This window comes from Sulfitobacter sp., assembly GCF_036960155.1.
In the GTDB taxonomy this organism is placed as follows: domain Bacteria; phylum Pseudomonadota; class Alphaproteobacteria; order Rhodobacterales; family Rhodobacteraceae; genus Sulfitobacter.
The window spans coordinates 286,353-344,023 of the sequence record NZ_JBALWB010000002.1 but is presented as its reverse complement, the minus strand read 5'-3'; the positions used below and the strand labels follow the sequence as shown (position 1 = coordinate 344,023).

Below are 57,671 nucleotides of genomic sequence, written 5' to 3'. Positions count from 1 at the left end.
GCGTCGTATCTGGCCCCCAAAGCAGGCCACAACAGGCATCAAGCTTCGGGTCTGGCTTGCCACGATTTCGATATTTGCAGCGACCTTCGTGCTGGGCATCGCGGACTGGAACAATTTTGGTTGGCCAGTACCTGTCCGGTGGGGCATTGGTCTTGCGCTGATTATCATCGGAAATGTTGTTGTCTCGATTGGAGTCCGCAATATCGGATTCGGAGCAACCAGCGGCGAAGTCGCCAGGTTGAAGACGGACGGTCTCTATGGCTACTCCCGCAACCCGCAATACGTCGCTGACATGGCCATTCTTATCGGGTGGGCAATGCTGTCTGCATCTGGATGGGCGGCAGGCGTAGCAGCGTTCGGCATCGTGGTCCTTGCCGCCGCACCATTTGCTGAAGAGCCTTGGTTGGAAGACATCTACGGGGCGAACTACAGGGCATATAAAACCAAGGTGCAGCGATACTTATAACGGCGGTTCTCATGTTAATCTGTGCATTTCCTGATGAGCCAAAAAAGCCTTGTCCGTAACACAGATTTTATCGGTATCTGCTATGGCGACATTGCGGTGATCTCTGCTACCCAGAGCACTCGGAGGCATCAAGTATCCTTGCCCCACAGGAGCAATCTACTAGAAGCTTTCCTCACCTTAATCTCACAATATGGGACATTGGTTTATCTGCTCTTGTTTGCCTAATGTGCCTTAAAGAGTGGCTCTTTGCCATTGCTTGGCGGCTACGCTGCGCACACGGGGGCTATGGATGCCTCACTGGTCGCTTTGGCAACTTTCGCAGGCGGATATCTGGGGGATGAATTGCGATTTGTGGTAGCTTGCAAGTATGGCACGGGCTTCTTGTCGACACGTCTGCGGTTGTTGGCGTTGATGCTCAAAGCCGAAGGGATGCTGGACATTTACGGGCCCGCTTACATCTTCATATACCGCTACCCCAAAGGGATGCGCACCATCGGTGCGTTACCGGTAGGTCTCACACAAATGAAGTGGCCTGTGTCCGAAGCTTCCTCAATCTTTTGAGCAATCATTGCTTCCGCTTTTGCCAGATCATCGTCTGAAAGGACGACAGCTTTGGGTGAAAACATCTTTTGAGACATATCCATCAGATCACCACCGGGTCGCAACGCTTTTGGATAAGCCCGGTCCCCGTGCTCGCGCCTGCATCGAAATCCAAACGGCTGGGTTGGTAAACAGCGTCGTCAAAAGCACTTCTTTTCAGCTTTTGACCGCTGAGACCGATCCGGATATATCCGAGCCCCAGAGCCCATGACCGCATCCAAAGCGCCTTCGCCAAACGTGGAGTTTCGCGAGCATCGTCGACGGGTACGTAGATCCGCTGCCCGCGAAGCCCTGTCAATTGGGTACCATCTTCACGGCAAATAAAGCTACTACTGGAGGGATACCAAATTTTGGGGGCGTTGCTCATTTCCGGACAGATCTTGTTCAGGGTAGATAAGGCTTCATCCATGCAAGGATGCGGTCTGACCTTCCTCAGGGTCAATATCAATCATGAAAATACCTGGACCTGCTGGCCATTCGAAAAAATCTATTGTGCGCGCAATAATTCCAGATTTTTTTTCCGGCTGCATATCGTCTAAGTCCGTTCGCGTTAATATCTTTGCAGCGACACAGCCGATAGGACGCCGTAAATGAGGGCTTCGTTAATCCTGAGTCCGGAAAGCAAAGCAGTAAAGTCTTCAATCGAAGACAGCTCGCGCACTGTGCAAAAACCCGCGTTCATGGCTCCGCCCGGCTTCTTTACAAGCGTCTCCCCCTCCTATTCGCAATGTTTCGTAATACACTTCGGTACCTCCGACGTGATATGTGTCACCTGTATCGCATCCGCTCCTCACAGTTTCGCTTTTCAGTAAACAGTATGGATGCCAGTGGATTCACCTTTTCAACAGCAACGTCCTGAAATAATTTATTATTATAGGAAATATAATAACAGGCCAGTAAAATTTGTGGCAGAGTTTCTCGAAGTCATTTTTGAAATTCATTCAGGGCATCAGCCCTTAGGATCAATTTGGTAATTTAATTTCACAGAAAAAAATGCTCGTTGACACGCTTTCCTGACAACTATTCACAGTATTGACTGGTACTGGTTTGCGGCTTTATCCATATCAGTAAAAACAGGAAATTTGCCGCATACTGGTGAAATGAAATTGCCTTGGTTGAGGTAGTGTTGAAGTGACGAAACGTTTTCTAAGATAAAAGAGAGGGAAAGAGTACAGAATATAGAAGAGTAGAAAAGAACATTTCGTCACTTCCACTTCATCATTTTCGTATAGGGCACAGAAAAGGATATTACTTTTTTTCGAGACGGTCACTTCAAAATACCGCAAATAGAACCAGTTATCGGTAGAGCGCCATTTTCGAGCAAGCACCCCAATCTCAGCTGGTACTTGCCCTAGGGGGCGCCTGATTGTACTTGTGATCTATGAAAAGAAGCACCCTCCCCAGAATGGGCTCAACGCATACAGGAGCTCACAAAAAAATCGGGGCTTGCTCAGGCCGAACTCGCTCGCCGCGCAGGTTTAAGCAGGGACACTTTCAACAGGTACCACAGCGGCCGCCCCCCCTCTGACAAACTCAATGCGCTTGCCGAACTTTTTTCGGTACACCCAAATGATATCGACGAAGAGCGTCTCACGCTTCGGAAAAGATCAGATACCATATCTGATGAACCGTATCGCGTCGGAAAATCGTCAAATGGGACACCCAATTTGGCACACCTGACACTCAACGTTGATGTCCATATAAGCGATATGTCGCGAATTCTTGAGATCGTGACAAAAGCACTGAAGAAATCAGCTCCCTGAACCGCGCGCAAAGGTTTTTTCCTTATACTTCAAAGGCACCCCGGGATTCGAATATCTGACGCACCAACAAATGGTACGCTCGGTTTATAGTCGCCAGAAAAGCGTTATGACCTCCTAAAACCGCCTTTTGAAAAGCCTTTCAAGCCGGGAAAAGGATATGCCAAGATACTCAGATAATCTTCATAAGCATCCAGATCGCCAAACCCACCATCACGGGGTTTTCGGTGAGGGAAACAAGGCCGAGCGGCACTTTTCTGTCGCCACCTACACAGGCGCATTTAAGTTCACGTTTGTCGATATAGACGGCCTTGAAAACACTGACCGCACCAATGCTTGCGACGAACAGCGCAGCGGGAGCGGATAGCCACGTGAGCACACCAGCCATCATCAGCAAACCGGCCCCCGTCTCGACAAACGGATAGACATATCCATACTGGACCCATCGCTGTGCAAGGGTATCATAATTCCGAAACATAGAGGCGAAGCGCTCAACATCTTGCAACCTTTGCAGGTCAAGAAGCACCATTGAAATGAACCATTCAATCATCCGTCCAGTGAACAACACATCACTCGTTAACAAACTGACCGCAACAACCATCAGCCCGGCAACCAAGAACAAGGCAACAGGCTTGTAGGTTGTGGCATCACTCGAAGGGGTGTCTTTGCCAAAATGTGCGCTCAAATCATCAAAGCCACCGATGCGCGCTTTACTGATAAAAGTTTGTGGTGTCGTCTTCACATCGTGTCTGGCCCAGCCACCTGTGCCTTCAATTCGCAATTGGAAGACACGTTACGGAAGCCCGAGTGCCCGCTTCTTGTCGGCAGCCCACTTCATGATGGTCAAATCAAATGTAAGCGCCATTAAAGAAACGCATATGCCCAAAACAAAGTTCTTTCCCAGATCAGTACCAGCCAAGGTGCGTTGCAACTCTTGGCCGAGGTCTTGGGTGCCGATAAAGGCCGCGATGATCACCATGAAAAAGGCGAACATAATTGCCTGATTAAACCCGATTGCCATCGTTGGCAGGGCAAGAGGCAGCTGTACGTGCCACAGCTTTTGCAGGCGGGTGGCGCCAGCCATGTCAGCAGCTTCAGTCATCTCTGGCGGCACGGTGCGCAGCCCCTCGATGGTATAGCGCATCAGCGGGACCATTGCGAAAATCAGGATCGAAAAGATCACAGCGATATCCGTAATACCGAACAGCATAATCGCGGGGATCAGATAGACGAAGCTGGGGAATGTCTGTGCCGTGTCACAAATCAGCAAAACGCGCTTTGACCACTTCTCTGACCGCGCAGCGATAATGGCAATGGGCAGACCAAGAAGTGCCGCCAGTGTGACAGCCGAGATGACAGAGTATAGCGTAATAATCGCGCGGTCCCACCAGCCTGACAAAGCCACCAGCGAGAAGAAGACAGCCGCGTAGATCGCCTGCTTGCGCCCCGCCAATGCCAGTGCAAACGCTACCACTAGCATGATAAGCGCAGGCGTCGGGATAGACAGCATAAAGTTGCGGAACGGGATCAGGATTTTGACGTTAATGAAAGCACGCAAGAACCCTGTGACCGCTTGAACACCGTCGATTGCAAGGAACCCTTTAATGAGCTTGTCCAGCTCCCTGCCCTGACTGAAATCCTGACCGCGCCCGATTTGGGAGGCAATGGGCAAAACCATCGACAACAACATAAAGCCGATGAAAAGACCAATCCCCAGCAACATCATTTTGTGGCGTTTCCAATAGGGCGTACCACGCTCAAAATGTTCCGGCTGTTTCACGACCCATGCCTTCGACAAACGGTCCAGCATAACAGCCAGCAAAACAATCGTGATGCCGATCTCAAAAGAGCGCCCCAGTTTGAAGCTGCCCATCATCGCCAGTAGTTTCGCACCAAGGCCCGGCATCCCAATAAATGCCGTTAGAACCACCATTGCCAGACACAGCATGATTACTTGGTTTACACCCACTAAAATCTCAGTGCGCGCAGAGGGTAGATAGACGTGGCGCAGCATCTGGAATTTTGAGCAACCGCTCATCTTGCCTGCCTCAACTACTTCGGGTGACACTTTTTGCAGGCCCAGTGACGTCATCAAGATCATCGGAGGAATAGCGTAAATCGTCGTGGCAACAGCACCGGCAGTTGGTCCCACTTTGAAAAAGATGACTGCAGGCAGAAGATAGGTAAAGAACGGCAGCGTTTGCAGGACCGAGAGAACAGGCTTGATCACGTTATCAACCCATTTGTACTTCCACGCAGCAATGCCGAGCGATAGACCAATCACAAAAGCCATTGGAGCTGCGATCGCGAGCACTGACATGGTTTGCATCGCGATCTTCCATTGCCCAATCAGGGCAGTCCAAACAAGTGTCCCACCCGCCAGCAAGGCCAGACGCCACCCACCAAGGTAATAACCGATCACGGCAGCTACAGCCGCCAACGCTGTCCATGGGACAGGGCCAAGGTTCGGCCAGCGACGCTTACCAAAGAAGATGTTCCCAGACACATCCAGCATCCATTCCAACCCACCCGTCAAAAAGCGCGTGAGCTTCAGCAGACCCAGATCGTCTTTCACAAAGTTGAAAATCGCATCAAGCCAAAGCGCAAAATTCGGGATCATCGCTTCTGGTAGGCGGTGCAGCCATGCAGGAAGGACATTCATCCACTGCAATGCTGAAACTAAAATGGCAACGCCTACAAGAACAAGCGACCACTGGCCCCGTGTCAGAGGTTTCTTAATGTGGCTTGGAAGCGCGGTATCAGCCATTTAGTCATTCCCCAACAAAATCGTCAGGGCGTCATCGCGGTTCATGCCTCCGATGACTTCACCGTCGCGTGCAACAGGAATAACCGAGCGGGTGTCCTGAACGATCTGCTTGGCCAATTGTTTGATAGTCAGCTTTGCGTCCACCGGCTCACCTTCACCAGTTGTATCTGCATTGGCCAAAACGCCAGCATGCACCACACGGGCTTTGTCGATGTCCTCAGTGAACTTCCGCACATATTCCGTGGCGGGGTGAAGCACGATCTGATCAGGTGTATCGCATTGCTCAACCGCACCATCCTTCATAATCGCAATCCGGTCGGCAAGGCGCAGAGCCTCGTCAAAGTCGTGGGTGATAAAGACGATAGTCTTGTTCAAAAGCTGTTGCAGTCGCAAGAACTCATCCTGCATTTCTTTGCGAATGAGGGGGTCAAGCGCGCTAAACGGCTCGTCCAAAAACCAGATGTCAGGTTCAATCGCAAGACTGCGTGCGATGCCCACACGTTGCTGCTGACCACCAGAAAGTTCACGCGGAAAATAATCTTCGCGCCCCTCAAGTCCCACCAGCTTCACAACTTCGAGCGCGCGTTCGCGCCGTGTGTGCTTATCTTGACCGCGCATCTCTAGCGGGAACGCGACATTGTCCAGCACAGTGCGGTGTGGCAACAAGCCGAAGGACTGAAACACCATCCCCATTTTGGAGCGTCGCAGCTCGATCAGCTCTTTCTCGGGCAAAGACATAATGTCCTGCCCCTCGACCTCAATTGTACCACCTGTAATTTCGTGAAGGCGCGAAAAGCAGCGGACAAGCGTTGACTTGCCAGAGCCAGACAGCCCCATAATGACCAACATTTCACCCTTGTGTACATCAAGCGAGACATCTTTGACGCCTGCGATATAACCTGCCTCGCGCATGTCATCAAAGCTCATCCCGGGGGTCATATTTTTGAGAAAATTCTCTGGATTACGACCAAAAATTTTCCATACGTTTTTGCAGGAAATCACAGGGGGCTCGACTGACATAGTAATCCTTATTGATACGTGTCCCCGCCCGATCTGATCGGACGGGGATATAATGATTGAACTGGTACTGGCTTACTTGACCCAGCCTTCCCAGACATCTTTGTTTGCTGCCAGCCATGCTTCGGCTGCCTCATCAGGCTCCATTTCGTCGATATCAACCATCTTGGCCATCTCGGCGATCTGTGGGTTGGTAAAGCTTACCTGCTCAAGCACCGCATAAGCCGCAGGCCACTTTGCTTCCATGCCATCCCAAGCCGCTTTTTTCATATAACCTTTTGCAGGGTTACCACAGTCATAGAGAGCATCAGGATTCGGACCAACAGCTGGATCTTTGTCACAACCGTCTACCCACTCGGGGAATTCGACAAACTCACCGGGCCATACAGCTTCGGCAAAGTTTGGCGTCCAGTTGAACACGACAACAGGCTTCTTGTCTGCTTCGGCTGCGCCGATTTCAGCCCAGAGTGCTGCAGCAGAACCCGCGTTTACAACAACAAAGTCCATGTCCAGTGCTGCTACACGTTCCTGACCATGCTTGAGCCAGTCAACTGGCCCATCAAGGTAGCGACCTTTGTCACCTGTCTCGGCCGTGGCAAAGATCGCAGCACAATCATTCAGCGCTTCCCATGATGGCAAGCCTGGGCATGCATCTTTGGTCCACATTGGATACCACCAATCCTCGCGTGTGACTGCAGCGTGGTCGCCTACATCAACGATACCGCCTTTTTCTTGTGCCGCGCGGAAAGACGCACCAAAGGCACCTTCCCAGACTTCCATCTCAAGTGTCACATCGCCGAGGCGTACGGATTCATAAACCGCTTGGCTGTCTGTTGTTACGTATTCGACGTTATTACCGTTTGCTTCCAATATCTGGCCCATCACATTGGACATCACAATCTGGCTCGACCAGTTGTGGATCGGAATAACAATCGGATCATCGCTGTCTGCTGCGAACGCCATCAACGGCATCATCGACAGAACGCCAGCTGTTAAAGCTGTTGTCATTTTTTTCATGAGTAGTCTCCCTATTTTATTGCACCTGTTGGCGGTGCCTGATGCGGCCACATGTTTCGGGCACGCTTGGATCATTCTTTGAGCGATTCTGTATATCACTTCATTTTATCCAAGAGCACCTTCGCACGATTTTCCTCACAATCAAGTTTTTTTCTTAATAGTAGGTATCTCAAAGTTAGGAGTAACGTTCCGCTGCACAAAATTTCGGCCTATTTCAGGATAAAAACCAACTTGCTGCAACGTATGTGAGGCAACAGCATTTGTTCAGGCTGAAGGGGCGATCGTATTGTCGCGCACGCGGAACATGTTGACCTTCTTCCGGTCCTCCTGCGGGCTGATACCAAAGACTTCGATATAGATTCGGCTCATGGCGGAAGTGGTTGAACACCCGACTGCCAAGGCAATTTGACCCATCGTTTCCTTGCTATAGTGCAAAAGCTGACGTGCTTTATGCATCCTCAAGGACCGATAGTAGTGAAAAGGTGTCTTACCTGTCGCCTTATAGAATATCCGCTCAAGCTGGCGCACAGAAACACCAACCATGTCAGCAACATCTGCAATGTTGATCGGGTCTTCGAGGTTCTGTGTGAACAGCTCAACAGAATGTCGGACGACCTCAGGCAGCATGTCATTTGTGCTCTCGGCAGCAAAAGTGGGTTTGCGTTGGCTCACCCCCTGCCCGCGTACCAGCGGATGCTGGAACCAGCATGCAACTTCGGTGGCGACCCCCGCACCCAATGACGCCTCAACCAGATGCAAGGAAAGGTCAAACGCAGCAGCAGCACCTGATGCGGTCATGCGCCTGCCCCCAACCACAATCACATCCTGGGTGGCATCAACATCCGGGAACTCCGCAGCAAAGGCCGCCTCGTAGCACCAATGTACAGATGCTGTATGCCCCTCTAGCAAGCCAGACCGCGCAAGCGGAAAGACACCGCCACTCACCGCACCAATCACGGCACCGTGGCGCGCAAGCTTGCGCAGCTTTCCTTCGGACGACACAGGATCAGCAAATTTCGATGACGGTCCGCTGAGTAGGATCAGATGGTCCAACCCGTCGCAATCCTCCAGCGCCATGTCAGGCTCGAACCAGACCTTCGCACTCGCCTCAACTCTGTTCCCATCCTCGGAAACGAGCTTCCACCCGAAAGCGGTTTTGCCTGCAATCTCATTTGCAGCGCGCAACGGCTCAATCATCGACGTGAGGCACGCCATGGGAAAGCCAGGGAAAATCAGAAAGCCAAGCTGGATAATTTCATCATGGGTCATAAATTATCCTAACAGGAATAATTTGTACTAGACTACCCTGAATAATCAAAAAAAGTATCTTCACCAGTTGCCACCCGTAGTTCAGAAGGTAAATCTGAACAAAGCCCTGATATTGGACCCGACCATGACACCTTTAAGCCTTGTACAAGACCCTCACAGTCTCAGCACAAACCGCGAAAAGGTGCTCGAAGTGGCAATCGGGCGCGAAGTGCGGGCATTTCGCAAAAAGCAGGAAATCACCGTGGCAGAGTTGTCGACCACAACCGGCCTGTCCATCGGCATGCTGTCCAAAATCGAAAACGGCAACACCTCTCCGTCCTTGACCACATTACAGACATTGGCCAATGCACTGTCCGTCCCTCTCACCTCCTTCTTTCGTGGGTTTGAGGAAGCGCGCATGGCAGTCCACACCAAAGGTGGCGAAGGGGTCGAACTGGAGCGCGAAGGCACACGTGCCAATCACCAATACAAACTCTTGGGTCACATCGGGTCAAACGCAAGCGGTGTGATTGTAGAACCGTACCTGATCACCCTCTCGAATGAGGCTGATGTCTTCCCCACCTTTCAGCACGCCGGGATCGAGACGATCTATATGCTGGAAGGTGAAGTTGATTATCGCCACGGCGACAATGTCTATCCGCTGAAACCCGGCGACACGTTGTTCTTTGACGCCGATGCCCCGCACGGGCCCGAAGTGCTGGTCAAACTACCTGCACGGTATCTATCGGTGATCAGCTATCCCCAAAAAAGCTGAGTTTCAGGCCTTTAACCCGGGCTCGGTATCAAATTCCGGCCATATGCCCTGCGATGTTGGCAAGCCGTCATCAAATTTTGACAGGTAATCCAGCATCATGGGGCGGTTGTCGATGAAGCCTTTGTATGTCGCCAATTCCTCTGGCAAATCACGGATCACACGGTGCAATCTGCGGCCCCACTTTGGCGCGGTCATCAAATCCTGAAAGCTGCACAAGTAGCACCGGATCGGAAACACCAGCGCGTTTGAGCGCGGCAACCTAAAGAAGGTCTGCAACTCCACCCGTAAGTGCTGTTTGGAGCCGATGTTTTCAGGTGTCAAAGATGTCTTCTGGATACCCCATTTATGATAGTTCTCGGGAGAGGTATCGAGCAGCGGGTTCACCGTCATGGTCCAGTTCAACCTCCGCGCAGGCGCGCCTTGCTGAATGTTGAGGAGGAACTTCAATGCGCGCACAAAAATACCTTTCTCATGCGCCAGCGGCACAGGTGCGTGCCATTCGAAAAAGTTCATGCCCAGATCAAAATCAAGCGACCAATCCGCCTGTGTCGTGATCATGCCTGCGTCCATCCACAGGTTGTCATCACGCTGGTCCAGCACTGCAAAATCGCCCTGCGCCTGACGGGTGATATATTCCATCGGGCCATAGGGCAGTGTCGTCTCATCGAGAAAAGTGAACGTATCGTCGATCCCCAGCGGCTTGTTGATCCAACGCCACTTATCGCCGTCACGGTGCAATTCGAACAGGTCGGGGTAATCCTCGGACTTGCTCACCATGATCAGCTCCAGCAGGTCCCAGCCTGCCAGCGTCATATGCGGCAAGGACTGACAGCGCAGCGGATCATCGCGTAACACCATTGCACGGTCACGCATTTCAGAGATGTAGTGCTCATCCACATCAAATCGCATCTCGTAGATCGAGTCTTTTGGCCCACCACGATGCTGCTCCATATTCACGGAATACATGTAGCTGTCTTCGTGAAACGGAAACGGGAACCTCTTTATTGCACGCTCCGAGTTATAGAACGAATAATCGTCGCGGAAGGTCTCGTCGTTGAATTGAATGGTCATAGTCTCTCCTCCGTTTCACCCGATCGTTGGGCGGAACGCGTTATCTGTCTAAAACGAGCGTCTTGCCCTCAAAGCGGGATACGCAGGGCATGATGACTTTTCCGCTGCTGTGTTCGGCGTCGTCCAACCAATGATCGCGGTGTATGAAATTGCCAGTGTAGTCGATGACAGCAGTTTCACACTGCCCGCAAGCACCACCACGGCACAGGTAAGGCGCATCAACGCCCTCCCGCTCCATCGCTTCCAGCAGACTTTCATCTTCACCCACTGCAATAATCTTGTTGGACACGGCCAGCTTTACCTCGAATGGTTTGCCAGGCTGGGGCGCAAGGAATTCTTCGTAATGGATTGCCTCACGTGGCCATCCCGCATCAGCAGCGGTCTTGCGCACCCACTCAATCATCCCTTTTGGTCCGCAAACATAAATATGCGTCCCCAAAGGCTGACCGTTCAGTAGGTTAACCAGATCAATCGCTTGCCTTTGATCATCGTAATAGACATGCGTCTCGTTCGGATGGTGGGTGGTCAACTCATCCACATAAGAACCAAGCGCCTCATTGCGGCAGGCATAGTGCAGCTCCCACGCGCCGCCCATCCGTTCCAGCTGTTTGATCTGGGCTAGGAAAGGCGTGATGCCGATACCGCCTGCGATAAAAAGATGCTTGCGCGCCCGCAGATCAAGCGAGAACAGATTAACGGGGTAGGAGATCGTCATCTCGTCACCCACCGCAACGCTTTTGTGCATGAACAACGATCCACCACGTCCTTCGTCATCACGGCGCACGGAAATTGTATAAGCAGTCTGATCCATCGGGTCAGACATCAAAGAATAAGGATTAAGCCGCGTGATAGCATCATCGCGCATCTCCACCACGGTATGCGCACCACCCGAGAATGTGGGCAACAGACCACCATCAACCCGCTCGAATTTAAAGCGCGTCACCAGCTCGTTGAGGGAAACAATATCCGTCACTTTTACGGCGATTTTCTCCGCGCCACTCATTCGTAGATCCCCTTTGGTTCAGGCACATTTCCAGGGTCTTCTGCATCTATGCAGACCGCCTGATACGCAGCAAGGCGGCGCGAATAATGGTCACGTACAAACAGATGCAATCCACAATGACTGCATTGGAACGGGTCCGTCTCCACATCCTCGGTGATGCCTTTGCAATGCACACATTGCATGCGCCGCGCCACTGATCCGCGGTGCTCTGTCTGGATCGCCGTATGGGGGATACCTGCCTCCATCGCGGCATGTTGCGCTTGTCCCATCAGGCTCTCGGTGCCTGCCAGATAGACCTGAAGGCCCATTTTAGCATCACTCAATGCTTTGCGAATACGCAACTCGGCCGCGCCATAGGTCGGGCCGGCGTAAAACTGTGCGGGTTGTAGTGCCCGCAATGCTGCCTCGAAATCCGTACCTTTGGAAATGTAGACAATATGGGCGGTTTTCATCAGCTCAGGGGTTGCTACATCAAGGACCGCTTCGGCCCCTTGCGCATCAACGATGAACAAATGCGCGGAACCCACGCGCGGCTCAAGCGCGCCGTAAACTGGACGGCTGAGGATACTTTGGGGGAAGGTGAATTTTGACATTTAGACCCTTGGGATGTTGGGAAACCCTTCGAAAGAAAAAGGGGCGCAAGGTTTACTTACGCCCCTATTGATCAGCCCTTAGCAGTGCGGACTGATTTATCTTTATCATAGAACGGCATTTCTTGCGCTGTTGCGGCCAGTTCGGTTCCATCGGGCTGTACAACCGTGAGCTTTGTGCCCGCTTTGGCCACATCCACATCAAGGCGCGCAATTGCCACGCTGTAGTTGTTCAGCTCTGAGGACAGACCATAGGTGATCACGCCGACGTCTTTGCCATCCTGCGTCACGCGGGCAAACATCTCCATCTGGTCCATGCTGTCGCTCAGCTGGACACCATAGATTTTGAACCGCTCTTTACCTTTGGCAGCATAGTGGTTTTCCGCGCCGATAAAGCCGGTCTTTTCTGGCGATACAGTGAACTCCAAGCCCAACTCCCACAGAGTGTCGCCGCATGGCTCATCTGCAAACGGGAAGGTCTCGGAGTTGTCACCTGGGTAGAACAACAGATAGCTTTCAATCCGCAGCATATCGAGGGTCGAGAACTGGCAGGGCCGCACGCCCATTTCCTTACCCGCGTCCAGAATATTGTCCCACAGATGTACAGCATCCTTACTGCGACAGAAAATCTCATAGCCACGCTCGCCAGTGTATCCCGTCCGGCTGATCATCACATCACGGCCAAACAGGCGCGTTTGCATGATACCGAAGTAGGCCAGATCGCGGATCGCAGGGATTTCAACGGCAAGCAGATCAACAGACAGCGGCCCCTGCAACGACAGATCGTGTAGATCATCGTCGAATAGGACACTGACGTTTTTGTTGGCGGCGACTGTGCCCAACTGCTCAAGGCCTGCGCCCGTCCCCAGCACAACCATCCAGGAGTTCACCGCAAGGTGGTAGATGATGCAATCGTCAATAAACTTACCATCAGCATTGAGGATCGACGCATAGGTCGAGCGGCCCGGTGCGATCTTCTCAACGTTTCGCGTTGTCACACGGTCAATGACATAGGCGGCATCGGCCCCCACGACATGCGCCTTCTTAAGGCCAGACACATCCATCAATCCCGCTTTGGTACGGATCGCTTCATAGTCGGCCTTCGCCCGCTCAGGCGTATGGTCATAGAACCAGGCAGTTCCCATGCCGTTCCAATCCTCAAGCTCGCCACCGATTGCTGCGTGGCGTGCAGCCAATGCGGAATGTCTCCATAGAATGGCCATGTATGTATCCCCTGTGTTCGACTCTATTTTGTTGAAAGGTATTCAGCCCCACCCAAACCTAAAAAGCAAGAATAAGAAGCAACTTTATTTCCTGATAGGCAAATAATGCAAAAAGGGCCGCCCATTGAGGCAGCCCTTTCATCGTCATTATCAAAGCGTCAGCTTAGCGGTCGAATGCCTTAGCCTTGGCTGTCTCCGAGCGTTGCCCGATAACAAGAACGGCCACACAGATAATCGCAGCAATCGCTGTTGCTATTCCTGGCAGCGCACCACCCCAGCCTATGAACATCGCACCGTCGACGACGCTCCAGCTTGCTTCTTCATATGGAAACATGAGTTTCTCCTTTTGATTTCATTATTCTGCAGGATGAGCCGGTGTGACAGGTGCGTCCCCGCCCCACTCAGGGTAGCCTTCAGCAGGAACTTTCACGAGATCCATACCGGCCAGCTCAGCGCCTTCACGAATGCGCAGCATACCGAGTTTGTTCAGAACCCATGAGCAGCCGTAGCCCGGCACAAAGCCAAGCAAGAAGAAGACAGCCGCTCCGACGATCTGGCCCAAGAGATTGATCGTTGGTACTTCGCCCACTGCACCCTGAAGTGACGGATACCCCGCGCCCCAGATGCCCAGCATAACGACACCATAGAGACCAATAGTTCCGTGCACGGTCACAGCGCCTACTGCATCGTCGATGCCACGGTTCTCCAGCCAATCCGCACAAGGCTTGAGGATGATACCTGCCGAGAAGGCAATGATGAATGCCATTGCAGGAAAGTAGATATCGAGACCAGAGGCTGTCGAGATAATACCGGCAAGTGCGCCAGACATCATCCAGAACGGATCACGTGTGAACAACCATGAACCGATGATGCCACCGGCAATCGCCATCAGGATATTGAACGACAACGCAGACAATGTAATTGGCGTACCGTAGATCGTCGCCATCTTGTCACCATACCATGACCAAGCCTCACCTGGCACAATCACACAGGCCATAAGGAAACCCCAGAAGCCCACAATGATCAGCATCAGACCAACTACAGTCAAAGGCATGTTATGACCCGGAATGTGGTTGGCCGTGCCGTCCGCGTTAAACTTACCGATTCGCGGTCCAAGGTTGATGAGCACACCCAGCGCAAAGAAACCGGCAACAGCATGTACAAGTCCCGCAGCACCAAAATCATGTACGCCCCACTCAGTGACGAGCCAACCATCGGCATGCCAACCCCAAGCAGCCGCAACAACCCAAGCAAATGAGCCAAGCACAACAGCCAGAATGATAAAGCCGATTGTCTGGATACGCTCAATCACTGCACCCGACATAATAGAGGCCGTTGTTGCAGCGAACATCGCGAATGCACCAAAGAATACACCAGACGCGTTGTCAGCAATGTTCGGACCCATGTATTGCGCTGAATCGCCCCAGCCCAAAGCAATGGATGCGGCATAAGCCCCCCCCGAAATCCCGGCAGGTCCGGCTGATCCGGTGAAGCCTGTGGGCAGTGCCCAGTAGAGATACCAGCCAAAGAAATAGAACGTCGGGATCATAAACGCGAAGGCAAGGATGTTTTTCACACCCGACGACAGCACATTCTTGAGACGCGATGATCCCATCTCATAAGCCAAAAAGCCCGCATGGATGATGATCATCAAAGGAATGGTGAGATAATAAAAGGCTTCGGCAAACATCGTGTTAGTGACGGCTGCACCACCACTTGCTGCCTCAAGCTCGGCCAGTTTTGCGGCCAGTTCGGCAATTTGTTCTTCCACAGTTGGGTCCCCCACATTGGAATTCTGTTGGCTGCGACCTTGTTATAAAGTGCTGGTCGCTGTCGCATGTTAAGCACGATCCCCCAAATCGATCTAGATTTTTTTGCCTAAAGTGAAATAATGTTTCCTGACGGTTGAGTTCTTTTGAATTGATGATAGCGTTCAACGGAACTGCGACACTTGGGTCGCGCACTGAGTCGGAGACAAAAATTATGTGCGGAATTGTTGGTCTATTTCTAAAAGATAAAGCACTGGAGCCGCGCTTGGGTGAAATGCTGACGTCGATGTTGATCACCATGACAGACCGTGGCCCTGACAGTGCAGGCATCGCAATTTATGGTGGTGAAACAGCAGGTCGCACCAAAATGACCGTACAATCCGACACGCCGGACACGTCCTTTGTTGGACTTGCGGAAAAGCTGGGAACTGCGGTGGGTGGCGCTGTCAGCATGTCGGTAAAAAGCACTCATGCCATTCTTGATCTGCCCGCTGGTACCACCGCATCCGCACGCGCCGCTTTGATTGAAATCGACCCTACCATTCGCATGATGAGCCGAGGTGACAGCCTTGAGATTTACAAAGAAGTGGGGCTGCCAAAGGACGTGGCCGCGCAGTTTGAGCTATCCAAAATGTCCGGAACACATGGAATCGGTCACACCCGTATGGCAACAGAATCAGCCGTAACCACAATGGGCGCGCACCCCTTCAACACAGGCGATGACCAATGCCTTGTGCACAACGGGTCGCTGAGCAACCACAACTCCCTGCGCCGCACCTTGCGCCGTGACGGCATCCACATCGAGACTGAAAATGACACCGAAGTCGGCGCCGCCTACCTCACATGGCAAATGCAGAACGGTGCAACATTGGGACAAGCGTTGGAACGCAGTCTGGATGATCTCGACGGCTTCTTCACCTTTGTCGTGGGTACCAAAGACGGATTTGGCGTGGTCCGAGATCCTATTGCGTGCAAGCCTGCTGTAATGGCTGAAACAGATCAATACGTGGCCTTTGGCTCCGAATACCGCGCACTGGTTGACCTTCCGGGCATCGAGAATGCCCGCGTCTGGGAGCCAGAGCCTGCGACGGTTTATTTCTGGAGCCATACAGCCGCGCCCACCACCACAGAGAAGGCCGCCTGATATGCAAACACTCGACCTACAGGACATTGGCCTGCGCGAAGTTAACAAAACACTGCACGCGCAATCGTCCGAAACAAACCAGACTGCCTGGACCATAGAAAATGCGAAGGGCGCCCATGCGATTGCTTGTGGTTTGGATGCCCCCATTGAAGTCACTGTGAAAGGCTCTACCGGCTACTATTGCGGCGGCATGAACCAGCAAGCGACTGTCAACATTCACGGCTCAGCTGGTCCGGGAACGGGTGAAAACATCATGTCCGGCAAGATCGTAATCGAGGGCGACGCAAGCCAGTATCTTGGCGCCACGGGCCATGGCGGCTTGATTGTAGTCAAAGGAAACGCCTCCTCCCGCTGTGGTATTTCAATGAAAGGCGTGAACATCGTCGTGCAAGGCAACATCGGCCATATGTCCGCTTTCATGGGCCAGTCAGGCAACCTTGTTGTGTGCGGTGACGCAGGTGAAGCACTGGGCGACAGTTGTTATGAGGCTCGGTTTTTTGTCCGTGGCAAGGTCAAATCCCTTGGCGCGGACTGTGAGAAAAAAGAAATGCGTCCCGAGCATATCGAAATTCTCAAAGGCTTGCTCGATGAGGCTGGCATTGATGCCGACCCTGCCGATTTCACGCGCTACGGCTCCGCCCGAAACCTCTACAACTTCGACGTTGATAACGCTGCGGCGTATTAAGGATACATCAGATGAATGACCAAGACCCAAAGCGTATCCCGACCACCACGCCGCGCCTGTCTGCTACGTTTACGCCTGATGTAAACTCAGATATTCGCCGTGCGGCGGCCACGGGCATATATGACATTCGGGGCGGTGGAGCCAAACGGAAGTTGCCCAGCTTTGATGACCTGCTGTTCATGGGCGCGTCCATCTCACGCTATCCGCTCGAAGGGTATCGCGAAAAATGCGAGACTTCCGTCACTATCGGCGGCCTGCATGCAGAAAATCCGATCCACCTGGACATACCCATTACAATTGCTGGCATGTCCTTTGGCGCGCTATCAGGCCCCGCCAAGGAAGCCTTGGGGCGCGGTGCATCTGCGGCTGGTACATCGACAACTACAGGTGACGGCGGCATGACCCCCGAAGAGCGCGGCCATTCTAACAAGCTGGTCTATCAATATTTGCCCTCGCGCTATGGCATGAACCCAGACGATCTGCGCCGCGCCGATGCGATTGAAATCGTGGTGGGCCAAGGGGCCAAGCCAGGCGGTGGCGGCATGCTACTGGGTCAGAAAATCAGTGACCGCGTGGCAGAAATGCGCAACCTGCCCAAAGGCATCGACCAACGCTCGGCCTGTCGTCACCCCGACTGGACAGGGCCCGACGATCTGGAAATCAAAATCCTTGAACTGCGCGAAATCACAGGCTGGAAAGTGCCGATCTACGTGAAAGTTGCAGGCGCGCGTCCCTACTATGACGTCACACTGGCGGTCAAAGCAGGCGCAGATGCCATCGTTCTTGACGGCATGCAGGGCGGCACTGCAGCCACCCAAGATGTATTCATCGAACACGTGGGCCAACCTACGCTTGCGATCATTCGTCCCGCTGTCCAAGCCCTCCAAGACCTTGGCATGCACCGAAAGGTACAGCTGATCCTATCAGGCGGCATTCGCTCTGGCGCAGATGTGGCCAAGGCAATGGCGCTGGGTGCAGATGCAGTTGCCATTGGTTCGGCTGCATTGATTGCTCTCGGGGACAACGACCCGAAGTATGAGGCTGAGTACAACGCCCTTGGCACAACGGCAGGTGCATATGACGATTGGCATGAAGGGCGCGATCCTGCTGGCATCACTACCCAAGACCCGGAGTTGATGGCGCGGTTCGATCCTATTGAAGGGGGCCGCCGTCTCAAAAACTACCTCAAGGTGATGACGTTGGAGGCCCAGACCATCGCGCGCGCTTGTGGCAAGAACCATCTGCACAACCTTGAGCCCGAAGACCTTGTAGCGCTGACAATGGAAGCCGCCGCTATGGCGCAGATTCCGCTGGCAGGCACCAACTGGTATCCCGGCAAACCAAATACATCTTATTGATCCAAAACGAGGGCGCGGCTGATTTCAGACCGCGCCCCACTTTTTCCACAACAGGGAACACATCGCATGACAACTGACCTCGCAAAATTCGCCGAAGACAATGGCATTAAGTATTTCATGATTTCCTTTACCGATCTGTTCGGTGGTCAGCGTGCCAAGCTGGTCCCCGCCCGCGCTATTGCGGACATGCAGGAGGATGGCGCAGGATTTGCGGGGTTTGCTACATGGCTTGACCTGACGCCGGCTCACCCTGACATGCTGGCCGTGCCAGACCCCGAAGCGGTGATCATCCTGCCATGGGACAAAGAAATCGCATGGGTACCAGGTAACTGTGTAATGGAAGGCGAGGACGTGGCCCAAGCGCCACGGAACGTGCTGCGCAAGCTGATAGCCGAAGCTGCCGAAAAAGGCATGTACGTCAAAACAGGCATCGAGGCCGAGTTCTTCCTGCTGACCCCCGCAGGCGACCAGATCAGCGATGAATACGATACCGCCGCCAAACCCTGCTATGATCAACAGGCCTTCATGCGACGGCTTGATGTGATACGCGAGATTGCCGATCATATGCTGGAACTGGGCTGGAATCCTTACCAGAACGACCATGAGGATGCCAACGGCCAGTGGGAAATGAACTGGGACTTTGACGACGCGCTTAAGACCGCTGACAAGCACAGCTTTTTCAAATTCATGGCTAAATGCGTAGCCGAAAAACATGGCTACCGTGTGACGTTCATGCCGAAACCTATCGAAGGGCTGACAGGCAATGGCTGCCACGCGCACGTTTCCGTCTGGGACGCGCCCGGTGCAGCCTCCAAGGTAAACGTCTTTGCTGGCGAGGGCACAGGACAAACAGGCGAAGTGGGCCTATCGGAGCGCGGCAAGCACTTCCTCGGCGGTATTATGAAACACGCGAGCGCTTTGGCCGCGATCACCAACCCCACCGTCAACAGCTATAAACGCATCAACGCACCGCGCACTATATCAGGGGCTACATGGGCGCCAAACACCGTCACATGGACGGGCAACAACCGCACGCACATGGTTCGCGTGCCCGGCCCAGGCCGGTTCGAACTGCGCCTGCCCGATGGGGCAGTGAACCCCTATTTGCTGCAGGCGATCATCATTGCAGCAGGCCTGTCGGGCATCCGCTCAAAGGCTGATCCGGGCAAGCGTCATGACATTGATATGTACGCCGAGGGTCACACCATCACGGATGCCCCAAAGCTCCCGCTGAACATGCTCGACGCGTTACGTGAGTATGACAAAGACGAGGGTCTGAAAGCTGCCATGGGTGAAGAATTTTCAGCCGCCTACCTCAAGATGAAGATGCAGGAATGGAACGATTTCTGTAACCACTTCTCTTCATGGGAAAAAGCGAACACGATGGACATCTAAGCAACCGCGCCCTCTCTATCGGGAGGGCGCGTACCTTACACCAGCCACCCTGATCGTCGCGCAATAGTGGCATACCAAAGCAAAGCCGCAGCGATCAGTCCGGACAACAGCACCGGAGGCAACGGCCCGACCAGCATTGTTGTGAAAACTCCCTTCAGCAAGGTCCCCATCAACGATAGAACAAAGACGGCTACGGCCACCTTGCGGCGCAACATCAACAAGATACACCCCACAGCCCCGCCAAAAACATCAACTGCAAACCCGGCAGTTGCCCAAGCGGGACGCGCATTGATGATTAACTGATAGCTTTCAGGCATTTGCGCGACGGAAGCAGGGTTTGTTTGAACAATGTAATTCAGACTGCCCATCCCATACCAAACAATCCCAAAAGCAGCGGCAATCCAAAAAGTAAAATGCGGTTTCGTCATAGCCATACAGCCCCCTTTAACTGGTTTGTCGATCACAGATCAATCTTCATAGTTATGGCATATTAATTTCCCAAAAGGAAAATTAGTTTACTTAAATTCCCCCGCGCATGTACTGTAGCAGTGAACAAATTTATGTAGAGGAGCGCAGATCATGACCAAGAGAATAGCGATTATCGGGGCCGGCCCTTCAGGGTTGGCACAGATGCGTGCGTTTCAATCTGCAGCGGCTCTGGGTTCCGACATCCCCGAAATCGTCTGCTTCGAGAAGCAATCAAATTGGGGCGGCCTTTGGAATTACACATGGCGCACAGGTCTCGATGAATATGGCGAACCTGTGCACGGATCCATGTACCGCTATCTGTGGTCAAACGGCCCCAAGGAAGGTCTGGAATTCGCTGACTACTCATTCGAGGAACACTTCGGCAAACAGATTGCCTCTTATCCGCCCCGCGCGGTGCTTTTCGACTATATCGAAGGCCGCGTAAAGAAAGCGGGCGTGCGCGACTGGATCAAATTCGAGACTGCCGTGCGTTGGGTCGAGAAGGACGGCGACAAGTTTAACGTCACGGTTTGTGATCTCCCAAACGACAACACCTATACCGAAGCGTTCGACCACGTCATCGTCTGCTCAGGTCATTTCAGCACGCCAAATGTCCCACAGTTCGACGGCTTCGAGAGCTTCAAAGGCCGTGTTCTACATGCCCATGACTTCCGCGACGCGATGGAGTTCAAGGACAAGGACATCCTCATCGTCGGAACCAGCTACTCCGCTGAAGACATCGGCAGTCAGTGCTGGAAATACGGCGCAAAATCCATAACCGTGAGTCACCGCACTGCAGCGATGGGCTATGACTGGCCTGATAACTGGGCCGAAGTGCCCCTGCTCACACATATCGACGGCAACACCGCCCACTTCAAGGATGGCTCCAGCCGCGATGTGGATGCCGTGATCCTGTGTACGGGATACAAGCACCACTTCTCCTTCTTGCCTGACAGTCTGCGCCTCAAAACAGCAAACCGTCTTGCCTCATCCGACCTCTATAAAGGCGTGGCATACGTTCATGAGCCCGCCCTCTTCTACATCGGCATGCAGGACCAGTGGTTCACCTTCAACATGTTCGACGCTCAGGCATGGTATATCCGTGACGCCATCATGGGCCGGATCACCCTGCCCGATGCTGCAACGATGAAAGCGGATGTGGCTGACCGTATTGCGCGCGAAGACGCAGGCGAGGATGACTATGACGCCATCTGGTATCAGGGGGATTATATCAAGGAACTGGTGAACGAGACTGATTACCCGACCTTTGACGTCGAAGGCGCCTGTCAAGCATTCAAAGCTTGGAAAGGCCACAAGAAGGCAGGCATCATGACCTTCCGTGACAACGGCTATAAATCCGTGATCACAGGCACCATGGCGCCCAAGCACCACACACCGTGGAAAGATGCATTAGATGACAGCCTTGAAGTTTATTTGCAGAATTAGCGCTTTTGAACACGTACGAAGACAAGGGTTTGCTGCAAGGCACCTTTGTCTTTGAGCGATACGGCGAACTCTTGTCCGCCTCGATCAAACATCCGCAGGTCATAGGCATCAGGGTGATTAACGGAACTGTCAGTCGTCATTGCGGCCTCTGGTCCTAGGCATGTTGCCACCGCGCTGATCAGCCCTTGAAATACCTGCTTTGCCTGATCTGACCGATACCCGAACGACCAATTACAATGCACATGACTACCCCCTGACAATGCGAGCGAGGTCCGGCACTCCGCAGCCCTCTCGGACACCGTCATTGCGGCGGATAGTCCTTTGGGAAGAACAAACGCCTGCGTGGCACCTGAAGCACCTGAACCAGTCAATGCCTCAACATCCGCGCAGAATGTATCAGCCGCACACGCAACCGCGCCAAAGAGCATAAACGCACTACTTAAAATCCGCACAGCCATCACGCTTCCTCCCAATCTGCTACATCATTGATCAAAACGGTCGCAACACGCTGAAATACTGCGCGTAGCTTATTAACATGCAGCCCTTCGTGCCCTTCATCGTCCAACGCCTTGTTCATACATATCATCCAATTATCTGCGTCTACCTGCCGGATCGGGACATGGGCATGCATCAACTTCACATCCATATGCCCGTGTTTTTCTTTGTAATAGGGCCTACCCCCCAGAAAGCCGGACAGGAAATTGAACTGTTCAGTGCGCGCATGATCCACGCCATGTCCTCGCCCGTGAAGACGGCGCAGGTTTGACCCTTCGGGTAATGTCTCGATAAGGTCGTAGAAATGCTCAACCAAAACGCGCAGCCTGTCCTCACCGCCGATATCGTCCAGTGCTGTCATGCCTACTCCGAAATCAGCTTTTCACCTATGACAATCTTAAAGGGAGTCGGTGGTGTCGTCTTGCTCACCCAAAACCAATCGCCCGCATATTCCATCACAAACCACCCCTCCCATTCAGGATCATTGGGCCAGATGCTCTGGTATTCATCGCCCTCCACACGCCATTGACCCCGCACAGAACGGGCTCCGTCTTGGGCATAGATGGTTGTACCATCCGGATCGAAATACTGACGGTAGCTGATGCCGTCCCACTTCCCCACCGCAGTGTTCCCAGACAATAGGACAGTAATCTCATGGGCCGCCAGCTTGACCGACTGCGCATGCGCCGCACCCACACTCAAAACCAGCGCGCAGATGCAGGCAAACCGCATCACGAGCGTGGGCGCGATTTGGTCGGATCGAAGGCCGCAAGGTTTTCGGCAATAACTGCCGGAATACGCTTCTGATGCCCATCCAGCTTGCCAATCTCGATAGCAGTTCCAGGCGCCGCATGCGTCACGTCAATCCGCGCCATCGCCACGTTTTTACCCAATAGTGGAGAGCGGACGGCCGATGTAACCTCACCGATTTGTGCGCGACCGATATGGATACAATCGCCATGCCCCACATCAACGTTGCTATCGATCTCGATGCCGACCATCTTGCGCATCGGGTTTTCCTTGCGGCGGATCAGCGCATCACGCCCCATAAAATCATCAGTTTTGGACTTGAGCGGCACGGTAAACCCGATGCCCGCTTCAAACGGATCCGTCTGATCGCTGAAATCATAGCCCGCAAAGATAAGCCCCGCCTCAATCCGCACCATATCCAGCGCATCAAGGCCCATCGGCCTGATCCCGTGCTCTTGGCCCGCTTCCCAGATGGCATCAAAAATCTCGGTGCAATCCTTAGGATGGCACATTACTTCATAACCGAGCTCACCAGTATAGCCTGTGCGGCTGAGGACAAAGGCCGTACCGCTTTCATTGTTCAGACGCGCAGGCGTGAAACGGAACCAGCCCAACTGGTCAAACTCGGGGTTGTGTGGCGCAGTCCAGACGATCTTGCGCAGCAAATCGCGGCTCTCAGGACCTTGCACAGCGACGTTATGCATCTGGTCCGTGGATGAGCGTACCTGAACTTTCAGTTCCAGCTTTTCCGCCAATTCGCGCAACCATACGCCGCCATAATCGGCACCACCAATCCAGCGAAAATTATCCTTAGCCAGACGGTAAACTGTCCCGTCATCAACCATGCCGCCATGTTCGAAACACATGGCCGTATACACCACGCCCCCAACGGGTAGCGTCTTCATGTTGCGGGTGAAGGCGTACTGGCACAGCGCCTCGGCATCTGGTCCCATAATCTCGAACTTGCGCAGAGGCGACAGGTCCAAGATGACACACTTCTGGCGACAGGCGTGGTACTCTTCGATTGGCCCTGCATCGGTATAGCAGCTCGCCAGCCAGTAACCGTTATACTCCACAAAGTTGCGGGTGTGCTCAGCGAATTTCTCGTGGAAACCTGTTTGTTTGGTCATTTTCGGCTCCGAATCTGGGGTCACACGGGTCGCAATCGCCCGCTGGAATGTTTCTTTGCCACTATAGGTGCGGACATGAATATCTGTGGGGTTCCAGCCGTTTGCGGCTGTTGTGTCATCCGGACAGGCGGAGCTGACACAAACGATATCGGTCAGTGCGCGCAGCAGTACATAATCGCCGGGGCGGGACCACGGCTCATCCGCGTACATCACGCCATGGTCGTCCAGCGATGTGTTGAAGAAAAAGTTGATCGCCATCCAGCCACGGCGCGGGGCGACACCGTAGTCCTTGAGCGCATGATTGAAATTGGTCGAGCAATTCACGTGACCCAGATAGCCTGTGTCGTTATAATATTTCTCGGTACAGGCCATGGCGAAGGCATCGTGCCGCCCACACGTATCCTGCACCACTTCAACCAGCGGCAGCATCTCCTGATCATAATATTTCGCGTGCAGGCCTGGCATTGGATAGGCATGCCCCATCAACGTGCGCGTGGTGGTCACATCAAGTGCATGCTCGATCCCCTTGTCCAGCTTGCGCGCGGAAAAGCACTCAAAGTCAGAACACTGACGTCCGTCCACGTCTATGATCTGGATATAGTCCCCCGCCTTCACGAAAAACGATTCCGCTGTCTGCGTATGGACGCGAATGTCGGCTATCGGATCGGCTAGCGGATCGGGCAGCTTGAACTGAGTGTGCATCTTGATCGTCGCACGTTTGATTATCACAGTGAGCGGCGTTGCGGTATTCTGGCGTTCGAAATCCATCTTGGCACCGGGTGCAGCGATGATGACCGTCCCATCCCGCGAGGCAGTAAAGCTGGCTTCGGCTTTGGGCGGGCTGGTCGCCTCAAAAAGATGTACAGCTTGCATTGTGCCCAAATCGATATTGCGCGCATCAAGCCCCATGCGCAGACCGCGCAGGGATTGATCGTCACCAGACAACAACGCTTTCAGCCCACCTGCATCGCCATCGGCCGTGGCTCCAAGAATGCCTGCATCATCGCGCCCTGAGGTATCAACGACAACAATCTCACACTGCTGACCACCTTCATCGTTGATGACGGTAAGTTGATCGCCCGTCTCGAGCGGGATGAGCACAGCACCCTGCCCCTCTACAACATAGCGCTCTGTCCCACGCGGTAGCGAAAACACATACGGCTGGACGATTTTGCTGGGCTTCGGAGGTCCCGGCTGTACTCTAGGGTAGTCGTCTAACATCGAGTTACTCCAGCCTGCTCACTATTGCATGAGCGGAATATTTATTTAACAGTAAGAATACATACCCGAAGCGTCACATCAAACAAAATCGAACGAAATGACTGATCACCGCATCAATTTTACAGGTTGGATCCTGTTTGTAATCTCCGCGATCGGATTTTGCATCGCATCCATTGGCAACTTCTGGGCAATGTTCGGGTCGGTGTTCTTTCTGCTCGCCTGTTTGGTTTTTATGATTCCTTTTTTTAGGCGCGATAAATGAACACGCTTGCCCTCGGCATGATCGCGGCCCTCTGTTGGGGCTTTCATGATATCTGCGTGCGCTTCCTCAGCCAGAAAACACCACTGAGCGCGTGCATCTTTACCGTGCTGCTCACGGGATTGGTGTTTCACCTTGGGCTGATGGGCGTCACGGGTGGGTTTGCCCCACTCGCGGCTGAGGCTGTCTGGCTTTCCCTCGGCGCGGGGACGTTCTTTGTCGTGGCGACCTTTGGGCTTTATCATGCGTTTGAACGTGGCCCTGTCCGTCTGGTGGCCCCACTGATTGCAGCCTACCCTATCCTCTCTGTCGGGCTTGCCGCAGCCAGCGGTACAGTGATCACTCCCCAGCAATGGGCTGCGGTTGTGGCAGTAGTATCCGGTGTTGCGATCGTGGCAGCGCTCTCTGACACGAGCACTGACGAAGCACCCCCAAAAGGGCCGACCATTCTCTTTTCTCTCATCGCCGCTGTCGGATTTGCAGGTACGTTCGCCCTTGGACAACTCGCAGCAGAACTGAGCGGCGAAATGCCAACCACATTGATCACGCGCATCCTTGCCGTGGGGCTCACCGTTGTGATCCTGCTGGCCTTCAAGCTGCCATTCTGGCCGGGCAAACGCGCACTACCTTTGCTGATCTCGATGGGCATTGCGGACGGCATTGCCCTGCTCTGTGTTCTATCCGCAGGCAGCCTGCCTGACCCTCAATACGCCGCCGTCGCCTCATCGATGTTCGGGCTTCTGACAATCCTATTGGCGTGGCTCTTGCTCAAAGAACGTATGTCGCTACGCCAATGGGGCGGCTGCATTGTCGCCTTTTGCGGCGTCGGATATCTGGCACTATAACCAGCCTGCCGCGATCTGACGTTGATGCGCGACCATGGCGTTGCGCATCAAGATCGCGACCGTCACAGGGCCCACACCGCCCGGCACGGGCGTGATCCATCCGGCGACTTCCAGCACCGTAACTGTATCTACGTCGCCCACAATCTTGAATCCTTCTGCCGTTCCGATCTGGTTGATGCCGATATCAATCACAACTGCACCTGGTTTTATCATGTCGACGCCCACCAGATGCGCCTTACCCACGGCCACAACCTCCACATCCGCACGGCGTGAATGCATCGCAACGGAGCGGGTCATGTGATGACACATCGTCACTTTTCATCCTTCGGCCATCAGCATCATCGCCGCAGGTTTACCTACAATCTCCAAATGACCGATCATCACAACTTCAAGGCCCTCCATCTCCAGCCCTGTCTCTTTGATCAACTCCACACTCGCCGCTGCAGTACAAGGCGCGAGCGCTACACCGGAATAGACAATATTCCCAATAGAAGCGGGGTTCATCCCTTCCACATCCTTGAGCGGGTGGATTGCAGATTGCAGCGAGCGGACGTTAATGTGGGCAGGCACAGGGCGTTGCAGGATAGTACCAAAAACTGTCGGATCATCATTCATCGCAATCAGCCGCGCCTTGCACACCTCCTGAGTGATGTCTGCTGGCCGGTTGAGCTGCTCGAACGGCACCCCCGGCTGCTCTGCCCCGCGCACTTGATTGCGCACATAGACAGCGGCCTCGGGCACGTCGCCAATCAGGATCGACACAAGGCGGGACAACGTGCCTGCTCCCTCTACGTAGCTGCGCACTTCTGCGAGGAAACGCTTCTTGACAGCGATCCCATCAATAAATCGATGATCCATAGATTTAGAATCACGGGACATAGACAGCATCCAATTGCTTTTCACAGTTAAGGGTCAAATGTTACAAGCATGCTTAATCTGTCAATCGGCTGGTGCGACGGAGTTTATTTAAGTTCTGTCATTACGGCATTTACGCCCAAAGATTGAACCGAGTACTCTATGCAGGCAGCTCTCACCAAAAACCCCACTTTGCGGCTAATAGTTAAACACTGAAAATAAGTTCCTTGAAATTAATGATGTTAAAGCTTGGCATCTATGTGGCTAAAGAGAGCCAAAGTATCTTGGCAGCAATTTCGCAGGCTTCACTGACTAACTCTGAAAGCTGGCAATCAGACATATCGTCATATGCTGTCACAGATGTGCACAACTCCTCCGGCGAGGTCAGTTTTGATACACTCGACTTCCTAAAAAAGGCTGTGAAAGCCAGCGGCCTGGCCACGTGCGTCACATAAACTCCACCAATGCATCTGCTGGCATTCCACCGGCCACCTACACCATAGAACGGCTCAAATGTTTGAACTGTCTGCTTATCAATATAGTCCAAAAGTGTTTTGACCATTTTTGGAGTCGCAAAGCCTGATTGTTCGCCTTCCCGTATAGTTTTGGAGGTGATCCCCAGTATTTTGCCTATTTTTTTTGCGAGAGCCATGCCCTGACAACCCTGTCGCGGCCTCAGCCTTTTTTTCCATTCAATAAAAATCATACAAACTCCATGATGACTAAGCAGTATTGGTGAAAATAACCAAATATCGTACTATTATGATCCTTTTCGCATTTTTTTCTCTTTGTCTGATCGCATTGCCTATTTTCGATGGAGTACAGAAACAGAGAAAAAATTTCATTATGATAGAAAAATCGACACCGACTGTTTGCTTTGGAAAAGTGATCCATATTGATACGCACGAACTGAACAGCATCGTCTCCGCAATCGCGATAGCCATGGATACCGATTTGGGTCAGTCGCAGAACTCGTTTAAAGCCTGGCTACAGATGTCACACTCGTCAACAAATGTTCTGCAGATCAAATATTGCTCTGCGAGCCTCGACGACACACGTTGAACTGCAAGCTTCAAACGGGCGCCTGTCGATGACAGTCCGCCCGAAGCAATCGATTTCTATCACTTCAATTTTCTTAATTTCCTGTGCTCCAATGACAAGCAGGACCCGTTCTGGCACAGTATCGGTTGCTTGCCGGAACAGATGCGCATCAATGTGTCAGACATTGTTGAAAAAATGGCAGTTTTGGAGCATTCTGAATGCAATCGGGGAACTGGATTTTTTGTCTGAGGCCCTGAATGATCGGCACCGGATTTCTCGCGACGGCTGCCCATGCGGCTCCCCATATTGCGCCGATGTTTGCTGCGTTGAACGTGCTGATATGCTTGACTGGCACATTCATGGATTAACCGATGCAGAGATCAGTCAAAGCTGCCGTAGGCTTCGTTCAATAATCAGAAAAACATCTCAGCATCAGCTGCAAATCCCTACTTTGGAGGACTCCCTTCCATTCTAATGCGGTCAACAGATAGAAAATGTCACTCAAAATTGATTGACGTCTTATTTCTCGTTTTTTTTGGCTTTTATCAGATTTGGGCTCTCAACTCAGAAACGCTGACATATCTACTCTTCAAATGAACAAAATAAGGGAGTCTATAACATGGACACTACCTTTCTCCTCGCAGCACGCTACGCTGCGGGCGCCCTTAATTGATATCAACACTGTGCGTCGGGATCAATTTTCGTACATGGCGTTGCCAACTTTTATCCGTCGCCTTGAACAGGGGGCTATTCCTCTTCCGGTCGTCCGTCTGAGCGGGAGCCAGAAATCATCTCGTATGATCCCACTTATTGATCTCGCGCATTATATCGACGCCAAAATGGTTCGCGCGCGCGCTGAAGCAAACAGGAAATAGAACTCGATGATAGCGCCTACGAAAAAGCCAGTTGCGTCTTTGTTTTCACGTCAACACTCCCATCAAATCCGATGTGCCCCACTAAAAGGGAACATCACCAAATCCTTAACAGTCATATGAAAGACAGGATCGCCAAATGCGAACAAAGATCGAGACGAAAAATGCTGACAAAATTGAAGCTAGCTTGCTGGAGGTTAATGGAAGGACCGAAGCCCGCACTATTACTTCAGCTAGCGAAATGATTTCTTTTGCAAACAGGGTCGAAAATGACCTTCTTGCCCGCGCGCTCCCTAAGAGCCATCAGAAGGGTGTGAAAGCTGATTACACACCTGGCGCGACAGGATACGCGAGCTCTTACAGGGGAAACATTATCTCAACTACGCTCTCGATTGAGCGTGCAGCAACCGGGTTCTTTTTGACTGACTTTGTGCGGAAAGAAATTTATCCAAATCAGGGGGAGACCTTTACCATCAATATCTCAAAGGAACAGGCCAGTACTATTAAGTCGAACGCAATTAAGGGATTGAATGTAGGCTGATCGCACCCACCTTGGCCAACAACAGAAAAATTGATACCCTGCCCACACTGGCGGTTTTTTCTTTTTTACGCTGCATCACTCAGCAGGTGACCCCCAAATGTCCCTCACACCATTAAGAACAAGAATAAATTACTGATATATATATAAAATAATATATATCGGTCCAGTCAATCATAGGTGCAACGGATAGCCTTGCAGACCCACAAATATCTGATTTAATTAACTTATTTTCAAGACTGCTTCTGTTTCACTTCAACATTATCGCACAGCTTAGCTTGTTTTGCCCGTTGTTTACTGCCTGAACAACAGATGTTGTTCAGATATGCCCCAGATCATAGAATGAAACCGCCAAGATGGTTCGATCGCATATGTTGCACAAATCAACATCAGGCGAAATGGCAAATGGGTACACCGCGAATCCCGAACTTTTGACAAGCATTCTTCAACTGCAACATGGTAAAAAAACGGATACAGGAAATCACTGCAGCTGGGGCCAGCCTAACCGCTGCAAAAAGAAAAGGCTGGACCCTAAGCACAGCTATCGACAGCTACATCACTGAAAACGTATAGGAAATTAGCTACACTAAAGCGCCGCTGCTGCGCTCCATCCGTAAATCTGACATCGTGTCGATGAACTGAAATGAAGCCCAAAGCCATGACACCTTGTAATTCGCCAAAGAACTTGCCGCGACACGAACATTGGCCACCGTTGGAAACTATATGTCCCACCTCCGGGCAATCTTTGCTGTTGCCAGACCCGCATGGGGCATCCCGTTTGACCAGCAGGTCCATGAAAGATGCGTTCGTGGTTTGCAATCGACTTGGGATGGCTGGCGAAGCAATTAGGCTTGACCGCCGCCCAACCCTAGACGATCTGTATGCGCTGCTGACCATCTTCGAAGACAAGCACCACCGCCGCCCCAGCACACTGCCGATGCATCGCGTGGTTGGGTTCGCACTGTTTTCCACGCGAAGGCAGGTAGAAATCACAAGGGTGACTTGGAAGGGCTTGGACCAGACCTTCATCAAGGACATGAAACACCATCAGCGCGGCATTCACGCGGGCATGTAGAGTTCTGGAAATTAAAGACCTGCGCTTCCACGATCTTCGACATGAAGGTGTCACCCGCCTGTTCGAAATCGGTGCAACGATTTCGCAGGTAGCAACCGTGTCCGGGCATCGCTCGTGGTCCTCACTGCAGCGATACACTCACATCAAACAGACAGGCGACAAATATGGAGGTTGGAAGTGGTTGATAAAGTTGGGGAGGCCGTATGGCGCGATAAATCACGCAAGACGCTCCTTAAATCGGCTGCACAATTTTAGGTGCAAGCCCTGCCAAACTATCAACCACAGAAGTGACCGCGACACCCACAAGGAGCCACCCAAGTCACTTTGGAAGCGTTACTGTAATTACGTTTCGCCCTCTTTTTTGTCGCATGCATGAATGTCGACTATGCGGGAAACATCCGCCGTTCGTAGATACGGAAGCTATGACTGCTCCCAACCCAAAGCGGACATGTTAGTTCGACGCTTTGTGCGAAATGTTGACCTGTGCTGCGCCCACAAACTAAATTGGGCAACTCGAAGAAAGCGGACGCGCAGGGCTGCGACCCCGTTTTTTTTGATGTGCAATCGCGGCGAAAGTCGGCAAAGCAGTCTTTCAAATTGTTTGGAGGATGTTCATATTGGCTAAAGCCGGACACCAGGTAATATTCCCAAATGCCAAAAGATGACTTTTTTCTTGCGTGGAACTCTCTTCGTATTCCAATCAATCGCAGCGCGCATTCGGGCCGAGTGCGCGTCTTCGATCAAGCTTTTAGTCAGGTTTACCCAACGGTTTGAAAAATACACGAGCTGGCTGATGTATAGCAAGGTAAGTGTCAATATTTGCAGCATAACGGCGCATTCCTCAAAAAACGACCCGACACTTAAACTCATGTCGAGAATTTGACCTTAATGATATAAAATATTGTCTAAATTAAGGCGCGACCGTCATATTGACTCGTCTGAGTTTGACAGAGAACGATGTATTTGGCCCCCGAAGGCAAGACTTCTATTCCCTGCGCCAACGGCTGCAATAAGTCACCATGCGGCGTTTGGCGCTATATCAATGACAGGGCCCTTTCTCCGCTTAGCAGTCATTGTGCTGTATAAATTGCCTCATGTGGTTCCCGCGGCCACAGCGAAGGTCTGAAAAGAGCCAAGACCTACCAAACTAAATTTCAGCCCCATTTTCACATGCAGTATCTGAGGCCATCAAGGACGACCCAAACCGGACTTCGGCCGCCCCTTGGGCTGCATTGCAGCCATTCGCGCACCGCGCAGCATTTTTTTTGTGACTGAAACGTCGGTCAGCGGATTATCCTAATGCTTGGCGCGCTACAGAATGTCCAAACATCCAGGCGATTGGATGCACGCTATGCCAGTATTCAACTAAAATTCACCGCTGTTTTTCACCTCTGCACTAAGCCATGACTTTCAATCACTAATTCCCATCAGCAATGCATGGCAGGCCAGTCAGACGGCACGGGTGCCATAAATCTGACTTTCAGAAATCGCATTTCAGCCCAAATTCAAGCTCAACCTAAGAGCAAGCACCACAAAACAAAGGGTCTGCAATGAACACCATGTATTTTGAAATCACCGACGGCGATGTAAAAGTTGGCATCACGATCACCGAACAACCGGACGGATCTTTGATTTTCGACTTGGACGTGCTGGACGATACCGGCGTAATTGGCGACCTCAACGGGTTGTTCTTTGATCTGACTGACGATTCCATCGCAGATAATCTGACCGTATCGGGTACCGATTTGACGGGCGAAAACATTGACGCCAATTCTGTGTCCAAGGTTGATGGCTACAATAACGTTAATGGTGAGGTCGTTAAAGAGGACGGTAAATTCGACGTTGGCGTGCAGTTTGGCACTCCAGGCATTGGTGAGGATGACATCCAATCTACGTCATTTACCCTTGCGACTTCAGGCGGATCAGCGCTGTCAATCGCAGATGTCATGGGGCAGGACTTTGCTGTACGGCTGACATCCGTTGGTGAAATCGACGGTGATCGTGCCGACTCCGTTAAGATCAGCGGTACATCTGATCCAATTATCGTCGAGCCACCTGAGCCCACAAACATTGCCGTAGACAACACCATGACTGTCTCAAACGCTGAGACATTCAGCGACTTCGATCTGACTGATCCGCTTGATGATTTTGTGTTCAGCATGCTCGAAAATGACGTCACGGCTGATACACAGCCCTATTTGGGCGACATCGTCACAGTAAACGGCGCTGCGTTAGTCGAAGGCACAAGCTATATCGGCTCAAATGGCGGGCTGTTAATGGTAAACGCTGACGGAACAGTTGATTTCTCCGCCAATGGCCAATTCGATCATCTCACTGACATGGAAACAACGAATACTCAGTTTACCTATGGGATTGAAGGCGGATCAACAGCGACTTTGGACGTAGAAATCTTTGCCTTTGAAGGCGGAGGTGGAGGCGAGGGGCTCATCCTGATTTAATCGCTCTCAAACAGAGATTGACGCCATCCCCTTTCCACCAATGTGAATTGGGCTGGCGTCGGCCCTTTGTGACGGCCTGCTGGCGTCATGATCACTTTAAGGCCCCGCTGGTCCGCTAGGCTGGACGATCTCAATGGTATTGCGCTCCGCAGAACAAACCCCGACCGATGGCTGTTTGAATGTCTGCTCTAGGATCCGTTTCCCACCCGATATGTCGTCCAGGCAGGTCTGCTTCTGGTTACGCGCGAAGCCATGTTGGATGGGATTTATACGATTCCTCAAAAATAGTTTCGGGAGCATTCGTATTAGGGGCGTCCGATCACTGGTGAAAGGTGATGGTAGCTGAGAAGTGAATTGGAAAAGACCACCAAGGTGCCCTCGGCATCCTCCAATCGCTACGCAGCAATGCCGACGTCCGCTCTCAGCAAACTGCATTGCTGCGACGTTTTCTTGCGCGCAGGGGTCCGTTCATTCCTTCGCCACTACAACCCTCACGATAGACAGAATCTAAAACGCACGCGAAGTAGGCGTCCAGCTCGTTTGCCGAGATCTATCCGCGTTCATTTTACGCTACCCACAACCTCAGCAAGCTTATCGAAGGCTTGGTTCCATCCACCTTCACCAGCTAAACCCTCTGGCACACCAACATGAACCATTGTCATCGTGGTCTTACCGTTGGCTTCGCTGAGTTCGACAATGACTTCGGTGATATCCGGGTGCCCTGCGGGCATACCCATTCTTTCGGAAGAGATAATTGTCCCGTCTTCGTCGCACATACTTTCTGTATAGACGAGGCGGGACGGGCTTTTTATCTCTTTGTAGACACCTATGAACCACATCGTCATTGTGCGTTCGGGTGTCTTCATCTCCATGCAAATTTTGCGCATTCCTCCAACAACTAAATCCATTTCGGCAGTTGGGACAGACATCCCCTTTGGGCCGTACCATTGCTTGAAAAGCTCTGGATCGGTCCACATTTTCCAGACATTTCCAATCGGAGCGTCAAATTCACGCTGTATCTTCACCCAGGCCTGTTGATTGCTCATCACTTGTTTCCTTCATTGTCAGTAGTAATTCGTCCATCACGTCAAAGCGCGCATCCCAGATGTGGCGATATTGATCGGTCCAATTGGCCACGACTTGTAGCGGCCGTGCATCCAATGTGCAGGGTCGGAATTGCGCGTCCCGACCTCGTGTGACCAAACCAGCATTTTCAAGGACACGAATGTGTTTTGAGATTGCAGGTAAGCTCATGTCAAACGGTTCTGCCAAGGCATTCACAGTTGCTTCGCCCTGCGCCAAATGCGCAAGGATCGCCCTTCGAGTTGGATTGGCTAAGGCGGCGAAAGCCACGTCCAGTTGGTTGGATTTATCCATAGCTCAAGCATTATACCTTTCGGTTAATTAATCAACTGGTATAATAAGAAGACCACCTCAAATTGTGAGACTCGTGTTCAAGAATATTCCCAAATGGCAACCTTGTTGGATATTCGCTAACGGCTGTAAGGCCTTGTTTTACTGCCCCTAAATCAAGCAAATAACATGTGATTAGCCTGCCCTGGTCCGCGATAAATTTTGATTTTGAAATACGAGAGGTTGCTTGGGCACGCACCAAAATGGCGGTCGGCCTTCGCCACCTCATCTGATTGATGTTTCTCGCTTATCTTTTGACGAAGTAAGTGTGCACTATTACTGGCCACCAAGAAACACGTGTCATGAATGCGCCGATACCCTGTCGCTATCAACAAGGTATCAACATCGATTTGGCACCATATTCGCGCTGTGGATCAATAATACTGTCCATGCAAATTGATCATACCCGCGCTGAGCAACGGGCTGCCAGCAAGGGTCACGATCAGATCATCGTCTAGGAAGACACTCGTGAGGTCGCTTTGCGGATCGTAGGATACATCGATCAAATGTTCGCTTCCTGCTGAAGCACGATAGTAAAGTTCAAGTGTATCAACGCCGGATTGAAAATCCTCAATATGAGCGACAGGTGTTTCTAGACTTCCCGTTCCAGCCACCCTGAATTGATCGTTTCCATCTCCTCCGGTCCCAACCTCACCTCGGTTCATGATCAAAATGTCATTCCCGTCGCCGCCATCAAGTGTATCAATACCAGTACTAGAATCCGACGAACCCGGGCCATTAAGATATGTCCCCGCCAAAAGGTCGTCGCCGGAGCCACCACTCAGGTAATCGGCTCCATCGTGACCGCTGAGCGCATCGTTGCCAGCTCCACCGTAAATCGCGTCGTCACCAGAGCCACCTCCAACATTATCATTATCATTGCCGCCAAAGATGGTGTCATTACCATCGTTTCCGTTGATCAGCCCAAGCTCACTTTCGTTAACGATGAGATCATCGCCGTCACCCCCAAATACCCGATCACTCCCCGAACCCGAATTTATGACGTCATCGCCATCCATTCCGGCAAAGAATTCCCGACCAGAGGTGTCGTCAATTGTATCGTCCCCATCGCCAAGGAAATAAGATGCATCAAGCCCCGCACCACTTTCATCCAAAACCGTGATGTCGTCGTCGATTGATGAGCCAAAGAACGTTTCTTGGTGCTCAGCTATGTAGGGATCAAAATATCTGGTTTCGCCGTCAACTAGCCGTTTTGATATGTCGATATCATCAGGCTGCTCGGAGCTTAGAGCTGTGTTGACTAATGGGTCGTCTTCAACCGGCAGAGGCTCAACCAGTAACTCTTCAACATCATCGAGAAGAACGCTCCCCCGAAACCAAAAATTAAACACTTAACATTTAGCCGCACTCCCGGTGTGCAAAACAAAGCCACTCAATAAGCCATATTTCCGTCCATTGTTTCGCAAAGAGATACAGTAATGCGATATATGTCCCAATTTAATATAATTGGACGCGAATCCATTACACAAAGCACATTCTCTAATGTTTTTGGATGAAACCAGTTACATCTAGTAAAGAGGGAATCTTAGCACATCTTAACTAACTTAGATTGATGTCATAACAGGTTGAAATGGCCATCAGAGTCCTATTCAACAAACGCGATTTGGCCGTTTGGCGCGCCGAAAATCGAAGCTTGAATTGAAGTCCCCGCATCATCAATATGCGTTAAATTCCAACAGCATGCGCGTACGTTGAGCTGTTATCTCGCCCATACAGGTCGAATAGATCAACGGTTGCAGTGATCCGCCTTCAAAGGGACTGGCATGCACATCGCAAGCAGCATCTCGATACTTGAGCCACGCACGTTGCGCGACCAGTAACGCGGCACCTTTTCCAATTGCATCCGCAAATGACTTGGCTGGTTTCCACGCTGCATTCAGTGCCGCATCCGCCTCTGCAAAATCCTTTGCGGCACATGCATTCATCAGGTTTTGAGTTTGGGGTTCGATACATTCAGCGGTCGATTGTGCCTGTGCGCTATTCATCCCTGCCACTGCAACAACGCCTGCCAAGACTGATCGTTGCAAGCACCCGATCGCACTATTTACTTGTGTCATGTTCAATTCCCCTTCACTGCCCTTAACGATCTTGCGTAATTTCGACTTTTGGTCGTGTTCCGCCCAAGCCAGCAAACGCCATTTGTCGACAAGTAAAAACAATCACTTGCTGGTCTGTGGCGACACGGTGCAATGCCGTAAACATCGCCGCAATTCGACTATCGTCAGAGTAAACCAGTGCATCATCCAGAATGACAGGCATTGGTTTGCCCTGACGCGCAAACAGGCGGGCAAATGCGAGGCGGGTCAGGATCGCGATCTGCTCTTGCGTGCCGCCGCTCAGCGTCTCCATCGTTTCATCAGCGCCAGCGCGCGCCATCCCTTGCGGCAGCAGTGAACTGGGATCAAAGCTGAGGGCGGCATCTGCGTGAAGCAGGTTCAACAACGGCGCAAGCTCCTGCTGGACAGGTCCAAAATAGGCCTCTTGGGCGGCCCCGCGTTTTGCACGCAACGCCTCAACCAATAGCGTAAGCCCTGCTGCCTCATGGGCGAATCGCGCTGCGCGGTCTTGGGCGCGTTTCATAAGGCCCTCGGTTTCGTCGCGTTTTTCTTCTACCCCGTCTTCCGCGCGGGCGCGGATTGTAGCGCTTAGGTCTGCACTGCGGGTTTGAAGTTGCGCGCGCTCTTCACGGGCATTTTCGGCGGCTGACTTTGTCCGGCTCAGATCGGCCTTGGCCATCTCCAGATCGGGTGCATCCGCCCTTAACGCGCTGGCGGCATCCTCGGCATCTTTAGCTGTAACTTGCGCGGCCAGATGGCTGCGCGCAGCCTGCGCTTTGCGCTCTTCAAAAGTGTTCGGGTCAGCATAAAGGGCAGAAGCGGCATCAAAAACGGCCCTCGCCCCATCCCGCGTCACTTGCGCGCGCGCGCTGTTTGTCCGCGCAGTATCGCGTTTCTCGCGGCATTCCTCATAGGCGATGCGGGCATTTTGTTCGACGCGCTGTGCGGCATCAATGCGCGCAGATAGTTCAGCGGGGTCACTCGGCGTAACTGCTTGCCCTTCAGATTGGCTTAGGGTTTCAAGCTGGGCTTTGGCCTGTGCTGCATCCGCTTGCACACGTTCAACACCGTCAGGCGCCAGTGTTTCCAAAACGTTTTTGAGTAGTGTCGCCTCATCCAGCTTCTCTTTTCGGCTGGCCGCCGCGAGACGGGCTGCATCCGCAGTTGGCATCCCAATGGCGTTCAACGCTGCGTCAAGCTGCGCCTGCGCGGATGAAACGGCACCCATGTCCACGGCTGCGGTCCCTGGATCAAGGATCATCTGGCCAATGCCCGGCAACGCAATCACCTGACGGGCCGCGATGTGATGCGCTCCCCCCTCTAGCGTCAAACCATCTGCCTGCGCCCGAATTTGGCCTTCATAGGTTAGATGCATTTGCACACCACCTGATGCCGCCTCTGATTGGGCGCGCGTTAGCCCTGCTTGTGCTGCTTCGATCTGGGCAAGGGCCTGCGCAGTAACGGGCAATGCCGCAAGAGCCGCTGTCACCTCTTCCAGAGTGGCACGCTTTTCTTTGACTTGATCCAACAACGTTGTCAGGCGTTCATATTTCTCTGCCGCGCTTTTGCGCAACGCGTCTTGCTGGGCTGCGTCCTTAGCCTTTACCGCATCAACCATCTGAGCAGCGGCTTGCTTGAGGGCGTCTTGCGCAATTTGTGTCGCGCCCTCCTCAGCCTCCAATTCGGCCAGCGATTGCACATGCGTCGCAGTTGTCAGTTCGAGCTGTTGGCTGGCAACCTCATATTGATCTGCCGACGCGAGCAGCGCATCCAGTTTTGCCTGCGCGCCGTCTAACTCAAGCTTTCTCAGGTCTGCTTGTCCTTGCGCCTGTGCCAATCTATCGGCATGCGCCAAGGCCGCATTATGTGCATTTTGTGCATTCTCAAATGCAAGGGTCAGGGCCGCTTGTACACCCGGCGCATCTAGCGATTTAAGACGTGCAGACACGTCACGACGTTGCCCCAATGCATTGGATAACTCACGGCATCGCGCATCTAGTTCCGCGTGGCGCGCAGCGTGGGCGTTTGCCTCGACCTCAGCGTCTTTCCATGGGCCATTCGCTTTGGGCTGTCCGGTAGCTGTTGCCAGCCGCCCTAGGGCTTGCGTGGCGGCCTCAATCACGCGGTCCATACGACGACCGCCCGTGACCATATCGATCTCACCTGCAACCGAAGACAGTAAATTGCGCCGCGCATCCAGCAGTCGTGTTTTCTCGGTCTTATCCGCACCTGTGCTACCAGCGGGTTCTAATGCGGTGATCCCTTGCCGCACCCATAACAGACCCGCAGGACCTTCCAGCCCGCTGCCCATCAACCCTGCGATCCAGCTCTCGGCCTCGTCATCCAACGCGATCAACGTGCCTGAACCATCGTGAACCGAAGCGCGTTTTTGCGCGAGAAACGATTTCTCAAGCGTGAAGCGGCCTGTTGGCAGCTCGATCTCAGCGCTGACGCGCACGGGGCCACCTGAACGCGGTCGCAATGATCTCACATCGCTGGTCGCTGCGCCATATTTCAAAAAGAACAGCGCGTGAAGGGCATCAAAGAAGGTGGATTTACCAAATTCATTGGCTTCTGAAACAACAGTGACACCATCGCCTATGCCGCTGATTTTTGCCGTTTGGCCTGCGAATTTGCGAACATTATTCAAGGTGAGGCTGCGTAATTTCATGACGGTTGCTCCGCCACAAATGAGAACAGCTGCGAAAGCGCGGTCGATGCAATACGGCGATCAACGGCAGAGAGGTCTGCATCTTGTGCCCGCGCGGCCAAGCTTTCGGCGGCTTGGCGCAACGCACCACCTGAGGGGTCTATCGCCTCAAGGTCTGCAACCTCATGCGCCAGCTTCACACTGTCCATATCTTGCGACAGGTTCAGGAAATCCGGTCCAACCCGAGCTAACGACGCTTTGAAGCTTTGGATCTGCTTCACCCCTACACGCCCACTGAGGCTTACATGAAAAAGCGTATCACGCCGCGCTGCAAGTGCGGGCAATACCGCATCAATCAGGGCCGTTGGATCATCGTCGGGTGTCAATTCAAGCGCCGTGCGCTGCCACAGGATTTCACCCGTTTTAACAGGTGTCACCTCTGGGCTGGCTCCTGCCCCTGACAAGGCCACAGCCAATGCCAACCCGCACTGCACATGTTTGAAACTATCCGGCTCCGGCGTGCCAGAGTACCACGTGTTTGCGGACACTCGGATCTGACCGTGCCAATCGCCTAGACCTAAATAATCGAGCCCCGCTTGGGCGGCACGGTCCGGCGCTATCGTGCCGCTGGGCCCTTCGGCAACAACGGTTCCATGGCTGTCAAAATCATGGATACCACCGTGACCCAAACCGATGCGCATGGCACCCTCGGGTGTTGGTTGCGCCATATCTACGGTCAGATCTCGCCCCGGATTACGTGCGGTACAAGGTGCAGGAAGCAGATAGGAATTTTCAATTATAATCGGCTCTGGCGTGAGCGCCAACATGACATTTTCGGGCCTGTCGCGGCTGATCGTCTGCCACAGCTCACTTGCGGCTAGGCTGTCGTGATTACCCGGCATCAGCATCCACGTGATATCAGCCGCCTGCGCCATTTCATTTAGGGCTTGGCGTGTGATTGTGGGCGCTGGCGTTTCCTGATCAAACGTATCGCCAGCCAACAACACGTGCTTGGCCCCGTTTGCGCGCGCGGCATCTGCAAGCCGCGACAATGCGCCATGGCGCGCTTGGCGCAACCGTCCGCGCACGTCCTCATCATGACGACCAAACGGTTTTCCCAGATGCAAATCCGAGGAATGAATGAAACGAAACATTGATGGCCTCTCTGATACCGCCCGAGAGGTCAGTCTGGCCACCGACAGGCGATAGGGTCAAGCAGCTATTGTCCCGCTGTGGGCCCACGTGGACCTTTGCAGCCAACCCGCGTGGTTTTTGCGGTTTGGAAGTCGTGTTCATCACGCAATATTAATCCAAAAGTTACCCCACCCTTCCTCAAAGCGGACATTCCCCCAGGGTCACCGTCAATGTCATCAACGCGCATCAAGCGACATTTGATCACCCATCTGCTTGCCGTCCATAGTCTTCGGCGTCGAACCATCCGCGCGAATTCTTTACCTTGAGGTCCTCACCGACTTCCCATTCTTCCCAGCCTCGAACGCTGAGTGGATTTCCACTGGCCGCATCGTGTCCTGTAAACGTCCAAACGAAAATCACATGTGACCCTGCACATCGCACATCATCACACTTAAGCGTCAAATCAGGTACATCAGCATAAAAGCCTGAAGCCATATCCTGAACGCGCGACCGGCCGGTCCAAGGGTCGCCATTGTTGATAATAATTTCACCGTCATGTGCATAAAAAGAGGCTACTGCTTCTGCTGACTTGGAGTTCCAAGCTGCCGTATAGTCTGCTGCCATCTGTAAAACTGCTTGTGTATTAATCATCGCGCCACCTTTTCAATTTTTGTTCGTTTATCCTGACAATTTATCGTCACGCGTCCGGCACAGCTCCCCGCGATCTATGTGTGTAGTTCACACTAACCTCTGAATTTCATAAAAGACCCAAGCCGATGCGCTGTTTGCTAATGGGTACCCAATTATTGCTGCGTTCGATATTCTTTGGCTCAAAGCTTTTGCGGCTGAAACGCATTACTCTGACCTGAATGCAGACATTGGGCACTCTTATCCGATCACAGGTCACGTTTGAGGTAGACGAGAAAGGGTTCTAATTCTGGGCCGTTTGCATTTTCAGGATATCGCGGAATGTAGGAAAATCCGAACTTCTCATACATTGACAACATCGGCGTATTTCCCTTGACGGTATCTGCATAAATAGAGCGGCACCCCATACGACGCGCTTCTTTTAGTCGATGTTCAAACAGAGATTTCCCAAGGCCGAGGCCACGCGCGTTGGGGCGGACATACATGCGTTTAAACTCAGCCGCGTCCGGCCGGATCTGCCTGATGACCCCGCACCCAAGTAAATCCTCGCTATCCGATGTCGCCAACAATAATCGCCCCTGTGGCGGGGCCATAAAGTTCAGATTTGCCATCGTGTCAGCAGTCAAATCCTCCGCTGTGTAGTTTGGCCCGCCTGCACCGACCACCAGCCCGGTCATATGATGCCAATACTCCCGGATCATAACTTCGAACGCTAAAGGATCAGGTAATGAAGAGACAAATTCGAATTTTGTTTCCATTTTGATGCAGCCTTTTGCCTAAGGATGGAACGCCGCCAAGGGTGCTGCGCCAATTAAAACGGGCCTGCGCGTCGTCAGGCTTCGGCGTGCTTCGGCTGTCTGTCCGAGCTTCAAAAGGACATTCGCATAGGTCAATTCCAAAAGATCACGTTGGGCGCGGCTTCCGCCCAGCCGCTCTGTGGACCCCATGACCTGCACGAGTTCAGCAAGGGCCCCAGCCCAGTCTTGGCGTGCAATTGCTTGCCATGCACGCGCGGCGGGGCGTACAAGATCGCCTGCGAACCCTTTGGCCGTGTCGGAAATATGCGCCAATTGATCCCCATTTCCAGCCATGGCATGTGCCAATGCGGCATGAAGGTCCGCAAAACTTTGCCCGGTTTCTGGAAAAAACTGTGTGGCGTAGTCGCTGAGCGCCGACCATCGTTCTGGGGCCACAGAAACACCAGCAAGTTCCGCGCGATACAAAATCGCAGCCGTATCGGTTAGGACATTAATCGGCAGGCCCTTTGCTGCATTCGGACCAACACCTGTATCTATCGCGTCCCACATTGCCGCTTCGTCGCCATCATGCAGGGCCCAAAGGGCCGCGTGCCAGCATAAATGCCCGTGCAAAACGCCGCGATCATCATAATCGGTCAGCCAATTGTTCAGATAATTGCGGCCTGCGGTCGTTTCACCCGCTTCATATTGGGCATGGGATTTGAAATGTGCGGCATTTGCATTGCGTGCGTTCAAAGCAAGAGATTGGTCCATCAAACGACTTGATTCCGCGATCTGTCCTGTTTCGCACAGCGAAAGCGCGTGCATCGATGTCATCCACCAATCGTCACCGTAGTGCGGCAACAACGCTGATGTGTAAGCCAGCAATTCTGCTTCCCGTCCAACCTCGCCGGAAAATCCGATCAGTCCAAAAACATTAGAACAAAGCTGAGCAACAAGCGCATCGCGCGGGTAGTCCTGAACATGGCGTTTGACCAGCGCGCGCGCCTTGTGTGGCAGCCCAGAGAAAAGGAGCGCAAAACATTCAATGTGCTGACGTTGTCGGTGGTCTAATTTGAGCGACAGGCCTTCGGCATGGCTAATCGCAGCTTTGGCTTGCGCCATTTGGCCAGACATCATCAGCGACCTAGCTAGGGCCACATGCCCAAGCGCAAACCCGTCGTCTAGCTGAATGGCTGATTGAAATGCTTCAGTTGCGCCAAATTCCGCCCCCAAAAACAACCGAACACCAACATCGTAGTGGTCCAATGCCTCTTGGGAGGCTACAGAAGTTTCATTGCCGTAATAATCTCGAAGCATGAATTCAAACCCTCATTTCACTTAACGTTGATGGAGATGGAGACCGATTATTAGTTGCAACGTTAACCATAAAAAGTTGAATTGTCTGTAATGCATTTTCCTGCGGGGAATTTGGATCTCGATTTTCGCGAGGCATATCGCGTACCCTGCGCTTCGCCACGGGGCGAAATAACGGTCAAGATTGGCTCAGGTGGAACGCTATCGGTTTTCACGCTCTAGGGCTAATTCCAGATATTCATCTACCTTTGTCCTTTGGTTTGGTTCCTGAGAACCCCCGCCCCCATCATGGTTAACACCGATTGTATCCATGTTGGCACGCGCCACCAAGCAGGCAGCGCGTGCGGTAAGTTAGCTCGCGAGTGAGGGCAACCACAGCACAATGCCCGGGAATGCCACCAGCAATGCAATTGTCACTGCATCCGCGACGAAGAACGGTGTTACGCCCTTAAACACATCCTGAACCGTGAGGTCATCGCGCACACCAGCCACAACAAAGCAGTTGAGGCCAATAGGAGGTGTGATCAGGCAGAACTCAGCCATTTTCACAACCAAGATACCGAACCAGATCGCACACATCGGACCTGACATGCCAAAGGCACTATCCGCAGCGGCAACAGTTTCGCCGCCGTTGAGCGCCATGACAGCAGGATACACAACAGGCAGCGTCAACAGCAGCATGCCGATCGCATCCATGAACATACCCAGCACCGCATAGGCTAGCAAAATGCAGATCAGGATGGTGATAGGTGCCATTTCCAAAGTTGTGATCCATGCCGAAAACGCATCCGGCAATTCGGCAAAGCCAAGGAAACGCACATAGATCAGCACGCCCCAGATGATGGTAAAGATCATCACTGTCAGCTTGGCCGTTTCCAGCAGCGCCTCTTTCAGCTTGGCCCACCGCATCCCGCGATATAGCGCCATCAAGAAGATGATAAACGCGCCAATAGCGCCGCCTTCGGTTGGGGTGCCCCACGCATCGCCAAAGGGGTTGTAGACAAAGAAGATGATGATCACGACCACGGCTACAATTGGCAACGCGGGCGGCAGGCTTTCAAACCGTTCTTTCCACGTAAAGCCCGTGACAGGTGGGCCTACGTTTTTCCAAATCATCGCTATGCCGATGATAAGCCCAGCATAAACCACCGCAGAAAACATACCCGGCACAAATCCCGCGAGCAGGAGCATCCCTACGTCTTGCTCAACGATTATCGCGTAGATCACAAGAATCGCAGAGGGCGGAATAAGCGAGGCTAGCGTACCGCCAGCGGCCACAACTCCTGCCGCGAACTGCTTGTTATACCCAACTTTGAGCATCTCAGGGATCGCGATGCGCGCAAAGACCGCAGCCGTCGCTACCGAAGCACCAGAAACGGCTGCAAAACCAGCCGTCGCAAATATTGTTGATACAGCAAGCCCACCGGGAACCCATGCAAACCAACGCTTACAGGCCTCAAACAATGCTGTCGTTAGTTTGGCATGATAGGCCAAGTAGCCAATCATGATGAACACGGGGATCAGGCTCAGAACTTGCGCACTGACCTTTGAGTGTGGCGTGAGGCCTGCAATCTTTGTGCTGATCTCAACCGCTTTCCAGAAACGCTCGGGGTCATAGTCAAACCCGTTCCAACGCAGCCAGATCAGGCCAATATACCCAGCAAGACCCGCAGCAAATGCCACGCGCATCCCGAGCACAACCATCACCAACATCCCACAAGAAACGTAGAGACCGATTTCAATAGGTTCCATCAGTCAGCACCTTCCATAGATTTAGCTTCGGCCATCGCCTGTTCAGCCACGGTTAAGGACAGCGGCACCGCAACAGGGTTTTCCAATCCAAGAACCAGCGCGCGCGCATACCCCCACGCTTGCAGCACAAGACGTAAGGCCAGAATGCCAAAGGCAACTGGTACAACCAGTTTACTGGGCCAAATCGGCAGGCTGATATCAATTGAGCTATCGCGCGAACAAAATGGGCGAGAACAATCAAACGAGCGGTCAAAATGTTCCCATGCGCCGTAGGTCAAGCCGACAATCAACAGCAACATCAACAGAACTGAAATCAGTTCAAACAACCACAAAACGCGCCCCTTGAGCGCGTTGACCAGCATATCCATACGGATGTGCGTGCCGTCCCGCTGAACATAAGAGACACCCATAATCGCTATGATCGGCATCGCCGCCTCGATGTAATCAACATACCCCGCCAACGGGCTGCTAAAAAACTTGCGCCCGATAACAGAATAGGCTGCCAGAAACATCAGTGAGAAAATTGCAAGACCGCTCAGCAAGGCGCTAAAGCGCTCTAACGGCAGTAACATGCGATCGAGTTTACTTAGTAAGCTGGAATCTTCCAGCACCGCGGCTGAACCTGCCATGGTCACTCCCCCAATTATTAGGTGCAAAAAAGGCTGCGCGAAGAACGCGCAGCCTTTGTTTTGTGTTCAAGGGTGCGTGTGTCACCCCTGCCCTAGATCAGCCACCGCTTTTTGCATCAGCAAGTGTTTTCACAACAAGATCATACAATTCTTGGCCTGGAACGCCTTGGGCTTCCATGTCTGCAATCCACTTATCACGGATCGGATCAGCAGCAGTTGAACGGAACTCAGCAATTACCTCTGGTGCGATTTCAACTTTTTCAACGCCTTTTTCTTCCAGAACGGAATCCCAACGCTTCAGCAGCTCACCGTAGTTTGCAAGGTAGTGATCCAACGCCTCATCAACGGAGGAATCAAGCGCTTCACGTTCCGCGTCTGACAGGCTGTCATAGGCGTCGATGTTCACAACCACAGGGCAATTCACCGTGCCCGGGTTCAGGTTAGCGGTCCACCAGTCGGCTTCATTGATGGTGCCAAAGGACAGGTGCGCATGCTGGGCAAATGCAACCGTATCAACCACACCAGAATCCATCGCTTGGAATGCTTCTGTTGCTGTAACGGATGTTGGAACACCGCCCACAGCCTCAAACGCTTGTCCGATACCGCCAGTGGCGCGAACGCGCATGCCTTTGAAATCAGCCAGCGTGCTGCGTGCCTCGCCTGTGCCAACGAGGTTATACTGCGGCATTGGCGACGTCATCAAAAGCTTGGCATTCCACTGTGCCATCTCTTCAATGGCGGCGGGGTGAGCGTAAACAGCCTTAGAGATCGCAACTTCTTGTGCTAGGTTTTCAACGCCAAGGAACGGCAATTCCAGCACAGTCACTACGCGGTTTTTATCACGGTGATATCCAGCACAAAACTGAGCCATCTCAAATGCACCAATTGAGATACCATCAAGGTTCTCACGGTTCTTGGACAGACCACCGTAGCTGACGTTCATGGTGAATTCGCCATTGGTTTTTTCGGAAACCAGCTCGGCCAGCTTTTCAACGTGCTCGGTAAAGGCGCGGCGCTTGCCCCAAACAGATACGTTCCACTCAGTTGCAGCTGCTTGTGAAACAAAAGCAAAGCTAAGGGCGCAGACGGCTGCGCCGTTCATAAATTTATTCATTGGTTTCTCCCGATTGATGCGCTCCTTTTCATGAAGCGCTTAGCGGACAGGCTAGCGCGTGTTTCAACGCCTGCCAAGCCCCTGTTCACGGGGGCTTCTGCCCGCCCTTGGTTGACATATGGCACACGATACCAAGGTGCCAATTTACAAACTTTACCGAATTTCGGAAATTACTTTACAGAAGCACTGCTGCTATAACGCCTTGATTGTTCCCTTACCCGCGTTCAGCCCTTAAGCTGCGATCAAACATTGGCGAGACTGCGCGATTTAGAGACGCATGCCGCCCCTAGGAGGAGACCCACACATGTCACAAACTGTCAAAACCTATCCGCCAAGCGCCGAAATGGCCGCATCCGCACATGTGGACGCTGCCAAATATGACGCAATGTATGCAGCGTCCCTGGCTGACCCTGATGGATTCTGGAGAGAGCAAGGCGCGCGCGTTGATTGGATGACGCCGTTCACGCAAGTGAAGGATGTGGATTTTACCCTCGGGTCAGTCAAAATCAACTGGTATGCTGACGGAGAACTAAACGTTGCGGCAAACTGTATTGATCGGCACCTCGAAACCCGTGGCGATCAAACGGCGATCATCTGGGAGCCAGACAGCCCAGATGAAAAAGCCCTGCACATCACCTACAAAGAACTACATGCAAACACTTGCAAGATGGCCAACATCCTCAAAGATCTAGGCGTTGAGCGCGGCGACCGCGTTGTGATCTACATGCCGATGATCCCAGAGGCGGCATATGCAATGCTGGCTTGCGCACGCATTGGCGCTATTCACTCCATCGTATTCGCAGGCTTCTCGCCTGATGCGCTTGCCGCACGGGTAAATGGTTGCGAAGCAAAGGTTGTTATCACCGCCGATCACGCCCCCCGCGGCGGCCGTGCGACCCCTCTTAAGACAAACGCAGATCAGGCACTTCTGCACTGCAAAGACACCGTGAAATGCCTAGTAGTGAAGCGCACTGGCGGCCAAACCACATGGGTAGATGGACGCGATTTTGATTACAACGCTCTGGCCAATGGTGCATCACCGGATTGCGCTGCCGAAGCCATGAGCGCCGAAGACCCGCTGTTCATCCTGTATACCTCTGGCTCCACAGGCCAACCAAAAGGTGTTGTCCACACCACAGGCGGTTATCTGGTCTACGCGGCAATGACGCATGAGATTACCTTTGACTATAAAGAAGGCGATGTCTTTTGGTGTACCGCTGATGTTGGCTGGGTGACGGGCCACAGCTATATCGTTTATGGCCCACTGGCGAACGGCGCGACCACATTGATGTTTGAAGGTGTACCGACCTACCCTGACGCCTCGCGCTTTTGGCAGGTGTGTGAAAAGCATAAGGTCAATCAGTTCTACACTGCGCCTACTGCCATTCGCGCGCTGATGGGCCAAGGCGAAGATTTCGTCAAAAAAGCCGACCTGAGCAGCCTGCGTATCCTTGGTACCGTGGGTGAGCCGATCAATCCTGAAGCGTGGAACTGGTACAACGAAGTTGTTGGCGGCGGTCGCTGCCCGATCGTTGATACATGGTGGCAGACCGAAACTGGCGGCCACTTGATGACCCCGCTGCCGGGTGCACATGCCACGAAACCGGGTTCTGCGATGAAGCCGTTCTTTGGCATCAAACCTGTTGTTCTAGAGCCTACATCGGCTGAACAATTGGAAGGCAACCCTGTTGAAGGCGTGCTGTGCATTGCAGACAGCTGGCCTGGTCAGATGCGCACCATTTGGGGAGATCACGAGCGTTTTGAGAAAACCTACTTCTCTGATTATCCCGGCTACTACTTCACCGGTGACGGCTGTAAGCGCGATGAAGGTGGCGACTATTGGATCACAGGCCGCGTTGATGACGTGATCAACGTATCAGGTCACCGCATGGGCACCGCAGAGGTTGAATCCGCCCTTGTTGCACACGCAAAAGTCGCTGAAGCCGCTGTTGTAGGCTACCCGCATGAAATCAAAGGTCAGGGCATCTATTGCTATGTCACTTTGATGGGCGGTGAAGAGCCAACAGAAGAGCTGCGGCTTGAGTTGCGCAAATGGGTCCGCACCGAGATCGGCCCAATTGCCTCTCCTGATCTGATCCAATGGGCGCCGGGCCTACCCAAGACGCGCTCGGGTAAGATCATGCGCCGCATTCTGCGTAAGATTGCCGAGAACGATCACGCCACCCTTGGCGATACGTCTACCTTGGCGGACCCGTCCGTTGTGGATGATCTGATTGAAAACCGCATGAACCGCTAATCGCGGATCAGGTTCGATTGAACATTCGGGTGTCCCTTATTTGGGGCACCCGTTTTTGTTTAAACCCTACTTGTGGTTTTTTTATTTCTCGACCAGCTTACTGAACAAATGCAACGCCGCCGTGGCGCGGGCATCTATCTGCGCAGCAGTCGGGACAGAATCCACCCCGATCACACGCTTGATCTGCAGATCACCCACCAACACCCCCAAAAACGCGCCAGTCAACATCTCGGCTTGCGCACTGTCGCCCTTGGCAATCCCCATCATCACATCCTTGAACAAGGGTTGCACCACTTCCCGCCCCCCTGCGGATAACGCAGCGCCCAATTCGCCCGTTGGTTCGGACGCGGCGGCCCTGTTGAGCAGAACAGCGCGTTCACCCAACAACATGCTCAGGAACACAGGCGCAACACGCTCCAGCGTTTCCAGTGGGTCATCATTGCGGCTAATCGCCTGCCCCAATTCATCCGCGATCTGCGCGGCATTGTCCTGCACCAGCGCGCGAAACAACCCCTGCTTATCGCCATACCAGCGGTACAGTGTTTCATTGGATGCCTTTGCCATCTTGGCAATGCTCAGCATCGACGCCCCGTCATATCCTTTTTCAGCCAACAGCGTGTAAGCCGCTTCCGCAATTGCCTCATGGCGGCGTTTCTTAGTCTCTTCGCGCATCGTGTCATCCAAATACGGTGTTGTCAAAAAGCGTACATCACAATACGGACACCATCAAGCGTACACATATGTACGATTATTGGAGGTTATTATGCTGAACAAACCAACCGTCACTTTGATTTATCTATCCCTGTTGCTAAGCGCGGCGATCTTTGGGTTTTTCTACGCATGGATCTGTTCAACCATGTGGGGGCTGGACGCCACCGATCCACGCATCGCGATTGAAGCCATGCAAGCGATGAACGGTTCCGTCCGCAATGCCGTCTTTGCACCTGCATTTTTTGGCACCCCTATTGCCCTTGGGGTGACCGCATTCATGCTACGGCGCGCGCGCTGTAACAAAAGCAGTCTGCTCTTTTCCCTCAGCGCAGGCATCTACCTTTTCTTTGGGTTGATCCTGACCATGGCCATCAACGTGCCGATGAATGAAGCCTTGGGCGCATTAAGCGTGCCCCAAGACATAAACCACGCCCGCGAAATCTGGGTTGAGTATTCCGGTCCTTGGCAATTTTGGAACCAGACCAGAGCAGTGGCATCCGGCATCTCGTTTCTGTTTGCAGTTGCTGGTGTTCTCACTTTGTCACGCCGTCCGCACCCAAACTGACAAAACTGTGCCATAAAATTATCGTACTGACCTGTCATATCGCAGGTCAGTGCTTTCTTTTTGCGAGACTGCACTACTTAAATCCCTAGTACGGTCATCGGTCGCTAAATCCTTTGCCTCACACCGTGCGCACTAGACAAATGGACACGCCCATGGCACCGCTCGCCGAGATGGAGATAGAAATGCAGAGCTTTGTACCAGATCCAACCCGAACAACTGACCTGCGCCGCGCGCTGGGGCAATTCGGCACGGGTGTGGCATTGATCACAACTCAAACGGCCGATGGTCCGCTTGGGATGACTGCAAACTCATTTTCCTCTGTTTCCCTTGATCCGCCGCTGGTGCTTTGGTCGGTGGCCAGTACGTCAAAACGCCATGACGCGTTTGCGCAGGCCCCTGCGTTTTGCATTCACGTGCTGAGCGCACAACAAATGGATGTGGCGCAACATTTTGCCGCGCAAGGCCATGATTTTGCACCCTATCCGTGGGATGCAGGGGCCAATGGGGCGCCAACACTTCATGGGTGTCTGGCGACGTTCCACTGTGACGGATACGCGGTCCACGGTGCCGGAGATCACTCGATCATCCTAGGTCAGATCACCTCGGCAGCGATCCAGCCCGAAGAAAGCGATGGGTTATTGTTCAAACGCGGACGCTTTGGCCGCTTTGCACCTGACTAAACGGTCGCGCGACGAGACTGCTCAGTAGTCTTTTTCAAAGAAAATACCGATAGATGAATCCCCGTCCGATCCAAGCGATGCCTTGCCTTTGAGGTTGGGGGTAATGTCGATGTTCAGGGACACCTCACTAGAACCATCAGACACAGCCGTCACATCCGAATAGATATTGTCCGACAGGTATTTCCCTGCACTCACAGCCGTTGCGCCACTATCCGTTGTGCTGACATCCAAATCATCCAGACCGAAACGGTCCCTTAGATTTCCGGTAAGGTTAGCACCGCCTTTACCCGCAAGGATCGCAACGGCATTGGCCAGTTGCAGCGCTTGAAAGGCTGAAATCTCGGATAGGTTACGCCCGAACAACAGCTGTGACAGCACTTCGTCTTGGGGGCCGTCAGGGGTGCTTTCGAACGTGACTTTGGGTTCATCCGCTGGCCCCTCGACAATAACACTGACACTACCGTCATCCGTAGACGTGGTTGAGACAAAGCGAATGTAGGGAATGAAATCACCCTCAAACGTGGCCGTGCCCTCTTCGAGGTCAAACCGTTTTCCCAGAATGTCCAAACGCCCACGCTCAAGCTCGAACTTTCCTGAAGAGAGGATGTTGTTTGTATCCCCCGATATTTTCAGGTTCCCGCCCAGTTCTGCATCAAGACCGCGACCGCGTACATAAATTCGCCCCGGTGCTTTTACCAAGATATTCAGCCCAAATCCCGCAGATGATGTTCCGCTGTCGGTCGGGTCACTTGTTGCGCCTTCCTCCAGCAGCCCTGCGCGGCGACGTGTCGCCAGATTGGCAGCAGGCGCGCCAACGTGGTCAATCAACGGGATTTCACCGATGCTGGTCAGCCCGGTGGAGGGGACCGTGACGTTTGTCTCTCCGATGGTGATGTCACCGCTGATCGCGGCACCGCCCGATAGTGGCCCAGACAGTCGCAACGCACCACTTAGCGAGGTGCGGTACAGACGCGGGTCGGCCAGAATAATCTCTTGTAACCTGATATCAATGTCCGCAGGCAGCGCGCCGCCCAAACCAACACCACCCGTAACCGTGAGACGACCACCGCCTATTGCATTGGCCGAGATATCAAGGTTCGCGCGGTTGTTGGCCAAGCGGACATCGGCGTTGATGCCCTCCAACCCGACACGGTAATTCGGCGCCGACAACGTCGCGCCTGATGTCTGGATTGTACCGCTCAGGGCACTCAATCCCGCAGGGCCGTTCAGCGCCAAATCAAACCGCGCCTGCCCTTGCAGAACTCGCGGCGCAATAAAGGGGCCCGCAAGGCCCAGAGGTGCGTTTCCCTTGAGCGCCAGATTGTGGGTCCCATTGTCTGCAACCAGCCCCGCCAGTGTCCCTTGTGTCCCTGCCGGCCCCGTTAACGACGTATCAAGCTGCCAACCTTGTGATGTTTTATCTGCATTACCACTCACGCTCAGCGGGCCGGTGAGCTTGGGAACTATTGCGCCAACATTCGGCATTGCGAGGGTGAAATCCACATTTGCGTCTGGCCCTGTCACATCACCGCGCAGGCTGGCACGGCTGCTGTAAGGGCCAGTAGCAGTGGTATCGACAAAGATGATACCATCGATTTGACGCAACTCGCCTGTTGCGCGCAGTGGTCCGCTCACCTGAGGGACCAAGGGCTGCACATTGGGAACGGATGCGTCAAATTTCAGATCAAGCGCTGGCGTCAGCGTGCCAGTGGCGGAAACTTTGGCGTTATAGGGACCTGAGGCATCTGTCTGAATTTCAAAACCCGTCTCCGACTGGACCAAGCGGCCCGTGGCACGTAACGGCCCCTTCACTTGTGGTACAAGTGCCGATATTTGCGGCAAGGACAGGTCAAAACCAATATTCACAGTTGGCGTGACCAACCCGTTCACAGTTGCGCTTGCATTATAAGGGCCAGACGCATCGGTCTGCAGCAACCATCCTTGGGGTGTTTGGCGCAGTGTCCCATCTGCGTTGAGTGGGCCATTGATCCCCTCGGCAAACGGCGACACCTCAGGCACACGGGCAGAGAATTCCAGCGCGGCGTTCGATCCCGTCACCAAACCATCAAGCGCCAGTGCAACGTCGTAGGGTCCATCGGCATCCACATCCACAAACCACCCTGCATCGCGCTGTGTGGCGTGGCCCTTAAGTGCTACGCGCCCCTCGTATTGTGGCAATACAGTTGCGATGTCGCGCAGGATTACATCCGCATCAATGCGGCTAGAAGCCGAATACAATTCAGCCCCGCCAGTGAACAACATAGCCGCATTGTTTAGTTCAAGCCCGCGCAAAAAGGTCCCGTTCACATTTCTGATTGCTGTCATCGTGAGGTCGGTGCGTCCCTCAAGCAGCGCGTCGGCCTGTGTAATCCCTGTCTTAATATCGTCTGCCGTGCCTTTGGCATCTAACGTGAACTCACCACTTAGCGGCGTGACAGAACCTTTCAGCGCCAGCGATGTTGCACCGTCCAACTCGCGTCCTGCCAATGCAGAAAAACGGCTGATGTCTGTTGCGGCCAATGTGGCATCCAGTGTTGTCCGCAACCCTGAGTCTACACCACTAAATTGGGCATCGCCCTTTAGCTCATAATCTGTGCCATGCAGATCAAGGTTGGAAATCCGAAAGGGTTTGTCCTCAACGTAATTGATCTCGGTTGAGCCATTGATTTCAGTGCCCAGCGCCTCGGCCAAGGCAGCATCCATCAATGCCACACCTTGCGCGGCAAATTGAACTGTCCCGCGCAACTGGCCGACATCTCCAAGCGCCCCAACAAGCGTCCCCGTTGAGCGCAACGTGGTCTGAGCAACTTCGGCCTCATCCGTTTTCAGGCCAGAAATTTCAAATTGGGCTTCGTAAGCCTCACCGTTTTGCACATCGTAATCAACATTCAACGTAATACGGTCGACAAATGTGCTCCCGCCACCGCCCGGTAACAGAACAGCCTTGCCATCAGCGCGCGCCACGGTGCCAGCGATCGCAATCAAAGACGGCCACTTATCCTCCGACAGATGCACACGCCCTTGCATATCAACCTCAGCTGCTTTCAAGGCGAAGGCATCAACAGATACGGCACCACCCGCCTCTATCAGAGCATCCGCAGTGAGACTAACTTTGGTGCCAAAGAAATCGCGGTATTCGGCCAAGATTACGGCGGTGATGTCACCATGGATATCCGCCGTGATGCGACGATCTGGATCCGCGGCGTCACCCGACGTTACCAGCGTGATATCCCCCGCTAATCGTTCTTTTCCATCTGTGTCGATTTTCAGATTGGTAACCAGATCGTCTACAGGCCCGTTGGCTTTTACAATCAGGTCGATCGACGGATTGTTTGGAATATTGAGCAAATTTGAAGCTAGGCCATCCGCCTGTTCGCTCAGTTGTAGCAGTAAATCCAATACATCTTCGCCGCGCGTCAGCTTTGCGGTCAGATCAAAAGAACCCCGCTTGCCATCCGTGCGGCTGGATTGAAACGCTATATCCAAACCATCATCATCCAATCTGGCCTTCGCGTTCATTTGCACCTCAAGTGCCTCACCCAGAATAGGTGCGCCGACACGCAGCTTAGCGATATTGAGCGCATCAATGTCTATCGAAACAGGGAGTTCAGGCAGCGAGGGGAACGTAAACGGCGTGGCTTCTGCATTGGGTAAGGCGGCAGCCTCTCTTTTTGGCAGGCGCGGTATGTCGATGCTAGCCGCACTTAATTCCTCAACAACCAGTCGCCCGCCCAGCAACGCGGAGCGGTTCCAGCTTAAGACGACGTCTTCCATGCTGAGCCAGACACCGTCGTCATCAGCGATTGTCATTTTTTGAAAGGACGCTTGCGAACTTAGTGCGCCAGTGAAGCCAACAATATCTACCTGACGGCCTGAACCGCTAAGCAGTTCCTGAATTTTCTGCGTCAGATAGCTTTTGTCTTCATCTTGGGCAGCGGCAGGCAAGGCGATCATCAGCGCAAGCGCCACTAAAACAAACCGGAGGATACGCATCAGAAGGACTGCCCTATGCCAATGTAAACTTGGAAATCTTCATCCGTATCCGCACCTGAAGTTGGCACCGCAACGTCCAGACGGATGGGGCCAATGGCAGTGTTGTAGCGTAACCCGATGCCCGCACCGGAATGCCACTCCCCAGAACCATCATAGAATTCTTCTTCACCAACATAGCCCGCATCAGCAAATCCAACGATACCGATGCTGTCGGTCACGCCAACACGCACCTCAGCTGAAAGGCCCAAAAAGCTGCGCCCGCCGATGGTTTCATCACCTACGGCCACACCCAATGATTGGTATTCCTGCCCCCGCACCGTGCCCCCGCCGCCCGAATAGAACAGGTAGTCCGATGGTGCCTGCGCAAGCGTCGGACCGTAGACCGATCCGAACTGACCACGCAGCGCAAGCGTGACGGGTTTTGCCGCATTAAATGTCTTGTATCCGCGCACATCAACTGAGCTGCGCAGACCGCTGGCAGACCCCGAAAGCGCCAAGAACGGTGTCGCCTCTGCCTTGATGTAAAAGCCGTCTTTGGCGTTCAACGCATCATCGCGGTAGTCAAACTCCGCAGTGAGCGGCAGCGTCAGGAGCGTATATTTATCTTCGCCAAACACGTCCTCGGTTTCGGCACGGATAAGGCCAAGACCCAGCGTATAGGTGCGCTCTGGCGATGCGATCCGTTCGATCCCCGCCTCTAAGTCAAGCTGACGGGAGAAATAGGATACCTCATCAAGTTGCTCTATCTGCGCAAAAGCGTAAAAATTGGTATCCTCGTTGAAGGTCGCTGGCCGTTCAAAGCGCGCGCCAAGGGTATAGTCTGTACCGCCAGTGCTGCCACCAATACCGCTAATCTCGGCATCCAGTCGCAGGCTTTCTGCCCCCCCCAAGAAGTTGCGGTGCAACCAATATCCGCTGATGGTAAGCCCCTCAAGCGTAGACAGCTCGGCTCCGAATCCAAGACGTCGCTTGGGCGCATCGGTAATCTGGGCGGTAATCGGCAACGTCAGGTCTGAACCAACAAGTTCAGCCTCACTGAGGGCCACAGCCCCAAACGCGCCTGTGCGGCGCAAACGTTGGGTTGCCAAGCGGATCTCATTGGGGGAATACACTTCGCCCTCGGGCAGACCTGCAATGTCGATGATACGTTCGCGGCGCACATCGCTTTCCCCCTTCACCAGCAACGGACCAAATCGCAATCTTGGCCCCGGATCTAGCGTGAGGTCGGCGTGAACTTTTTTTGCGGCATGATCTGCGGTCAATTCCTGAGTGCTCAGCGCTGCCTTTGCATGGCCCAGATTGCGCCAACTGCTCACTCCTGCAGAGACTGTATTTTTCAACACGCCCAGGCTTGCGGTTTTGCCTTCTGAAAATCCTTCAGGAATTTCGGTCCCTTCAGCAAGCGGCGCGATCCGCGCACGTCCGAACTGAAACTTCGGTCCCGGCTCAATGGTAACTTGCACACGCGATACCGAACTGGGCGGTTGAACTGGCGGGATCGATGACGCCTCACGCCCGTCTACAGAGATGGCAATGCTACCGCTGAAATAACCGTTATCGTAAAGAACCGCCAACAAGCGTTTATAGTCCGCCTGCGCAGCTGCCAAAATCTCGCCTGCGGAGGGTTTATTTTCTTCAAGCAGCGTCTGTTCATGCAATAGAGACCCGCCGCGCAGGGCATCCCTTAAACTCTCATCTGCGAGATCGTTGAATTTCACGTCAGCGGCATACGTAAATTCGCCACCCAAGCACAGCATAGCCGCACCTAATGCAGCACGCCGCACACCTGACAGAGCCGCTTGTTTCACGCTCACACCACCCTCGAACTCAGGTCCTTGCACTCCGGTCCGCTTTGGTGCGCACTCTTGAGCCAAAGACTTTGACACACTTATTTTCCTGCGATCATACCTGATAAATTGACTCAGGCGCAAACGCCTTTGTCTCTATATGCGATCAATCCCCAGTCTCGGCCCTATATCTAGGGAAATAGGCGATTAAACGCCGAGCGGCTCACTGTTTCAAAGGCCTAGCAGAACCAGCACAATTCACGTCAGGGCGTTGGGTTACGAAAATCCGGCTTTCTATCTGAATTGACAAAGTTGAGGACGCCTCCCCATAGTTAGGTGACAATTATCATTAGGGATTTCATTGCCATACTTGGATGCCACCCGCTGCGCAGCGTCGGCGTGGCACAGTTTGCAATCGAGCTTTGGAAACACTGAGATGACCAACTAGGGGTGTTTCCCCCACTTATTTAAGAGAGCGACAAGTGACAGTATTAATTGCAGGTGGTGGTATTTCTGGATTGGCGCTGGCGTTAAGCTGCCATCAGGTCGGCATCCCGTTTCAGGTGTTTGAAGCCTCATCTCAAATGCGCCCCTTGGGCGTCGGCATCAATCTACAGCCATCAGCGGTGCGTGAATTGTTTGATCTAGGATTGGAGGACCGCCTAGATGAGGTTGGCATCCGGCTCAAGGATTATGGCCTGTATACCAAGAAGGGTCTGCATGTCTGGACAGAACCGCGCGGCCTAGATGCTGGGTATGACTGGCCCTCTTATTCTGTCCACCGCGGCCGTCTGCATGTGATGCTGTATGATGAAGTCATCCGCCGTGCCGGGCCAGACGCAGTACAGACTGGATGGCGTGCTA

52 protein-coding genes and 1 pseudogene (2 of these 53 cut by a window edge) are annotated in these 57,671 nt (G+C 53.1%); 19 read left to right on the top strand and 34 right to left on the bottom strand.

Annotated elements, in window-relative coordinates; all coding sequences use genetic code 11:
- Both V7775_RS08115 and V7775_RS08110 read left to right on the top strand, forming a co-directional pair.
- Positions 1-466 carry the 3' portion of a methyltransferase family protein gene (locus V7775_RS08115; RefSeq protein ID WP_335751381.1) on the top strand. The gene continues 95 nt to the left of window position 1, outside the view, so 466 of the gene's 561 nt are visible here — the last part of the coding sequence; the start codon falls outside the window, past its left edge; it ends in the stop codon at positions 464-466.
- A 246-nt stretch (positions 467-712) separates the two neighbouring features.
- Positions 713-1,027: a DedA family protein gene (locus V7775_RS08110; RefSeq protein WP_335751380.1), complete on the top strand. Its 315-nt coding sequence runs from the start codon at positions 713-715 to the stop codon at positions 1,025-1,027.
- Between the two features lie 82 nt (positions 1,028-1,109).
- On the opposite strand, the gene V7775_RS08105 is transcribed toward V7775_RS08110, so the two are convergent.
- On the bottom strand, positions 1,110-1,475 hold the full coding sequence (locus tag V7775_RS08105; RefSeq protein ID WP_335751379.1) for a hypothetical protein: 366 nt from the start codon (positions 1,473-1,475) through the stop codon (positions 1,110-1,112).
- A gap of 1,009 nt (positions 1,476-2,484) precedes the next feature.
- On the opposite strand from V7775_RS08105, the gene V7775_RS08100 reads away from it, so the two are divergent.
- A complete protein-coding gene (locus V7775_RS08100; RefSeq protein WP_335751755.1) occupies positions 2,485-2,829 on the top strand; it encodes a helix-turn-helix domain-containing protein in 345 nt (114 codons plus the stop codon).
- A gap of 169 nt (positions 2,830-2,998) precedes the next feature.
- On the opposite strand, the gene V7775_RS08095 is transcribed toward V7775_RS08100, so the two are convergent.
- The 5 genes from V7775_RS08095 to V7775_RS08075 form a co-directional block, all read right to left on the bottom strand.
- Positions 2,999-3,568 (bottom strand): MauE/DoxX family redox-associated membrane protein, encoded by a 570-nt coding sequence (locus V7775_RS08095; RefSeq protein WP_335751378.1) that lies wholly within the window; start codon positions 3,566-3,568, stop codon positions 2,999-3,001.
- Positions 3,569-3,619: 51 nt separating this feature from the next.
- Positions 3,620-5,593: an ABC transporter permease gene (locus V7775_RS08090; RefSeq protein ID WP_335751377.1), complete on the bottom strand. Its 1,974-nt coding sequence runs from the start codon at positions 5,591-5,593 to the stop codon at positions 3,620-3,622.
- Positions 5,594-6,613 (bottom strand): quaternary amine ABC transporter ATP-binding protein, encoded by a 1,020-nt coding sequence (locus V7775_RS08085; protein ID WP_335751376.1) that lies wholly within the window; start codon positions 6,611-6,613, stop codon positions 5,594-5,596.
- Between the two features lie 72 nt (positions 6,614-6,685).
- Positions 6,686-7,627 carry an ABC transporter substrate-binding protein gene (locus V7775_RS08080; RefSeq protein ID WP_335751375.1) on the bottom strand — a complete coding sequence of 314 codons (942 nt, stop codon included), beginning with the start codon at positions 7,625-7,627 and terminating at the stop codon, positions 6,686-6,688.
- Between the two features lie 264 nt (positions 7,628-7,891).
- Positions 7,892-8,896: a GlxA family transcriptional regulator gene (locus V7775_RS08075; RefSeq protein WP_335751374.1), complete on the bottom strand. Its 1,005-nt coding sequence runs from the start codon at positions 8,894-8,896 to the stop codon at positions 7,892-7,894.
- A gap of 124 nt (positions 8,897-9,020) precedes the next feature.
- Here V7775_RS08075 and V7775_RS08070 point away from each other — a divergent pair, with 124 nt between their 5' ends.
- Positions 9,021-9,650: a helix-turn-helix domain-containing protein gene (locus V7775_RS08070; RefSeq protein WP_335751373.1), complete on the top strand. Its 630-nt coding sequence runs from the start codon at positions 9,021-9,023 to the stop codon at positions 9,648-9,650.
- Positions 9,651-9,653: 3 nt separating this feature from the next.
- On the opposite strand, the gene V7775_RS08065 is transcribed toward V7775_RS08070, so the two are convergent.
- The 6 genes from V7775_RS08065 to V7775_RS08040 form a co-directional block, all read right to left on the bottom strand.
- Positions 9,654-10,721, bottom strand: coding sequence for a heme-dependent oxidative N-demethylase family protein (locus V7775_RS08065; RefSeq protein WP_335751372.1), 1,068 nt, complete (start codon positions 10,719-10,721; stop codon positions 9,654-9,656).
- A 40-nt stretch (positions 10,722-10,761) separates the two neighbouring features.
- Entirely contained in the window at positions 10,762-11,724 is a 963-nt protein-coding gene (locus V7775_RS08060) for a PDR/VanB family oxidoreductase (RefSeq protein WP_335751371.1), read from the bottom strand.
- On the bottom strand, positions 11,721-12,317 hold the full coding sequence (locus V7775_RS08055) for a dimethylamine monooxygenase subunit DmmA family protein (protein ID WP_335751370.1): 597 nt from the start codon (positions 12,315-12,317) through the stop codon (positions 11,721-11,723). Before V7775_RS08055 ends, V7775_RS08060 begins: the two co-directional genes overlap by 4 nt.
- Positions 12,318-12,388: 71 nt before the next feature.
- Complete coding sequence (locus V7775_RS08050) at positions 12,389-13,537, bottom strand: aminomethyltransferase family protein (RefSeq protein ID WP_335751369.1); 1,149 nt, start codon at positions 13,535-13,537, stop codon at positions 12,389-12,391.
- A gap of 163 nt (positions 13,538-13,700) precedes the next feature.
- Positions 13,701-13,871: a hypothetical protein gene (locus V7775_RS08045; protein WP_335751368.1), complete on the bottom strand. Its 171-nt coding sequence runs from the start codon at positions 13,869-13,871 to the stop codon at positions 13,701-13,703.
- 21 nt (positions 13,872-13,892) lie between these two features.
- The gene (locus tag V7775_RS08040; protein ID WP_335751367.1) at positions 13,893-15,308 is read right to left on the bottom strand and encodes an ammonium transporter; all 1,416 of its coding nucleotides are present in this window, start codon (positions 15,306-15,308) and stop codon (positions 13,893-13,895) included.
- 212 nt (positions 15,309-15,520) lie between these two features.
- Between V7775_RS08040 and V7775_RS08035 the strand changes: the two genes are divergently transcribed.
- The 4 genes from V7775_RS08035 (at position 15,521) to glnT (ending at position 19,888) form a co-directional block, all read left to right on the top strand.
- A complete protein-coding gene (locus V7775_RS08035) occupies positions 15,521-16,450 on the top strand; it encodes a class II glutamine amidotransferase (RefSeq protein WP_335751366.1) in 930 nt (309 codons plus the stop codon).
- Position 16,451: 1 nt separating this feature from the next.
- Complete coding sequence (locus tag V7775_RS08030; protein WP_335751365.1) at positions 16,452-17,135, top strand: GXGXG domain-containing protein; 684 nt, start codon at positions 16,452-16,454, stop codon at positions 17,133-17,135.
- Between the two features lie 11 nt (positions 17,136-17,146).
- Positions 17,147-18,493, top strand: coding sequence for an FMN-binding glutamate synthase family protein (locus tag V7775_RS08025; protein WP_335751364.1), 1,347 nt, complete (start codon positions 17,147-17,149; stop codon positions 18,491-18,493).
- Positions 18,494-18,559: 66 nt separating this feature from the next.
- A complete protein-coding gene (gene glnT / locus V7775_RS08020) occupies positions 18,560-19,888 on the top strand; it encodes a type III glutamate--ammonia ligase (RefSeq protein WP_335751363.1) in 1,329 nt (442 codons plus the stop codon).
- Between the two features lie 35 nt (positions 19,889-19,923).
- On the opposite strand, the gene V7775_RS08015 is transcribed toward glnT, so the two are convergent.
- The gene (locus tag V7775_RS08015; RefSeq protein WP_335751362.1) at positions 19,924-20,322 is read right to left on the bottom strand and encodes a hypothetical protein; all 399 of its coding nucleotides are present in this window, start codon (positions 20,320-20,322) and stop codon (positions 19,924-19,926) included.
- 145 nt (positions 20,323-20,467) lie between these two features.
- Here V7775_RS08015 and V7775_RS08010 point away from each other — a divergent pair, with 145 nt between their 5' ends.
- On the top strand, positions 20,468-21,802 hold the full coding sequence (locus tag V7775_RS08010; protein ID WP_335751361.1) for an NAD(P)/FAD-dependent oxidoreductase: 1,335 nt from the start codon (positions 20,468-20,470) through the stop codon (positions 21,800-21,802).
- On the opposite strand, the gene V7775_RS08005 is transcribed toward V7775_RS08010, so the two are convergent.
- Genes V7775_RS08005 through V7775_RS07990 form a run of 4 tightly spaced genes read right to left on the bottom strand, consistent with a single transcriptional unit; the run spans position 21,799 to position 25,398 of the window.
- Positions 21,799-22,260: a hypothetical protein gene (locus V7775_RS08005; protein ID WP_335751360.1), complete on the bottom strand. Its 462-nt coding sequence runs from the start codon at positions 22,258-22,260 to the stop codon at positions 21,799-21,801. The genes V7775_RS08010 and V7775_RS08005 overlap by 4 nt on opposite strands.
- Complete coding sequence (locus tag V7775_RS08000; RefSeq protein WP_335751359.1) at positions 22,260-22,658, bottom strand: group II truncated hemoglobin; 399 nt, start codon at positions 22,656-22,658, stop codon at positions 22,260-22,262. The genes V7775_RS08005 and V7775_RS08000 overlap by 1 nt, the downstream gene beginning before the upstream one ends.
- Positions 22,659-22,660: 2 nt before the next feature.
- Positions 22,661-23,029 carry a hypothetical protein gene (locus tag V7775_RS07995; protein WP_335751358.1) on the bottom strand — a complete coding sequence of 123 codons (369 nt, stop codon included), beginning with the start codon at positions 23,027-23,029 and terminating at the stop codon, positions 22,661-22,663.
- Positions 23,029-25,398, bottom strand: a complete 2,370-nt coding sequence (locus tag V7775_RS07990) for a DUF1989 domain-containing protein (protein WP_335751357.1) — start codon at positions 25,396-25,398, stop codon at positions 23,029-23,031. The genes V7775_RS07995 and V7775_RS07990 overlap by 1 nt, the downstream gene beginning before the upstream one ends.
- A gap of 258 nt (positions 25,399-25,656) precedes the next feature.
- On the opposite strand from V7775_RS07990, the gene V7775_RS07985 reads away from it, so the two are divergent.
- Positions 25,657-26,502, top strand: a complete 846-nt coding sequence (locus V7775_RS07985; RefSeq protein WP_335751356.1) for a DMT family transporter — start codon at positions 25,657-25,659, stop codon at positions 26,500-26,502.
- Here V7775_RS07985 and V7775_RS07980 read toward each other — a convergent pair.
- Positions 26,497-27,360: pseudogene (locus V7775_RS07980) on the bottom strand (bifunctional 5,10-methylenetetrahydrofolate dehydrogenase/5,10-methenyltetrahydrofolate cyclohydrolase). The gene V7775_RS07985 and the pseudogene V7775_RS07980 sit on opposite strands and share 6 nt — an antisense overlap.
- Before the next feature lie 253 nt (positions 27,361-27,613).
- Positions 27,614-28,063, bottom strand: a complete 450-nt coding sequence (locus tag V7775_RS07975; RefSeq protein ID WP_335751355.1) for a hypothetical protein — start codon at positions 28,061-28,063, stop codon at positions 27,614-27,616.
- A gap of 928 nt (positions 28,064-28,991) precedes the next feature.
- Here V7775_RS07975 and V7775_RS24715 point away from each other — a divergent pair.
- From V7775_RS24715 to V7775_RS07955, 5 genes are all read left to right on the top strand, one after another.
- Positions 28,992-29,273, top strand: a complete 282-nt coding sequence (locus V7775_RS24715) for a pyocin activator PrtN family protein (RefSeq protein ID WP_443070105.1) — start codon at positions 28,992-28,994, stop codon at positions 29,271-29,273.
- Positions 29,274-29,409: 136 nt separating this feature from the next.
- Positions 29,410-29,811: a hypothetical protein gene (locus V7775_RS07970; RefSeq protein ID WP_335751354.1), complete on the top strand. Its 402-nt coding sequence runs from the start codon at positions 29,410-29,412 to the stop codon at positions 29,809-29,811.
- A gap of 790 nt (positions 29,812-30,601) precedes the next feature.
- The gene (locus V7775_RS07965; RefSeq protein WP_335751353.1) at positions 30,602-30,883 is read left to right on the top strand and encodes a hypothetical protein; all 282 of its coding nucleotides are present in this window, start codon (positions 30,602-30,604) and stop codon (positions 30,881-30,883) included.
- The gene (locus tag V7775_RS07960) at positions 30,855-31,259 is read left to right on the top strand and encodes a tyrosine-type recombinase/integrase (protein ID WP_335751754.1); all 405 of its coding nucleotides are present in this window, start codon (positions 30,855-30,857) and stop codon (positions 31,257-31,259) included. The genes V7775_RS07965 and V7775_RS07960 overlap by 29 nt, the downstream gene beginning before the upstream one ends.
- A 1,174-nt stretch (positions 31,260-32,433) precedes the next feature.
- Positions 32,434-33,342 (top strand): hypothetical protein, encoded by a 909-nt coding sequence (locus tag V7775_RS07955; protein ID WP_335751352.1) that lies wholly within the window; start codon positions 32,434-32,436, stop codon positions 33,340-33,342.
- A gap of 560 nt (positions 33,343-33,902) precedes the next feature.
- Here the strand turns inward: V7775_RS07955 and V7775_RS07950 are convergent.
- The 12 genes from V7775_RS07950 to V7775_RS07895 form a co-directional block, all read right to left on the bottom strand.
- Positions 33,903-34,388 (bottom strand): SRPBCC family protein, encoded by a 486-nt coding sequence (locus V7775_RS07950; RefSeq protein WP_335751351.1) that lies wholly within the window; start codon positions 34,386-34,388, stop codon positions 33,903-33,905.
- Entirely contained in the window at positions 34,351-34,719 is a 369-nt protein-coding gene (locus tag V7775_RS07945) for an ArsR/SmtB family transcription factor (RefSeq protein WP_335751350.1), read from the bottom strand. Before V7775_RS07945 ends, V7775_RS07950 begins: the two co-directional genes overlap by 38 nt.
- 410 nt (positions 34,720-35,129) lie before the next feature.
- Positions 35,130-36,107 carry a calcium-binding protein gene (locus V7775_RS07940; RefSeq protein WP_335751349.1) on the bottom strand — a complete coding sequence of 326 codons (978 nt, stop codon included), beginning with the start codon at positions 36,105-36,107 and terminating at the stop codon, positions 35,130-35,132.
- Between the two features lie 324 nt (positions 36,108-36,431).
- On the bottom strand, positions 36,432-36,833 hold the full coding sequence (locus V7775_RS07935; RefSeq protein WP_335751348.1) for a lysozyme inhibitor LprI family protein: 402 nt from the start codon (positions 36,831-36,833) through the stop codon (positions 36,432-36,434).
- A 22-nt stretch (positions 36,834-36,855) separates the two neighbouring features.
- Positions 36,856-39,504, bottom strand: coding sequence for an AAA family ATPase (locus tag V7775_RS07930; protein ID WP_335751347.1), 2,649 nt, complete (start codon positions 39,502-39,504; stop codon positions 36,856-36,858).
- Positions 39,501-40,637 (bottom strand): metallophosphoesterase family protein, encoded by a 1,137-nt coding sequence (locus V7775_RS07925; RefSeq protein ID WP_335751346.1) that lies wholly within the window; start codon positions 40,635-40,637, stop codon positions 39,501-39,503. Before V7775_RS07925 ends, V7775_RS07930 begins: the two co-directional genes overlap by 4 nt.
- Positions 40,638-40,878: 241 nt before the next feature.
- The gene (locus V7775_RS07920; protein ID WP_335751345.1) at positions 40,879-41,268 is read right to left on the bottom strand and encodes a nuclear transport factor 2 family protein; all 390 of its coding nucleotides are present in this window, start codon (positions 41,266-41,268) and stop codon (positions 40,879-40,881) included.
- A 245-nt stretch (positions 41,269-41,513) separates the two neighbouring features.
- Positions 41,514-42,023, bottom strand: a complete 510-nt coding sequence (locus tag V7775_RS07915; protein ID WP_335751344.1) for a GNAT family N-acetyltransferase — start codon at positions 42,021-42,023, stop codon at positions 41,514-41,516.
- Positions 42,024-42,041: 18 nt separating this feature from the next.
- Positions 42,042-43,322: a tetratricopeptide repeat protein gene (locus V7775_RS07910; protein ID WP_335751343.1), complete on the bottom strand. Its 1,281-nt coding sequence runs from the start codon at positions 43,320-43,322 to the stop codon at positions 42,042-42,044.
- A 348-nt stretch (positions 43,323-43,670) separates the two neighbouring features.
- Complete coding sequence (locus tag V7775_RS07905; protein ID WP_335751342.1) at positions 43,671-45,071, bottom strand: TRAP transporter large permease; 1,401 nt, start codon at positions 45,069-45,071, stop codon at positions 43,671-43,673.
- Complete coding sequence (locus V7775_RS07900; protein ID WP_335751341.1) at positions 45,071-45,700, bottom strand: TRAP transporter small permease subunit; 630 nt, start codon at positions 45,698-45,700, stop codon at positions 45,071-45,073. Before V7775_RS07900 ends, V7775_RS07905 begins: the two co-directional genes overlap by 1 nt.
- A 97-nt stretch (positions 45,701-45,797) precedes the next feature.
- A complete protein-coding gene (locus V7775_RS07895; protein WP_335751340.1) occupies positions 45,798-46,814 on the bottom strand; it encodes a C4-dicarboxylate TRAP transporter substrate-binding protein in 1,017 nt (338 codons plus the stop codon).
- A gap of 304 nt (positions 46,815-47,118) precedes the next feature.
- Here V7775_RS07895 and acs point away from each other — a divergent pair, with 304 nt between their 5' ends.
- Entirely contained in the window at positions 47,119-49,071 is a 1,953-nt protein-coding gene (gene acs, locus V7775_RS07890; RefSeq protein ID WP_335751339.1) for an acetate--CoA ligase, read from the top strand.
- Between the two features lie 81 nt (positions 49,072-49,152).
- Here acs and V7775_RS07885 read toward each other — a convergent pair whose 3' ends face one another.
- Entirely contained in the window at positions 49,153-49,743 is a 591-nt protein-coding gene (locus V7775_RS07885; protein WP_335751338.1) for a TetR/AcrR family transcriptional regulator, read from the bottom strand.
- 91 nt (positions 49,744-49,834) lie between these two features.
- Between V7775_RS07885 and V7775_RS07880 the strand changes: the two genes are divergently transcribed.
- On the top strand, positions 49,835-50,347 hold the full coding sequence (locus V7775_RS07880) for an anthrone oxygenase family protein (RefSeq protein ID WP_335751337.1): 513 nt from the start codon (positions 49,835-49,837) through the stop codon (positions 50,345-50,347).
- A gap of 152 nt (positions 50,348-50,499) precedes the next feature.
- A complete protein-coding gene (locus V7775_RS07875) occupies positions 50,500-51,027 on the top strand; it encodes a flavin reductase family protein (protein WP_335751336.1) in 528 nt (175 codons plus the stop codon).
- A 21-nt stretch (positions 51,028-51,048) separates the two neighbouring features.
- On the opposite strand, the gene V7775_RS07870 is transcribed toward V7775_RS07875, so the two are convergent.
- Positions 51,049-55,020, bottom strand: a complete 3,972-nt coding sequence (locus V7775_RS07870) for a translocation/assembly module TamB domain-containing protein (protein WP_335751335.1) — start codon at positions 55,018-55,020, stop codon at positions 51,049-51,051.
- Positions 55,020-56,906 carry an autotransporter assembly complex protein TamA gene (locus tag V7775_RS07865; protein ID WP_335751334.1) on the bottom strand — a complete coding sequence of 629 codons (1,887 nt, stop codon included), beginning with the start codon at positions 56,904-56,906 and terminating at the stop codon, positions 55,020-55,022. Before V7775_RS07865 ends, V7775_RS07870 begins: the two co-directional genes overlap by 1 nt.
- 383 nt (positions 56,907-57,289) lie before the next feature.
- On the opposite strand from V7775_RS07865, the gene V7775_RS07860 reads away from it, so the two are divergent.
- Positions 57,290-57,671 carry the start of a flavin-dependent oxidoreductase gene (locus V7775_RS07860; RefSeq protein ID WP_335751333.1) on the top strand. Its footprint extends 893 nt past the window's final position, so only the first 382 of its 1,275 coding nucleotides appear in the window; its start codon is at positions 57,290-57,292; its stop codon lies beyond the right edge, outside the window.

Bases quoted from the DNA above. Each gene is read 5' to 3' on its own strand.
- V7775_RS07945 (WP_335751350.1), bottom strand. From the start codon at position 34,719: ATGGATAAATCCAACCAACTGGACGTGGCTTTCGCCGCCTTAGCCAAT.
- V7775_RS07925 (WP_335751346.1), bottom strand. From the start codon at position 40,637: ATGTTTCGTTTCATTCATTCCTCGGATTTGCATCTGGGAAAACCGTTT.
- V7775_RS07965 (WP_335751353.1), top strand. From the start codon at position 30,602: ATGAAAGATGCGTTCGTGGTTTGCAATCGACTTGGGATGGCTGGCGAA.
- V7775_RS08035 (WP_335751366.1), top strand. From the start codon at position 15,521: ATGTGCGGAATTGTTGGTCTATTTCTAAAAGATAAAGCACTGGAGCCG.
- V7775_RS08000 (WP_335751359.1), bottom strand. From the start codon at position 22,658: ATGACAGCACTGGACGATATCGGCGGTGAGGACAGGCTGCGCGTTTTG.
- glnT (WP_335751363.1), top strand. From the start codon at position 18,560: ATGACAACTGACCTCGCAAAATTCGCCGAAGACAATGGCATTAAGTAT.
- V7775_RS08085 (WP_335751376.1), bottom strand. From the start codon at position 6,613: ATGTCAGTCGAGCCCCCTGTGATTTCCTGCAAAAACGTATGGAAAATT.
- V7775_RS24715 (WP_443070105.1), top strand. From the start codon at position 28,992: ATGAACAAAATAAGGGAGTCTATAACATGGACACTACCTTTCTCCTCG.
- V7775_RS07920 (WP_335751345.1), bottom strand. From the start codon at position 41,268: ATGATTAATACACAAGCAGTTTTACAGATGGCAGCAGACTATACGGCA.
- V7775_RS08025 (WP_335751364.1), top strand. From the start codon at position 17,147: ATGAATGACCAAGACCCAAAGCGTATCCCGACCACCACGCCGCGCCTG.
- V7775_RS08010 (WP_335751361.1), top strand. From the start codon at position 20,468: ATGACCAAGAGAATAGCGATTATCGGGGCCGGCCCTTCAGGGTTGGCA.
- V7775_RS07995 (WP_335751358.1), bottom strand. From the start codon at position 23,029: ATGCGGTTTGCCTGCATCTGCGCGCTGGTTTTGAGTGTGGGTGCGGCG.
- V7775_RS07950 (WP_335751351.1), bottom strand. From the start codon at position 34,388: ATGAGCAATCAACAGGCCTGGGTGAAGATACAGCGTGAATTTGACGCT.
- V7775_RS08090 (WP_335751377.1), bottom strand. From the start codon at position 5,593: ATGGCTGATACCGCGCTTCCAAGCCACATTAAGAAACCTCTGACACGG.
- V7775_RS07990 (WP_335751357.1), bottom strand. From the start codon at position 25,398: ATGTTAGACGACTACCCTAGAGTACAGCCGGGACCTCCGAAGCCCAGC.
- V7775_RS07910 (WP_335751343.1), bottom strand. From the start codon at position 43,322: ATGCTTCGAGATTATTACGGCAATGAAACTTCTGTAGCCTCCCAAGAG.
- V7775_RS08030 (WP_335751365.1), top strand. From the start codon at position 16,452: ATGCAAACACTCGACCTACAGGACATTGGCCTGCGCGAAGTTAACAAA.
- V7775_RS07955 (WP_335751352.1), top strand. From the start codon at position 32,434: ATGAACACCATGTATTTTGAAATCACCGACGGCGATGTAAAAGTTGGC.
- V7775_RS07905 (WP_335751342.1), bottom strand. From the start codon at position 45,071: ATGGAACCTATTGAAATCGGTCTCTACGTTTCTTGTGGGATGTTGGTG.
- V7775_RS07870 (WP_335751335.1), bottom strand. From the start codon at position 55,020: ATGCGTATCCTCCGGTTTGTTTTAGTGGCGCTTGCGCTGATGATCGCC.
- V7775_RS08080 (WP_335751375.1), bottom strand. From the start codon at position 7,627: ATGAAAAAAATGACAACAGCTTTAACAGCTGGCGTTCTGTCGATGATG.
- V7775_RS07880 (WP_335751337.1), top strand. From the start codon at position 49,835: ATGCTGAACAAACCAACCGTCACTTTGATTTATCTATCCCTGTTGCTA.
- V7775_RS08045 (WP_335751368.1), bottom strand. From the start codon at position 13,871: ATGTTTCCATATGAAGAAGCAAGCTGGAGCGTCGTCGACGGTGCGATG.
- V7775_RS08055 (WP_335751370.1), bottom strand. From the start codon at position 12,317: ATGTCAAAATTCACCTTCCCCCAAAGTATCCTCAGCCGTCCAGTTTAC.
- V7775_RS08070 (WP_335751373.1), top strand. From the start codon at position 9,021: ATGACACCTTTAAGCCTTGTACAAGACCCTCACAGTCTCAGCACAAAC.
- V7775_RS07970 (WP_335751354.1), top strand. From the start codon at position 29,410: ATGCGAACAAAGATCGAGACGAAAAATGCTGACAAAATTGAAGCTAGC.
- V7775_RS08015 (WP_335751362.1), bottom strand. From the start codon at position 20,322: ATGGCTATGACGAAACCGCATTTTACTTTTTGGATTGCCGCTGCTTTT.
- acs (WP_335751339.1), top strand. From the start codon at position 47,119: ATGTCACAAACTGTCAAAACCTATCCGCCAAGCGCCGAAATGGCCGCA.
- V7775_RS07975 (WP_335751355.1), bottom strand. From the start codon at position 28,063: ATGATTTTTATTGAATGGAAAAAAAGGCTGAGGCCGCGACAGGGTTGT.
- V7775_RS07900 (WP_335751341.1), bottom strand. From the start codon at position 45,700: ATGGCAGGTTCAGCCGCGGTGCTGGAAGATTCCAGCTTACTAAGTAAA.
- V7775_RS07930 (WP_335751347.1), bottom strand. From the start codon at position 39,504: ATGAAATTACGCAGCCTCACCTTGAATAATGTTCGCAAATTCGCAGGC.
- V7775_RS08050 (WP_335751369.1), bottom strand. From the start codon at position 13,537: ATGGCCATTCTATGGAGACATTCCGCATTGGCTGCACGCCACGCAGCA.
- V7775_RS07935 (WP_335751348.1), bottom strand. From the start codon at position 36,833: ATGACACAAGTAAATAGTGCGATCGGGTGCTTGCAACGATCAGTCTTG.
- V7775_RS07985 (WP_335751356.1), top strand. From the start codon at position 25,657: ATGAACACGCTTGCCCTCGGCATGATCGCGGCCCTCTGTTGGGGCTTT.
- V7775_RS07885 (WP_335751338.1), bottom strand. From the start codon at position 49,743: ATGCGCGAAGAGACTAAGAAACGCCGCCATGAGGCAATTGCGGAAGCG.
- V7775_RS07915 (WP_335751344.1), bottom strand. From the start codon at position 42,023: ATGGAAACAAAATTCGAATTTGTCTCTTCATTACCTGATCCTTTAGCG.
- V7775_RS08005 (WP_335751360.1), bottom strand. From the start codon at position 22,260: ATGGCTGTGCGGATTTTAAGTAGTGCGTTTATGCTCTTTGGCGCGGTT.
- V7775_RS07875 (WP_335751336.1), top strand. From the start codon at position 50,500: ATGGCACCGCTCGCCGAGATGGAGATAGAAATGCAGAGCTTTGTACCA.
- V7775_RS08075 (WP_335751374.1), bottom strand. From the start codon at position 8,896: ATGACCCATGATGAAATTATCCAGCTTGGCTTTCTGATTTTCCCTGGC.
- V7775_RS07895 (WP_335751340.1), bottom strand. From the start codon at position 46,814: ATGAATAAATTTATGAACGGCGCAGCCGTCTGCGCCCTTAGCTTTGCT.
- V7775_RS08105 (WP_335751379.1), bottom strand. From the start codon at position 1,475: ATGGATGAAGCCTTATCTACCCTGAACAAGATCTGTCCGGAAATGAGC.
- V7775_RS08065 (WP_335751372.1), bottom strand. From the start codon at position 10,721: ATGACCATTCAATTCAACGACGAGACCTTCCGCGACGATTATTCGTTC.
- V7775_RS08060 (WP_335751371.1), bottom strand. From the start codon at position 11,724: ATGAGTGGCGCGGAGAAAATCGCCGTAAAAGTGACGGATATTGTTTCC.